Origin of the sequence: Providencia sp. CIM-Carb-044 (assembly GCF_033901115.1) — a bacterium.
GTDB classification, from domain to species: domain Bacteria; phylum Pseudomonadota; class Gammaproteobacteria; order Enterobacterales; family Enterobacteriaceae; genus Providencia; species Providencia hangzhouensis.
Window position 1 is genome coordinate 1 of sequence record NZ_JAXADV010000015.1, and the last position, 57671, is coordinate 57671.

The 57671-nt window shown below is 39.1% G+C and carries 47 protein-coding genes and 1 tRNA gene (1 of these 48 running past the window's edge); 30 read left to right on the forward strand and 18 right to left on the reverse strand.

Translation table 11 applies throughout. From position 1 onward, the window contains the following. Window positions 1-327: 327 nt before the first annotated feature. Both SJ312_RS20040 and SJ312_RS20045 read left to right on the forward strand, forming a co-directional pair. Window positions 328-519, forward strand: a complete 192-nt coding sequence (locus SJ312_RS20040) for a hypothetical protein (RefSeq protein WP_319868261.1) — start codon at window positions 328-330, stop codon at window positions 517-519. 1115 nt (window positions 520-1634) lie between these two features. Then, window positions 1635-1928: a helix-turn-helix domain-containing protein gene (locus SJ312_RS20045; RefSeq protein WP_036959042.1), complete on the forward strand. Its 294-nt coding sequence runs from the start codon at window positions 1635-1637 to the stop codon at window positions 1926-1928. 248 nt (window positions 1929-2176) lie between these two features. Here SJ312_RS20045 and SJ312_RS20050 read toward each other — a convergent pair whose 3' ends face one another. From SJ312_RS20050 to SJ312_RS20070, 5 genes are all read right to left on the reverse strand, one after another. Beyond that, window positions 2177-3943, reverse strand: coding sequence for a potassium/proton antiporter (locus tag SJ312_RS20050; RefSeq protein WP_243750229.1), 1767 nt, complete (start codon window positions 3941-3943; stop codon window positions 2177-2179). A gap of 361 nt (window positions 3944-4304) precedes the next feature. Beyond that, complete coding sequence (locus SJ312_RS20055; RefSeq protein WP_165880328.1) at window positions 4305-4973, reverse strand: methionine ABC transporter permease; 669 nt, start codon at window positions 4971-4973, stop codon at window positions 4305-4307. After that, window positions 4970-5983: a methionine ABC transporter ATP-binding protein gene (locus SJ312_RS20060; protein WP_004264860.1), complete on the reverse strand. Its 1014-nt coding sequence runs from the start codon at window positions 5981-5983 to the stop codon at window positions 4970-4972. The genes SJ312_RS20055 and SJ312_RS20060 overlap by 4 nt, the downstream gene beginning before the upstream one ends. A gap of 3 nt (window positions 5984-5986) precedes the next feature. Beyond that, window positions 5987-7447, reverse strand: coding sequence for an NAD(P)/FAD-dependent oxidoreductase (locus tag SJ312_RS20065; protein ID WP_319868263.1), 1461 nt, complete (start codon window positions 7445-7447; stop codon window positions 5987-5989). Window positions 7448-7451: 4 nt separating this feature from the next. Beyond that, window positions 7452-8576 (reverse strand): peroxidase-related enzyme, encoded by a 1125-nt coding sequence (locus tag SJ312_RS20070; RefSeq protein ID WP_319868264.1) that lies wholly within the window; start codon window positions 8574-8576, stop codon window positions 7452-7454. 212 nt (window positions 8577-8788) lie between these two features. Here SJ312_RS20070 and SJ312_RS20075 point away from each other — a divergent pair, with 212 nt between their 5' ends. Together SJ312_RS20075 and SJ312_RS20080 are read left to right on the forward strand one after the other, a co-directional pair. Further along, complete coding sequence (locus tag SJ312_RS20075) at window positions 8789-9631, forward strand: MetQ/NlpA family ABC transporter substrate-binding protein (RefSeq protein WP_094963177.1); 843 nt, start codon at window positions 8789-8791, stop codon at window positions 9629-9631. 228 nt (window positions 9632-9859) lie between these two features. Further along, the gene (locus SJ312_RS20080) at window positions 9860-10597 is read left to right on the forward strand and encodes a cyclase family protein (RefSeq protein ID WP_004264854.1); all 738 of its coding nucleotides are present in this window, start codon (window positions 9860-9862) and stop codon (window positions 10595-10597) included. Window positions 10598-10649: 52 nt separating this feature from the next. On the opposite strand, the gene SJ312_RS20085 is transcribed toward SJ312_RS20080, so the two are convergent. Then, on the reverse strand, window positions 10650-11885 hold the full coding sequence (locus SJ312_RS20085) for an SLC13 family permease (protein WP_096864903.1): 1236 nt from the start codon (window positions 11883-11885) through the stop codon (window positions 10650-10652). A 552-nt stretch (window positions 11886-12437) separates the two neighbouring features. Between SJ312_RS20085 and SJ312_RS20090 the strand changes: the two genes are divergently transcribed. From SJ312_RS20090 to SJ312_RS20115, 6 genes are all read left to right on the forward strand, one after another. Continuing rightward, entirely contained in the window at window positions 12438-14384 is a 1947-nt protein-coding gene (locus SJ312_RS20090) for a PTS mannitol transporter subunit IICBA (RefSeq protein WP_165880332.1), read from the forward strand. Window positions 14385-14395: 11 nt separating this feature from the next. Beyond that, window positions 14396-15556 carry a mannitol-1-phosphate 5-dehydrogenase gene (locus SJ312_RS20095; protein WP_036958981.1) on the forward strand — a complete coding sequence of 387 codons (1161 nt, stop codon included), beginning with the start codon at window positions 14396-14398 and terminating at the stop codon, window positions 15554-15556. 101 nt (window positions 15557-15657) lie between these two features. Beyond that, on the forward strand, window positions 15658-16188 hold the full coding sequence (locus SJ312_RS20100; protein WP_036958979.1) for an MltR family transcriptional regulator: 531 nt from the start codon (window positions 15658-15660) through the stop codon (window positions 16186-16188). Between the two features lie 97 nt (window positions 16189-16285). Next, complete coding sequence (locus SJ312_RS20105) at window positions 16286-16708, forward strand: GNAT family N-acetyltransferase (RefSeq protein ID WP_004264848.1); 423 nt, start codon at window positions 16286-16288, stop codon at window positions 16706-16708. 95 nt (window positions 16709-16803) lie between these two features. Beyond that, window positions 16804-17310 (forward strand): AAA family ATPase, encoded by a 507-nt coding sequence (locus SJ312_RS20110; protein ID WP_319868270.1) that lies wholly within the window; start codon window positions 16804-16806, stop codon window positions 17308-17310. 229 nt (window positions 17311-17539) lie between these two features. Then, entirely contained in the window at window positions 17540-17710 is a 171-nt protein-coding gene (locus SJ312_RS20115; protein WP_153673958.1) for a hypothetical protein, read from the forward strand. Between the two features lie 330 nt (window positions 17711-18040). On the opposite strand, the gene SJ312_RS20120 is transcribed toward SJ312_RS20115, so the two are convergent. Beyond that, window positions 18041-18115, reverse strand: a tRNA-Arg gene (locus SJ312_RS20120). Between the two features lie 355 nt (window positions 18116-18470). On the opposite strand from SJ312_RS20120, the gene mlaA reads away from it, so the two are divergent. After that, the gene (mlaA, locus tag SJ312_RS20125) at window positions 18471-19223 is read left to right on the forward strand and encodes a phospholipid-binding lipoprotein MlaA (protein WP_004912414.1); all 753 of its coding nucleotides are present in this window, start codon (window positions 18471-18473) and stop codon (window positions 19221-19223) included. A 570-nt stretch (window positions 19224-19793) separates the two neighbouring features. On the opposite strand, the gene fadL is transcribed toward mlaA, so the two are convergent. Next, window positions 19794-21077 (reverse strand): long-chain fatty acid transporter FadL, encoded by a 1284-nt coding sequence (gene fadL / locus SJ312_RS20130; protein WP_110591940.1) that lies wholly within the window; start codon window positions 21075-21077, stop codon window positions 19794-19796. Window positions 21078-21430: 353 nt separating this feature from the next. Here fadL and SJ312_RS20135 point away from each other — a divergent pair, with 353 nt between their 5' ends. The 4 genes from SJ312_RS20135 (at window position 21431) to sixA (ending at window position 26369) form a co-directional block, all read left to right on the forward strand. Next, window positions 21431-21727 (forward strand): YfcZ/YiiS family protein, encoded by a 297-nt coding sequence (locus SJ312_RS20135; RefSeq protein ID WP_004257173.1) that lies wholly within the window; start codon window positions 21431-21433, stop codon window positions 21725-21727. Window positions 21728-21999: 272 nt separating this feature from the next. Continuing rightward, window positions 22000-23319 carry an acetyl-CoA C-acyltransferase FadI gene (fadI, locus tag SJ312_RS20140; protein WP_187710412.1) on the forward strand — a complete coding sequence of 440 codons (1320 nt, stop codon included), beginning with the start codon at window positions 22000-22002 and terminating at the stop codon, window positions 23317-23319. Continuing rightward, complete coding sequence (fadJ, locus tag SJ312_RS20145) at window positions 23319-25541, forward strand: fatty acid oxidation complex subunit alpha FadJ (protein ID WP_165880363.1); 2223 nt, start codon at window positions 23319-23321, stop codon at window positions 25539-25541. Before fadI ends, fadJ begins: the two co-directional genes overlap by 1 nt. 345 nt (window positions 25542-25886) lie before the next feature. Next, window positions 25887-26369, forward strand: a complete 483-nt coding sequence (sixA, locus tag SJ312_RS20150; RefSeq protein WP_004257190.1) for a phosphohistidine phosphatase SixA — start codon at window positions 25887-25889, stop codon at window positions 26367-26369. Between the two features lie 19 nt (window positions 26370-26388). On the opposite strand, the gene smrB is transcribed toward sixA, so the two are convergent. Then, window positions 26389-26931, reverse strand: coding sequence for an endonuclease SmrB (gene smrB / locus SJ312_RS20155; RefSeq protein ID WP_004257192.1), 543 nt, complete (start codon window positions 26929-26931; stop codon window positions 26389-26391). 239 nt (window positions 26932-27170) lie between these two features. Here smrB and hutI point away from each other — a divergent pair, with 239 nt between their 5' ends. The 11 genes from hutI to SJ312_RS20210 all read left to right on the forward strand — a co-directional run bounded on the left by hutI (window position 27171) and on the right by SJ312_RS20210 (window position 39229). Continuing rightward, on the forward strand, window positions 27171-28409 hold the full coding sequence (hutI, locus tag SJ312_RS20160; protein ID WP_094962703.1) for an imidazolonepropionase: 1239 nt from the start codon (window positions 27171-27173) through the stop codon (window positions 28407-28409). Window positions 28410-28679: 270 nt separating this feature from the next. Then, entirely contained in the window at window positions 28680-29417 is a 738-nt protein-coding gene (hutC, locus tag SJ312_RS20165; protein WP_036957971.1) for a histidine utilization repressor, read from the forward strand. Window positions 29418-29739: 322 nt separating this feature from the next. Continuing rightward, window positions 29740-31419, forward strand: a complete 1680-nt coding sequence (gene hutU / locus SJ312_RS20170; RefSeq protein ID WP_004257198.1) for a urocanate hydratase — start codon at window positions 29740-29742, stop codon at window positions 31417-31419. Between the two features lie 11 nt (window positions 31420-31430). Then, on the forward strand, window positions 31431-32963 hold the full coding sequence (gene hutH / locus SJ312_RS20175) for a histidine ammonia-lyase (protein WP_319868275.1): 1533 nt from the start codon (window positions 31431-31433) through the stop codon (window positions 32961-32963). A gap of 89 nt (window positions 32964-33052) precedes the next feature. Then, entirely contained in the window at window positions 33053-34444 is a 1392-nt protein-coding gene (locus SJ312_RS20180; RefSeq protein WP_036957973.1) for an amino acid permease, read from the forward strand. 212 nt (window positions 34445-34656) lie between these two features. After that, window positions 34657-35589, forward strand: a complete 933-nt coding sequence (prmB, locus tag SJ312_RS20185; protein WP_004257202.1) for a 50S ribosomal protein L3 N(5)-glutamine methyltransferase — start codon at window positions 34657-34659, stop codon at window positions 35587-35589. A gap of 115 nt (window positions 35590-35704) precedes the next feature. Beyond that, a complete protein-coding gene (gene aroC, locus SJ312_RS20190; RefSeq protein WP_004257206.1) occupies window positions 35705-36793 on the forward strand; it encodes a chorismate synthase in 1089 nt (362 codons plus the stop codon). 177 nt (window positions 36794-36970) lie between these two features. Next, window positions 36971-37774: a TSUP family transporter gene (locus tag SJ312_RS20195; RefSeq protein ID WP_004257209.1), complete on the forward strand. Its 804-nt coding sequence runs from the start codon at window positions 36971-36973 to the stop codon at window positions 37772-37774. A gap of 17 nt (window positions 37775-37791) precedes the next feature. Then, window positions 37792-38340, forward strand: coding sequence for an elongation factor P hydroxylase (locus tag SJ312_RS20200; protein WP_109911530.1), 549 nt, complete (start codon window positions 37792-37794; stop codon window positions 38338-38340). 28 nt (window positions 38341-38368) lie between these two features. Next, window positions 38369-38641: a YfcL family protein gene (locus SJ312_RS20205; protein ID WP_004257217.1), complete on the forward strand. Its 273-nt coding sequence runs from the start codon at window positions 38369-38371 to the stop codon at window positions 38639-38641. Between the two features lie 72 nt (window positions 38642-38713). Beyond that, window positions 38714-39229 carry a GNAT family N-acetyltransferase gene (locus tag SJ312_RS20210; RefSeq protein WP_319868277.1) on the forward strand — a complete coding sequence of 172 codons (516 nt, stop codon included), beginning with the start codon at window positions 38714-38716 and terminating at the stop codon, window positions 39227-39229. Between the two features lie 4 nt (window positions 39230-39233). Here the strand turns inward: SJ312_RS20210 and mnmC are convergent, their stop codons facing one another. Beyond that, entirely contained in the window at window positions 39234-41273 is a 2040-nt protein-coding gene (gene mnmC / locus SJ312_RS20215; protein WP_319868278.1) for a bifunctional tRNA (5-methylaminomethyl-2-thiouridine)(34)-methyltransferase MnmD/FAD-dependent 5-carboxymethylaminomethyl-2-thiouridine(34) oxidoreductase MnmC, read from the reverse strand. 201 nt (window positions 41274-41474) lie between these two features. Between mnmC and fabB the strand changes: the two genes are divergently transcribed. Beyond that, window positions 41475-42689 (forward strand): beta-ketoacyl-ACP synthase I, encoded by a 1215-nt coding sequence (gene fabB, locus SJ312_RS20220; RefSeq protein ID WP_112307558.1) that lies wholly within the window; start codon window positions 41475-41477, stop codon window positions 42687-42689. A 52-nt stretch (window positions 42690-42741) separates the two neighbouring features. On the opposite strand, the gene SJ312_RS20225 is transcribed toward fabB, so the two are convergent. Then, complete coding sequence (locus SJ312_RS20225) at window positions 42742-43203, reverse strand: hypothetical protein (RefSeq protein ID WP_153673961.1); 462 nt, start codon at window positions 43201-43203, stop codon at window positions 42742-42744. A gap of 183 nt (window positions 43204-43386) precedes the next feature. Here SJ312_RS20225 and SJ312_RS20230 point away from each other — a divergent pair, with 183 nt between their 5' ends. Continuing rightward, window positions 43387-43650 (forward strand): hypothetical protein, encoded by a 264-nt coding sequence (locus SJ312_RS20230; protein WP_153673962.1) that lies wholly within the window; start codon window positions 43387-43389, stop codon window positions 43648-43650. A 61-nt stretch (window positions 43651-43711) separates the two neighbouring features. Here the strand turns inward: SJ312_RS20230 and SJ312_RS20235 are convergent, their stop codons facing one another. Genes SJ312_RS20235 through SJ312_RS20245 form a run of 3 tightly spaced genes read right to left on the reverse strand, consistent with a single transcriptional unit; the run spans window position 43712 to window position 46649 of the window. Continuing rightward, window positions 43712-45220, reverse strand: a complete 1509-nt coding sequence (locus SJ312_RS20235; RefSeq protein ID WP_153673963.1) for a tripartite tricarboxylate transporter permease — start codon at window positions 45218-45220, stop codon at window positions 43712-43714. An 11-nt stretch (window positions 45221-45231) separates the two neighbouring features. After that, on the reverse strand, window positions 45232-45663 hold the full coding sequence (locus SJ312_RS20240; protein WP_094962691.1) for a tripartite tricarboxylate transporter TctB family protein: 432 nt from the start codon (window positions 45661-45663) through the stop codon (window positions 45232-45234). A gap of 11 nt (window positions 45664-45674) precedes the next feature. Beyond that, a complete protein-coding gene (locus SJ312_RS20245) occupies window positions 45675-46649 on the reverse strand; it encodes a Bug family tripartite tricarboxylate transporter substrate binding protein (RefSeq protein ID WP_004257243.1) in 975 nt (324 codons plus the stop codon). A 309-nt stretch (window positions 46650-46958) separates the two neighbouring features. Between SJ312_RS20245 and tctD the strand changes: the two genes are divergently transcribed. Next, window positions 46959-47627 carry a transcriptional regulator TctD gene (tctD, locus tag SJ312_RS20250; RefSeq protein WP_004257247.1) on the forward strand — a complete coding sequence of 223 codons (669 nt, stop codon included), beginning with the start codon at window positions 46959-46961 and terminating at the stop codon, window positions 47625-47627. Beyond that, window positions 47624-49051, forward strand: a complete 1428-nt coding sequence (locus SJ312_RS20255; RefSeq protein ID WP_319868281.1) for a sensor histidine kinase — start codon at window positions 47624-47626, stop codon at window positions 49049-49051. The genes tctD and SJ312_RS20255 overlap by 4 nt, the downstream gene beginning before the upstream one ends. A gap of 72 nt (window positions 49052-49123) precedes the next feature. Here SJ312_RS20255 and SJ312_RS20260 read toward each other — a convergent pair whose 3' ends face one another. From SJ312_RS20260 to SJ312_RS20275, 4 genes are all read right to left on the reverse strand, one after another. Next, complete coding sequence (locus SJ312_RS20260) at window positions 49124-49750, reverse strand: hypothetical protein (protein ID WP_319868282.1); 627 nt, start codon at window positions 49748-49750, stop codon at window positions 49124-49126. Window positions 49751-50053: 303 nt separating this feature from the next. Continuing rightward, window positions 50054-52105, reverse strand: a complete 2052-nt coding sequence (locus SJ312_RS20265; protein ID WP_319868283.1) for a hypothetical protein — start codon at window positions 52103-52105, stop codon at window positions 50054-50056. A gap of 250 nt (window positions 52106-52355) precedes the next feature. Beyond that, window positions 52356-57020, reverse strand: a complete 4665-nt coding sequence (locus SJ312_RS20270) for a sel1 repeat family protein (protein ID WP_319868284.1) — start codon at window positions 57018-57020, stop codon at window positions 52356-52358. Between the two features lie 355 nt (window positions 57021-57375). Beyond that, window positions 57376-57671: the final stretch of a DMT family transporter gene (locus SJ312_RS20275; RefSeq protein WP_110591925.1), read on the reverse strand. The gene runs 625 nt beyond the window's last position; only the last 296 of its 921 coding nucleotides appear in the window; its start codon lies off the right edge, out of view — the gene reads right to left on this strand; it ends in the stop codon at window positions 57376-57378.

The window sequence follows — 57671 nt, forward strand, 5'->3', positions numbered from 1 at the left end:
TAGCTCAGTCGGTAGAGCAGTTGACTTTTAATCAATTGGTCGCAGGTTCGAATCCTGCACGACCCACCATCTCAAGCAAATAATTCAATTTAACAACCACCTAAGTAAACACTCAGTCGTTAATCCATACCTCGACAAGCTGGTTGCAGGTTCAGCCCGTAGGGTAAATCCGAAGGATTTCAATCCTGCACGACCCACCATCTCAAGCCATTATCAAGCAAGTAATCCAATTTAACCGTCACCTAAGTAAACACTCAGTCGTTAATCCATACCTCGACAAGCTGGTTGCAGGTTCAGCCCGTAGGGTAAATCCGAAGGATTTCAATCTTGCACGACCCACCATCTCAAGCCATTCCCAAGCAAGTAATCCAATTTAACCGTCACCTAAGTAAACACTCAGTCGTTAATCCATACCTCGACAAGCTGGTTGCAGGTTCAGCCCGTAGGGTAAATCCGAAGGATTTCAATCCTGCACGACCCACCATCTCAAGCCATTATCAAGCAAGTAATCCAAACTAATACTTAGCTAAGTAAACACTTAATCACTAAATAATACACATATTTTGTAAGTTACATTTTCTAAGTAACATGATAAGAACTTGGAGAATTATCGGCTACACAGCCCGCCTAATATGTGAAATAATTCAAGATGTACTTTGAAAAGCCACTTAGTTTTTATGTCTATATTCCAATATGGCATTAGCAGGATATATTTTAAAATATAATGACGTCATTTAAGCATAAATGAATGGCTAATTACTCTTCAATAGAATGGACGAGTAATTATCATTTTTTATAAATAGCTTTCATTATATCGTAAATATAAAAATCTGTAATTTAGCTATAAATGCTTAAATTGTGTTTATTTTTAAAATTTTGTATTACCCTTCATCCTGAAAAAAACAGAAACCAGTGGAATCAAAAACAGACCGTCGATGAAAGTTATTTTTCATAATTTTGTGATATTCATCTAGTAAAATGAATAATAAGCTTTCTTAACGTTATGGTTTTGTTATGTTTGGTACTTGTAGATAATAAATCCATCTCTTGCTACTTTAAAAATTTAGTAATTTACTAATTGTAACAGTTTAACTGGCTTTTTAACGTACTGATATTTTGCCGAATTAGAGAGTTTTAGAGATAAAATTGACTGTTTTTACCATTTTTTACATAAAAGTATCATTTATAGTGGGTTTATCACTTTTCATCGAGTTTAATTGTATCAATAACATTAATATTGTTACAGTGTTAAATAATTCTATTTATTTCCTTTATTTTTAGGTTATACATCGGCTACATAGGTCTTTTTTAGATGAATATTCCAAGGGTTTAGGCATATCCTCTGGAATATTACTATGCAGTGATACACACGTTGCGTGTAACTTTGTGATATTAAAGTATTATTTTGATTTTAAACACGAAATGTATAGCATGAAATACTTTGTTACATAGTTGCAATGTCAATTTAGGACTAGTTGAAACTAATTATAAGGGTAGTATATCATTCTGTTAGATATATGCTGAATCGTCTGTAGCATTATCAATGTTATACACATAAATATAAAAAATAAAATATGTAGATAATTATCTGCTAATTTTTATTTCCTTAAATATAAATTGAAGCGAGAATGTTTATGAACACGAAATATCCTGTCGCTTGTGCAGTTGGACAAAAAATAAAAGCCCTTAGAAGAGCTCAAGGCTTTACTGTTTTTCAGTTAGCTAAAGAGATAGATATAAGTGAACAGCAGCTATTTCGTTACGAGCGTGGTGTGAATCGTATCGATATAGATTGTCTAGTTCGAGTATTAAAAGTTTTAGACGTTAACATGGGTGAGTTTTTTAGTGAAGTCCTGCAAGAGGATACTCAAGTAGATGAGAGCACGGGTAATAAGGGGTTTGAAAGCTCTGCATATACTCTGGTGTAACTAAATATCTATATTGTTTTAGAATGAAACGTAATTCGCTTTAATTCTTAATTGTTTCAATTAGGAACATAAATTAAATATACCTGCTATTTATAGCTTAAAATGACAATAGCTGTTTTTATCTTATGTTTCATTAAAGAACAAATAAAAGCCCGAAAGGGCTTTTATTTTTGTATCCTTAAAATAATTATAACTTAAGATTTTACTCAACATCTAAGAAAAATATTGGGTAAGATATTTATGCTCCGTTAACCTTCCTGCTCTTTGATTGGCTCTAATATTACGGTTACGATACGTGTGCCTATCATCTCTCCAATTTTTAATTGCAGTTGATCTAATTTTATGATGGTATCTTGCAAAGGTTCCGATATAGAAGCGTAAATAAATTGGTTAAGAGTCCTTTCATCACTATTATCAATTTGGATACCATAAGATGAGTAGATCTCATTTAATCGAGTCGTTCCTTTTAGACTTAGCCCTGTATCGGGAAGTTCAATAGGAGTGTGTTCAGAGATGTTTTTTTCTGAAAAAAGGCGTTCAAGAAAAATACGATTTTCAGGTTTAAGAACAACGAATAAATGGTCTTCAGCATGAAAGGTAGTTGAACCCCTTGGAGGTAAAACACTTTTTTCACGCGTAATCATTGCAATGACAGTTTGGTCAGGTAATGCAAGTTGCGATAATCGGCGACCCACTGCAGAGCAATCCTCTCCTAATGTATATTCCACTAAATCTGCGTCTATTTGTTCTACTGCGGTAATATCTAAAGTGGCCGCAGGGATCAATGGAGGTGGCTGCATTAAATTTAATTTACGTGCAACGTAAGGCAAGGTTGAGCCTTGTAAGGTTGCTGAAATTAATACCACAAAGAAAACCACGTCAAAAATTAAATGGGCATTAGGTAGCCCGTAGATAAACGGGAAAATAGCAAGAATAATAGGAACAGAGCCACGTAACCCTACCCAAGAAATTAATGTTATTTCAGGTTTAGGGAAACCAAATAATTTTAGAACAGGTATTACAGCCAATGGCCTCGCGATAAACGTTAAGACCAGAGCAATAATTAAGCCTTCAAGCCAGACTTCAATAAGAGAACTTGGGTTGACAAGTAACCCTAGCATAACGAACATGATAATTTGGCTTAGCCATGCTAATCCATCATGGAACAAAAATGTATTGCGTTGAAAAACAAACCGATGATTACCAATCACAACACCAGTGACAAAAATAGATAAAAACCCACTGCCTTCTAAATTACTGGCGAGACCGAAAGATAGTAGTCCACATGCAGCGACAAGCACAGGATACAAACCAGTAGCTAATAGCTTAATCTTATTGATAATTTTGACTGAAACCCAGCCAACGCTCAAGCCAACAACAGTACCTATTCCCATTTGGCTAAAAAACAGCAGAATTAATTCACTACCTGAAGCTTGTGGGTTCATTAAAAGTTGTAATAAACCAACAGTTAAAAATATGGCCGTAGGGTCATTTGTTGCACTTTCTATTTCTAAAGTGGATTGCAATCGTTCATTTAAATAGATCCCCGCGTTGCGTAGTAAGGAAAAAACGGCGGCGGCATCGGTAGAACCTACGATAGCGCCTAGTAATAGCCCTTCAAGCAGAGGAACGCCGAGAATATAGGCAGCAGCAAGACCTGTTACACCTGCGGTGACAAGAACGCCTAATGTTGCTAGTGTAAAAGATGGTTTCCAAACTAGACGAATTGATTTTACTGATGTTTGTAGACCCCCATCAAATAAAATTAAAGCAAGGGCGAGAGAACCAACGGCATAGGAAACATTCACGTTATCAAATGTAATCTTACCTATCCCGTCTTCGCCTGCTAACATGCCAATAAACAAAAACATGACTAGCATAGGTAAACCGAGCCTAGCAGACAATTTGCTAGAGAAAATTCCCAAAAGAATGAGTATAGAAATCAATAAAATGAGTTGTTCAATAGTTGGCATAATCAGTTTAATCTGTAAGTGAATAAAACGCTGACGATGCATCGTAAAGCGCGCGTAGAAAGCAAAAAATGAAAAAACAGCAAGACGACTAAATATACATAGAGAATAGATTATTTTAGCGAAAAGCTGATAATATCCATTAAAAAGTATATCTACATGATTATAATATAAATAAATTTAAATAATTTGATTATTTATCGCATTTTTTATTATTAAAGTGAGTTAAATCACGTAAAAAAACGATAAATTTGAATAAGTAAGCACTGCAGTTCACTTTATTTTTAATTTTTTAACTAAAGATAATTTTGAAATGAGGGACATAAGCATTGAGGGGAAAAATAGGCACTTATAAAGTAAGCTAAAAGAGAGAAGGCCGAATATTCTTTCGACCTTCACGATCTAATTAATGGAAGCGCGCTTTTTTCGCTAAATAGTCACCAATAAATTGCATGCCTTGTACGATAATTACTAATGTAACAACGGTGATAGCCATTGCAACATTATCAAAACGCTGGTAGCCGTAGTTTAGTGCTAAGTCACCGACACCTCCACCACCAACGGCTCCTGCCATTGCGGTTGCACCAACTAAAGTAATGCTGGCAGCGGTTAAACTTAGAATTAATGATGACTTCGCTTCAGGTAAAATAAAGTGCCAAACAATTTGCCAATTTGTTGCTCCCATAGAATCAGCCGCTTCAATAATACCCGAATGTACACTGAGTAATGAGTTTTCAACTAAACGTGCAGTATAGGGGGCAATAAAAATGACTAATGGCACTATTGCTGCAGTTGTTCCTATTGAGGTTCCTACCATAAATCGTGTAAGGGGGATCATCGCAACTAATAAGATGATAAAAGGCAATGAACGAATAATATTAATTATCGGGTTCACAATGCGATAAATACATTTATTTTCCCAAATACCCTCTGGCCTCGTTACAACAAGTACGATACCTAATAGGATCCCAAATATAGAACCTAATACGAGCGCAACGCTAACCATCGTAAAAGTTTCTGACATCGCTAATAAAAACTGTTTAGTTGTTAAAGCGGTTTCGAATAATTGTGTCATAGTGCCCCCTTATTAACTGCAACTCCACGTTGGCGAAGAAAAGAAACTGCATCTTCAATTTTTTCTTTATCACCAATAAATTGGACAAACATACTGCCTAACACGACACCACTAATTTCTTTCATATTGGCAAACAAAATATTTATTTTGACAATTTCTTTCAGTATTAACTCATTAACAACGGGTTGTTGCGCAGAGGACCCTAAAAATTCAAGACGATAAACATCTTGTTGGTGTTCTAAGTTATGTAGAACGCGTTCTGGAATTTCTTCATTTAACACTGTCCCTACAAATTTTCTGGTTGTGTCTTGATGCGGATTTGCAAAAATATCAAGTACAGTTCCTTCTTCGACAATTTTTCCTGATTCCATAACGGCTACACGGTTACAGATTTCTTCAATGACTTCCATTTCATGAGTTACGAGCAAGATAGTAATATTTTGCTCTTGATTGATTTTTTTTAATAATTGCAAAATTGAGCGAGTTGTTTGCGGGTCAAGGGCTGAAGTGGCTTCATCACATAACAAAATTTGTGGGTTATTGATCAAAGCACGAGCAATACCAACACGCTGCTTTTGCCCACCGGATAGCTGCCCAGGGTATTGGTGTTTTTTATCGCTAAGTTCGACATATTCAAGAATGCTATCAACTCGCCGAGTGATTTCTTGTTTATCGACACCTGAAAGTAATAAAGGCATCGCAATATTTTGAGCAACAGTTTTAGTTTCTAGCAAATTGAAATGCTGGAAAATCATACCAATGCTTTTTTTATGTGAACGAGTTTCTGCAGGGGTATGTTCAGCAATATTTTGGCCATTAATAATAACTGCCCCACTGGTTGGTTTTTCTAATTGATTCACTAAGCGGATAAGTGAACTTTTACCCGCTCCGCTATAACCAATAAATCCAAAGATATCACCTTTATTGATATGCAAATTAATGTCTTGCAATGCAACTAAAGACTGCCCATCTTTTTCATAGACTTTTTGAATATTTTGAAAGGTAATCATGATTTACTCTACATTATCAGTTAATTGCATGCGTTCTGAAGGTGGTGCTGCGGGTTGCCACTCATCACCCAATAATTCAGCTTCTTGGCTATTTTTGACTTGCTCAAGGTGTTGCTCTTGATGGCTCAAGTACAATTGAGCTGCAATATGGTCAGCCAACCGTTCTGCCCCAACATTAGTTCCGGGGATTAAGCCTATAACGGGCCCCATACTGAGCGATGCACTTAAGTTGAAACAATATAACTGATTGATTTTTAGTGTGTCTTGCTTGTGTTTCGCTTGAAATTCAAAGTGATTACCTAAATAAGGATGTGAAGCTAACTCTGTATTTTCTTCATGAATGGATGGCGTGTATGCATCTCCCCACGTTTTAACTAGCGGTGATAACCGATGAAAGGCGCTGTGCTTGGCCCAATTAATCCGATAACCAGTTGCCAAGATCAAATAATCTAATATAAATTTACCTGTCGTTGTCGTGACATGTAACTTTTTGTTTTTTAATTCAATAAATTTAACTTGAGTATTGAAATTGAAATAAGCATTCTCATGACGAGATACTCTTAATGTGCTTCCGTGGGGCGCTGGCGTTTTGGCTTTGGCTACATAGTCCGTGTAATGCCATTTTTGAGCATCGGTAAAATAGGCATATGCATTGGTAAAACCTGCGCTTCCAGCAACTTTCCCTCGGTTTACACGAGGCATATCGCTAGCACGAATTAAAATTTCAACCGAATTAGCACCATTTTCTAATGCCGTTGCTGAACTATCCATAGCACCTGCACTATAGCCAACAACACCAATGTCTAAACCCTTAAAGCGACGATAGTTAGTACCTGCATATGAATGTTCCCAATAGTTCGTTGGGATGTCATTCATAAAGCTAGGGATATTAGCTTCACTGAAAGACTCCATACCAGTCGCTAAAATTACATGTTGCGCTTGATAACTGACCGTTCCTTCTGGGGTATCAAAAATTAATTCACGGTAGTTATCGTTTAATTGCACATCCACTAACCGATATTGATTAAGCACATAGGGTTCTGTCATGGTTTTATACCATTGCAAGTATTCTCCCCACTGCAAGCGTGGGATTTTATCGAGTTCATCCCATTTTTGAATGCCAAACTGGGCTTTAAACCAAGCCTGAAAAGTTAAAGAGGGGGATGCAAGCGCAGGGCCAACCACATGTTTTGGGGAACGTAGTGTTTCCATTAGTGCAGGGCTTTGCCATGGGCCTTCTTTGCCGGCAGGGGCTTGATCGAAAACAATCGCGTTGATACCGCGTAATTTCAGGGCGAATGCTGCTGTAATACCTGACATACCCGCACCAATGATAGCGACATCAACAACTTGGTTTTCAGGGTTATTTTTTGATAATGACCAAGACGTTATTGGTAAATTTAGATACTGCAAATCTTGTTTTATTTGCGCTTCTAATGCCTCTAAACCCATAATCAGTTCCATTGAATTACTCCTTACCTTCTACTATTTCAAAGGGTTCACCCAGAGATAACATCAAGCGGTTTGCCCATGAAAAGAAGGCCGTCGATTGAACTAAATCGAGTAATTCAAGTTCAGATAAACCCAACGCTTGTAGTGTTTTTATTTGTGGTGCTGTGGCTTGGATGGGGGTTGCAGATAAAGAGGCGACTAAATCTGTGATGGCTAGGAGTCTGTCATCAAAACCTTCAGCAAGTACTGAACCCGTCGCAGTTGCTAGTAATTTATCAACATCAGCACGTCGTTCTTTTGCATACTGACTGGCTTTTCTAGCATGTACAGAAGCGCAGTATATGCAGCCATTAACTTTACTCGTTACCGCCGCAGCAAATTCACGTTCCCAGCGGGGTAACCCTTCTGAGGTATAAAACACGCCTCGGTCAACTAAAGTTCGTAATTCTAAAATTTTGCTTTGATGTGCGAGTAGTAAAAAATATTCAGAGTTTAATTGGCCAAATTTTTTCATAACCTGAGCTTCTTCAACAGACAATGTCTTCGCATCCCTTGCTGAAATCCAAGCTTCCCATCCTAAGTTATCTTGTGTAAAAGAGGTTGGAGAAGAGTTCCCTTTTCGGGTTAATAGTTGATGGTTCCATTTACCAGCCACAACTTTGGACGAATTACTTGTAAGGCTGCTATTATCTGTCAGTAAAAGGATCCCTTCGATTAGCCGAGCTTGATAGGTGACATAAGTTATTAATTGGGCAAGTAAAATGATGTCACTCTCTTGCCAACCTTGTTCAGTTAATGCAGCAATTAATTGGTAATGGGTGTCTTTAGGTGATTGCGTTAAAATTTGCAGATATTCTTTTGCTGTGGAAAGTGGTTGGGTAAGAGGTTCATCAGGAATTGAGTCTATTAATTGCAAATAAAATTCAGCGAGACGGGGACTTCCCGTTATTTTCGCGACTTCATGAGCAAAATAATATTTCACATCATTTGTGAGAAGTGTCGATGGCGTAGAAAAAATAGCTTCAAATACGGCTTGAGTATTTTCAGTCGCGACTGAGCGTTCATGGCGAATTTTAGCTAGATTGGAATCTGGTGTTAAATTAGTTAAATAATTAATTACATCATTATAGGAAATAGTCATAAAGCAACTCACTTTTTTTAAACGTTTTTATCTCCTTCATTACATATCAATCACATCACTAATCGAACGATCTATTTGTTATATATTTATAACCAAAAAGAATTACAAGTGACTCTTATATTACTTTTGTATTAAGTTATAACGATATAGTCTAAGTTGTGTTCTTTAATTATGATTATACTGCCCAAAATATCTTTACAGGGTTGTTACATATGTTAAAACAAAAAATAATAGGCTTATCTTTAATTACTACTGCTTTAGTTGTGTTGGCAGGGTGTGGCGATAATAGCGAAAAAGATAATCCTAATAAAAAACAAATTACAATAGGCTTTGGTGTTGGCAATTATATTGACCAAGTGGATAAAGGTATTGTACCGATTTTAGAAAAAAAAGGTTATACCGTTAATTTGCGCCAATTTTCACAGAATAGGCAAATAAACCCTGCTTTTGAAGAAGGCTCTATTGATGCTTCTGTAAATCAAAGCCGTGCCTATATGGAGGCTTATAACAAAAAAAATAATATTAATATGGTGGCATTGACAGACTCACCGAGTGCGCCTCAAAGCCTGCGGTCAAATAAACATAAAACGCTGGATGATGTGAAAGATGGTATGATTGTTGCGTTATCTAATGACCCCGTTAATGCAGAGCGTGGCGCTAGGATCCTGGAAAAGTTAGGTTGGATTACAATTAAGCCTGATGTGAGTACATTAAGTTTTAGTGTTAATGATATCTCCCCAAATGAATATAACTTAGATATTCGAGAAACCGATGCGGCTCAAGGGTTGCGATTATTAGATGATGTTGATTTTGTTGTTGTGAATGGTAACTATGTGGCAAGTGCTGGCCAACGTATTGCTGATGGTTTAGTTGTAGAAAACTCACCGCTAGAGCATCGCGTTATTGTGACTGTCATGCAAAAAGACCTAGATGCTCAGTGGGCAAAAGATTTGAAAGAAGCTTTTGAATCTAAAGAGTATGCAGATTATATTCGTTCTCAGCGTATTTATGATGGTTTTATTGAACCTGACAGCTGGAACAAATACCCTAAATAAAATCCTAGTCTATTTTTTTATTATTAATATTATGTTAACCACTAATTTTTATTAATTAGTGGTTTTTTGCTATAAAAGATAAATATCTTACTGATTTAATATGAAAAAGATTCGTGTTGAATTTGTAGACAACAGGATGTTTTTTCGTTATTTAATAGGTTAGGAAAGGCATTATAAAAATAGTCTGTAGATAATTTTATTTAGAAAATAGAACTGACAGGGGAAAATATGAGCAATGAATTAATTGATGCATTTAATGTAATAAAATCTAAAAAATGGGTTGATTTGACACATAGCTTCGATAAAGACTCACCGCATTTTTTTATGTTTGACTCTGCTGAGTTTAAAACATTATTTGGCTATCCAGAAGGTTTCTTTGCACAGCAATTTACATTTCCAGGACAATATGGCACCCATATTGATGCTCCCTGTCATTTCGTTGAAGGGAAACGTTATTTACATGAGCTTGAATTAAAAGAACTTGTTCTGCCATTGATTGTTATTGACCAGTCTGAAAGGGCAAAAGAAGATCCTAATTTTGCATTTTCTCTTGATGATGTCCTTAATTTTGAAGCGAAAAATGGCCGAATTGAATCAGGGAGTTTTGTTGCATTACGTACTGACTGGAGTAAACGTTGGCCATCACAAGAGCTGATGGATAATAAAGATGACGAGGGCAATAACCAAATACCGGGTTGGGGAATGGATGCACTTAAATTTTTATTTGAAGAACGCGGAATAAAAGCGATTGGCCATGAAACATTTGATACTGATGCAGCAAAAGATTTTCGAAAAAATAATGCGTTACTTGGTGAGTATTATGTATTAGAACAGGATACATACCAAGTTGAATTACTGGCTAATTTGGACCAAGTCCCCACTCGTGGTGCTGTAATTTTTAATATTGTTGCTAAACCAAACAATGCTAGTGGTTTTCCTGTTCGTTCTTTTGCAATACTGCCATAGAATTTATAATTATAACCAATCTGCTAATGTAATAGCAGATTGGCTAAAACGACTATAAAGCAAATAAAATCCATGCAGCAGCTAATAACATACACAAGAGTGCTACAACTCCCCCTGATTTAGAAAACTCACCAAAAGAAATTTTCACGCCATATGCCGCTGATTGTTCGACCACAATAATGCCAGCAAGACTACCGAAAACCAGTAAGTTGCTTGAAAAACCAGAACCCAAAACGAGAGCGGCGCCTAACGAATCGGCATTACCTTCAGGTGTTAAGAAGGGAACGAGTAACATGACTGAAGGGTTGTTTCCAACGATAGTACTTAGAACACCAGTAACTAAAAATAGGGCTAATGGATTGTTGAGATCCACACCATAGCTTCGCAAATCAGTTAATAATTGCTGAGGAAGACCTGTGGCGGCAAAAGCGGCATTGACGACAAATAATCCCATGATGAGTAATAAAAGATTGCCATCGACGAGTTTAAGCATATCACTCGAGGCAATGGATCTATTTAATAATAAAAATCCAGCAGCCGTTAACGCTATAAGTTCTTTAGGAATATCTGTCACAATAAAGGTAATGATAACTGCGAAAGTAATAACGCCAGCTTTTGCTGTTTCCCATACATTTAATGTTTCTTGGGTGGTTTTAGGGGGCGTTGCTAATGTATTTTCTTTAGTCAAATACCAACGATTACGATATAACCAAACAAGTACCAACCATGTTAATGGTAAGGAAAGCAGGGCTGGTATTGCAGACGCCTGTAATAAACCAACAAACGAGATATCGAGTCCTTGCGCTGCGATCATATTCTGTGGGCTACCAATTAATGAGCCCGCCGCTCCGTTATTAGCTGCGAAACAAAAGCCAAGCAAAAAAGGAATTGGGTTTAAACCGCGAGATAAACTAATTGATACTAATAATGGTGTCATGGCGACAACAACAACATCATTCGTGAGCAATGCAGAAAGAAAGCCGCCGACAAGAATTAAAACAGCTAGTAATATTGGTGGTGAAACTTTTAGCATCGCCACCCGGTTTGCGGTCCAGCTATAAAAACCAGAAACAACAAAAGAAGCAGAAACGACCATAAGCCCAAATAACATACCAATAGTTCGGTAATCAATAGCATTCCATGCATGGGGAGGGGTAATACTATCGATAGCCATCATAGCTAAGGCACCAATAACCGCAGCGCCAGTTCTATCAACTTTGAAGCCAGGTAGCTTACCAAAGCCCATCGCAATATAAACCAAAAGAAAAACAATAACGGTTAACGTCATGATATTCACATTTTAATTAAGAAAATTAGAGGTAATTTATCGGTGAACACCTGACGAAGCAAGGCTAAATAATGTATTGATAATAATGCGTTGCTGTTGATTCTATTTAAGACTATCTCAAAAAGATAGTAGCCATAATGAAAATGAAATAGAAAATACGTTTAGTAATTTTATTACAAAATTGAGAAATGATCTGTGCGGATGAAAAAATGTTGGCAGTTCACTGGGTAGAAAAAGATAAATAGAAAATAAATTGTGATGATTGTCACCAATTGAAGATAAATTATGATTTTTTCTTTGTGATTAAAATCACGCAAAATGGTTTTTTAGTGCAAAAAAAGAGCAATGTAATTTAGTAACATGATTTTTTTGTGATCTTTGTCAATATAAAGATGGGGTAAATAGGGGGTGGATGGTGATGATGGTCACAAAAAGGCCCGCGTGGTGCGAATCTGATCAAGCTCATGCTAGAGTGAAAGTGTTGAAAAAATCACAGACGTTATTTGGCGATAACGTTACAACTTTATCATTTTCGTACCACGGGGTTTTGTCATGGTAACATCAAATATCAAATTAAAGGTACAGAATTTTGGGCGTTTCCTCAGTAATATGGTTATGCCTAATATCGGTGCCTTTATCGCTTGGGGATTAATAACGGCGTTATTCATCCCAACTGGCTGGTGGCCTAATGAGACATTAGCTCAACTTGTTGGCCCTATGATCACTTATTTACTACCACTATTAATCGGTTATACCGGTGGCCGTTTAGTTGGTGGAGAGCGGGGCGGAATAGTCGGCGCAATAACAACAATGGGGGTAATTGTTGGTGCTGATATGCCAATGTTTATGGGGGCAATGATTGCTGGCCCATTAGGCGGATATGCAATAAAACGTTTTGATTTGTGGATAGAAGGCAAAGTTAAAACAGGTTTTGAAATGTTGGTGAATAATTTTTCCTCCGGCATTATAGGCATGTTATTAGCCATTTTGGCTTATTTAGCTATTGGGCCTCTTGTTGCGGGGCTATCCAAAATATTGGCAGCAGGCGTGAATGTGATGGTGGAGAATAATTTACTTCCACTCACGTCTATTTTTGTTGAGCCCGCCAAGATATTATTTCTAAATAACGCGATTAACCACGGTATTTTCTCACCCTTAGGTATTCAACAAGCGACTGAAACTGGCGCATCTATTTTCTTTCTTATTGAAGCCAACCCTGGACCGGGTTTAGGTGTTTTACTTGCTTACATGTTTTTTGGTAAAGGAAATGCGAAGCAATCTGCACCAGGAGCCGCAATTATTCACTTTTTTGGTGGGATACATGAGATTTATTTCCCCTATGTCTTAATGAAACCTCGGTTAATTCTTGCAGTTATTCTGGGTGGGATGACAGGAGTGTTTGTTATGAACCTTTTTCATGCAGGGTTAGTCTCTCCTGCATCACCGGGTTCAATATTTGCAGTTCTGCTGATGACGCCTAAGTCATCATTGGTCGGTGTGATTTTATCAGTCACCAGTGCGACGTTAGTTTCCTTTATTGTTTCCGCGATTTTATTAAAGAAAACTCGCATAGGTGATGATGATGAGCTCGAAAATGCTACGAAAAAAATGCGTAATATGAAATCGCAATCAAAATCATCGGCAGCAGTAGAAATCAATCAAAATACCTCTGTTAATTTAGCAGAAGTACGCAACATTATTGTAGCTTGTGATGCAGGAATGGGTTCTAGTGCCATGGGAGCAGGGGTATTAGCTAAAAAGGTGCGTGATGCGGGCTTATTAGGGATTTCTGTTTCGAACATGGCAATTAACGACCTGCCGGATAACGTTGATATTGTGATAACGCATAAAGATTTAACACAAAGAGCGAAAACATTTGCACCAAATGCAATGCATATATCGTTGACTAATTTCCTAGATAGCCAAACGTATAATGATCTTGTAACAAACTTAATAGCTAAAAAAAATCCTCAAGCAGCAAATGATGGACGACTGATTAAACAAACGATTATTGCAGCAAATGATGAATCCTATGAAATAGAAGATCATGATGCGATATTTACATTGAGTGCAAAGCATATTCATTTAAACCTATCTGCACAGAATAAAACGCAAGCCATCCAATTTGCGGGGCAAAAATTAGTTGAGGGTGGCTATGTTGAGCCTGACTATATTGAGGCGATGTTAGCTCGCGAAAAACTGACTTCAACCTATCTAGGTGAATCTATTGCTGTTCCTCATGGCACCATAGAAGCAAAAGATCGAGTATTAAAAACTGGCATTGTTATTTGCCAGTACCCTGAAGGCGTACAATTTGGTGAAGAACCTGATGAAATTGCCCGCCTAGTTATTGGTATTGCAGCACAAAATAATGAGCACATTGAAGTTATCACACGAATTACTTCCGCTTTAGATGAAGATGGGGTTATTGAGCGTTTATGTGAAACCCAAGATGTTCAGGAAGTACTCGAAATTTTAGCGTCTCAAAGTGCAGCATGAGGAGAATAATAATGAAAGTCATTCATTTTGGTGCAGGAAATATAGGCCGCGGTTTTATTGGTAAATTATTAGCAGATGCAAATTCACAAGTAACTTTTACTGATGTCAATCAGCCATTAATTGACCAATTAGCACATCAACAATCTTATAATGTTCATGTTGTTGGTCAGGAAAATCGTATTGAGAAAGTCCAACACATTCACGCTGTTAATAGTAATGACCCTAAAACGATAGAGTTTATTGCAACAGCAGATATGCTTACAACAGCAGTCGGGCCACAGGTGCTGGAAAAAATTGCCTCAACGATAGCTAAAGGCATTATTCATAGAAAATCGTTGGGAAATAACCAGCCGCTCAATATTATTGCATGTGAAAATATGGTAAGAGGAACTAGCCAACTAAAGCAACATGTATTGGCTCAATTGCCTGAAGAGTTGCATCAATGGGTTGAGCAGCATATTGGCTTTGTAGACTCCGCAGTTGACCGTATTGTTCCTCCGATGGATGCAGCGAATGATGACCCGCTTGACGTTACTGTCGAATCCTTTAGTGAGTGGATTGTTGACCAGACACAATTTGTTGGTGATATTCCTATTATCAATGGAATGGAATTAACGGATAACCTAATGGCATTTGTTGAACGCAAACTATTTACGTTAAATACAGGCCATGCGATGACAGCGTATTTGGGACAATTATATGGATACCAAACAATTAGTGAGTCAATTGGGGATTTGAGGATCCATACTGTTGTTAAATCGGCTATGCAAGAAAGTGGACAAGTTTTAATTCAACGTTATGGCTTTGATTCACAAATACATAATCAATACATAGATAAAATACTAAGTCGCTTTGCAAACCCATATTTAAAAGATGATGTTAGTCGAGTAGGGCGACAGCCTATGAGAAAGTTAAGTTCTAATGATCGCTTAATTAAACCGTTGTTAGGCACATTTGAATACCAATTACCAAATGAAAATCTGATCATAGGAATTGCTGCCGCATTGCATTTCAGATGTGAAGCTGATCCTCAAGCAAATGAAATGGCAAAGTTAATTGCTGACAAAGGTATATATCAAGCGGTTGTTGAGCTTTGTGGGTTAGAGCAATATCCCGAGGTTGTTGATAGAATCTGTTCCCAATACCAGTTATTGATATTGAGTAACAAGTGATATTACGGATAATAGATTGATTAATTGAGGTTCAGTCACTTTATGGCTATCTACAGTATGATAGTAAGTAGTATAGCTATAAAGTGATAAAAGAAGCTAATATGGAAAATAAACAAAACATTGAAAATCAGATTCTTGAGCGGTTAAATCAACGGCCGGAAGTAAATTTATTTGTTCAAGAGGTCGTTCTTTTAATTTCACAAGCTATTGATAAATTAATGTTAAAAGTTTTTAGAAAGGATGATTATGCGGTAAAATATGCAGTTGAACCACTTTTAACTGGAAATGGGCCATTAGGAGAGTTATCGGTTCGTTTGAAACTTCTATTTGCATTAGGGGCGATTTCTCGTGAAACCTATGAAGATATAGAATTATTTCTTGCTTTGAATGAATCGTTATCAGCAGAAAATTTAAATATAAATTTTACAGATGATGAAATTTTAGGCAGTATTAAAATGCTTCATTGTATGGAACCTTTACCAGAAATGATGAGATTCAATCAACCAGAGGATCTTGTCGATAACCAATTAATTGAATTGCAAAAACACCGTTTTCAACAAATGATAAAATCATCGTTAGTATTATCTGTAACTGCTTTAATTACCCAAATTATAGAAACCGATGTATTTTAAAATTGTAAACTCAATTCTCTGATATTTTATTGTTTACTTATCAAAGTAAATATGTATGAAATAATGCTTTATTATCCGACTATCAATAGAATATAGAATGAATATTATTGTTGCACATGAAATCACCACTGAAGATAAAGAAGAACTACTTGCAGGGTTACGTAGTTTTAATATCCAATATTTGAATGCAGAACGTTTTAGTGAGTTAGGCGTTTATTTTAAAAATGACTCTGGTGTTATGCTTGGTGGATTACTGGCTTCTGTAAAGGCAAATTGGCTTTGTATCGATTTTTTATGGGTAAGTGAGGACGCCAGAAAAATGGGGTTAGGCAGTAAATTGATGTATACCGCTGAACGAGAAGCAATAAAATTAGGGTGTATTCATAGTTTAGTAGATACATTCAGTTTTCAAGCCTTACCCTTTTATGAAAAATTAGGATATGTAAAACAAATGTCCTTGCCTGATTTCCCAGAGACAGGCATGGAAAGGCATTATCTCACTAAAACTGAATTATCATAATCATATTTACTGCATTTAATCTGCTGTAAGTTGACATTGTTGTTATCATTTAAATTTATTTTGTGCGGCTAGCATTTGATACACGAAGAGAAGATATGAAAGTTTGTATTATAGGAACATCTGGAGTAGGTAAGACGACCTTATCTGCCAAGTTATCTGATGAATTTAACACGCCTGTGTATGGTTATGATGAGATTTATTGGGATAAAACTCAGCAGGAATATATCAAAAATCCTCAACCTATTATTAACGCCTTAGTTTCAGCGATAACGTCTAAAACGGAATGGATAGTTGAAGGTGCTTACGATAGGCGTTTAATACCATTTTTTAACGATTGTACGCTGATTATTCGCTTAATTATACCTTATCGTATTTGTGTCTTTAGAATTGTAAAACGATACCTTTCATCGAAATTTACAACAATGGGGCCTAAAGAAACGCTTTTTAATATGATTGAACTGCTACGCTTTGCAAAGCAATTTGATAAGAGACTTGATGATTTCTTTGCTAAAAATCCTTTATTTGCATCTAAAGTCATCATCATAGATAACTCCGAACAATGTATTGATACGATAAAAAAACATTTAGAGCAAATAAAATAAATAGAGTTGGTTTACTACCAAGCACCTGCCTTTATAACTAATCTTTGCGATAATTTTATTTAAGATGATTAAGTTTGGGTTACTACCAACCGAGGCTTATGCGAACACAGCGTTTGCGTCTATGGTACTTCTTATTTTCTTAATGTTTAGATATTGTTTGATTGCTGATCTGAACTTACAAACTTATATAGGTCTAAAACTTAATATAAGTGTAAATATGAGGTATGACATGAGGCTGTTTATAATAGTTTTTGCAGTAATGCTTTCCGCTTGTGCATCTTCTGGGCGTGAGTTAAGTAAAGAAAATCCTAAAGATGACCCTTACGTTGATAGCACATTAAACAGTATTAAAGCTGGTCAGAATATTCAAATAGAGCGGAAAATGCGACGAGGATATTAATCTAGCAATAGAATAATTAATAATAAATTAGGAAGTTTGCCTATGAAGTGCCTTCTACTAATCGTTGGGCAACTAATTACTGGGAGGCATTTCATCGTTATAAATTTTTCTTTTTGGCTATTTAGTATTTTAAAAGCCAAGACATAGGACCGTTGTTGACATATGAAGATACAAACCTTAGGTATCGGTTAATTCGTATGCTTTTTTTGTGTCTTGCTGTTTCGATTTGGCTTGTATTTCGCTTTATAGGGGGGATTGAGTATGAGTAGTAGACATGACTAGCTTGATGAGGTTTTTGTTTAGGTGGGAATAGCTGGGTTTAGCTTGCTGTGGTGTCCCCTGCAGGAATCGAACCTGCAACTAGCCCTTAGGAGGGGCTCGTTATATCCATTTAACTAAGGGGACTTTTGGAGTCATAATTATGACAGCGAAGGCATTTTACTGTTCAGGTCTAATTGAATCAAGTTGTTACGGGCAAATAATCTAATTTATCTTCCATAAATGTTTTTTTGACTATTTTTTACTCTAAAATAGGGTGATTATCATTTCCATAATTAAGGGAAGCGAGCATTTCTGCTTTGTACTAATTGTTCAATTTTCTTATAATAAGAATATGATTAAATGGCGTATAATTAATCCTTAAGGTAATTAAATAACTCAAAAGGATTAACATAATTCTTTTTTTAGCCTTACTATAAGCAAAACAGTTATTACAGTGGAAAGTACCGTAGTGGAACGGTGCAGGGAATGGAGAAATGTTATGAAGTTTCGCATGACGGGCGTTTTTCTGGCAGGGGTGCTAATTGCAGGTTGTGCAAGTAGCATTGACCCAGAAACACATGAGCGTTCAGACCCCTTAGAAGGGTTCAACCGAGCAATGTTTAATTTCAACTATAACGTCCTCGACCCTTATGTGTTAAGGCCAGTCGCTGTTGCTTGGAACGATTATGTCCCGATGCCTGCCCGTAATGGATTAACCAATTTTTTTGTTAACCTTGAAGAACCTGCAAGTATGTTGAATAGCTTTTTGCGGGGTGAAGTCACTCAAGGTTTCAAACATTTTAACCGCTTTTTCCTTAATACCGTCTTTGGCATGGGGGGACTCATTGATGTTGCATCAATGGCTAATCCTCAGCTAGTTAAAGAAGAACCTAAACGCTTTGGTAATACATTGGGTTATTACGATGTGGGCTATGGCCCCTATGTGGTACTGCCAGGATATGGTAGCGCAACACCGAGGGAACAAGGGGGGGACTTAGTTGATGATTTATATCCAATGCTAAGCTATCTCACATTCTGGATGTCAGCGGGTAAATGGGCACTGGAAGGAATTGAAACTCGAGCAAGGTTATTAGATTCAGATGGATTACTGAAAAACTCTTCAGACCCGTACTTAATGATGAGAGAAGCCTATTTCCAACGTAATGACTTTTTATCAAGTGGTGGTGCGTTAAAAGCAACAGAAAACCCAAATGCAGCAGCGATTGAAGACCAACTTGATTCGATAGATTAGTATATTGAATTGTTTTGGAAGGTTTATCACTCTCTTGTATACGAATGATACTAGAGAGTGATAAATAAAAAGCTAATCATTGTCTCGCTTTCCTCGTTGAGAGACGGTGTCAATTAAGGCTATTACCCCTAATACACCAATAAAACCGACAGTAAACAGTGTTCCCATAAAGCCTCCTAAGTTTTAGTCATTGTAGCCTCTTTTACATGCCTTTCGGCTTTAGCCAATAATAGAATATAGCGTGATTAATACAGTTTGATGAAAAAGCCATACATATTAGTGGATATCATCAGTATAAAATATGCTATTAGGTTGTACTTGCAAATAAGAACATTCAGAGAATGAATGGTAATCTAATGAAATATAAAGCGATTTATCTTAAAAATGCGATAGTGTGTATTTTATAAAGAAATGATGAGGTGAACTCATGTGCTTAACATTTAATTTACATATGATGCGGATTAGGGTCAAGAAAATTTATGTTAAGTTTTGAAAATTAGTGAGATGAGATAGTTGAAGTTGAAAATAGTATCAGGGAGTGAACTCCCTGATACTTAAAAATTCAATTAATTAGAATGTATAGTTGAAGTTTACGCCGTATAACCAAGCAGAACCTTCAGATTTGAAGCGAGTTGTTGTGCTTGGGTCACCTTCTTTTAACATTTCATTGATATTAACCTTCTTGCCATGCATATAAGCAATACCCACATCAACAGAAGTGTTTTCATTGAATGCGTAAGTTGAGCCCGCACTTAACCAGTAGCGATCTTGGTCAGGTATAGAAATTGAACGGTATTCTGCACGAACAGGCGTTTGGTCGTAGGCGATACCGGTACGGAATGTCCAGTTGTCGTCATAGAAATAAGTGGTACCCAAAGCTAAACGCCAAGCATCTTTGAAATGCTCAGGTTTATGGAATAGCTCTTTGCCATTACTTTTTTGATAAGCGGTTAACTCTTTAAATTCACTCCAGCCAGTATAGGCAACACTGTAGTGTAGAGCCCACTTAGGTGCAACTTTATGGTACCCGGAAAATTCCCAGATATCAGGTAAATTAAGGTCAAGTTTACCTTTAACACTGCCACCATTTAACCCACCAACCATGGCAGGAAGGTCGTTTGAAAATTTACCATCTTCAAATTTAACTTTAACTTTTGAGCGATACGTTAAGCTTAAACGGTTGTCTTGATTAAACTCATACAATATACCTGTATTCCAACCATAGCCCCAGTCATCACCTTTGAGTTTAGCGGCTGTTGTACTTGATGTGACGCCAAGCGCAGGAGGAAGTTGAGATGCCCCTATTCCCATATGACGTGTGATTTCGGCATCAGCATAGACTGCATTAACGCCTAAACCAAAGCTAAAATTGTCATTTAAACGATAGGCGCCGCTTAGATTTAAGTTAACCGTTTTTAAATCTGTTTTCCCACCAACAGGTCCACCTGCATAATCTTTAGGAAAATCGGTAGCTAAACCAAAGTTGGTGGTCATTGAGGTACCAACAGCCCACTTGTCATTAATTGGGAAAATGAAATGGGCATTGGGCACAACGGCACTTGGTGCTATATCATTGGCAGTAAAAGCACTGCTATCACGCCCTTTAATATCAACACTTGGGTCAATATAAACAGCACCAATAGAAAGAGAAGGGCGATCAAACAACATCATGGCAGCAGGGTTTCGGCTTCCCTCACTTGCGTTGTCGCCCATCGCACCAGCCCCCGAAAACGCGCGTCCCAGTGCGGATGTAGAATATTCATTAAGCAAAAAACCAGCCGCGCCTGCGTTGGATGATACAATTGCCACTGCTATTGCTAAAGCTGATCTAGAGAACAGGTTTTTCTGGTTCATGACCAAAACCCTCTTATGTTTTATTTTGAATAAAGCGACTTCTATCGCAAGAAGCGCAGAATTGTAGGGTCCCTTGCCGCTATGACAAATCAGACCAGTTACTAGAGTATAGGTCTGACCACCTGATATGTTGCAAGCTTGTTTTGCAGTTATTGTGACTTTGTTTTCAAAAATGCGACATATTTAACAAAATGGCAACATAAACTGACGAATTGGGAGCAATAAGTATACGAATACGGGGTAAGATCAAACTTATGTTTAATTATTAGCGATATATTTTGATGCACACTAGTTTTTAGCACTTTTTCAGCGTTATGATAGCAGCTTAACAGTTTGTTTATTTGGAGAGTAAGATGACTGATGCGATTAACCGTTGTAGCGCGGATGAAACCGCAGCCTGCTGCTGTGTAGATGTGGGAACAGTATTGGATAATAAAGACTGTACTGCTTCGTATCAGCATGTTTTTGCTACACAAGGTGAAGCAGAAACCATGTTGAAAACACTCACAGAGAAAGCAAAATCTGTTGAGTCAGACCCTTGTGTAATAACTCATTCTATCAAGTCTGTAGAGGGTGGAGTTGAGCTGACGGCTGAGTTTAGTTTTAGCTGTGAAGCTGAAAGCCTGATTTTTCAATTAGGCCTTCGTTAATCAAACGATTGAATTTACTCTAATTTGCCTTTTATCACTAAAACGATGGTGTGATTAACGTTCAGTGGTAAAAGGCTTCCTTTATCTTTTCACTTTCTTCTATTGCAAATCGCTGCGTTTTTACTCTAAGTTGCGTACCTGCTCGCATTTTTTATTAATACCCATTGATAATTGTGAATTTTATGTTAACAATCATTAGAGGTCAGACCTCTTTGTCCGCTTAGTGAGTTAGTTAACTATAATTTTCATTTTTGCTTTTAGCAGGAGCGACCATGAATCAATATCTCCACCATGGTGAAAATACAGATAAAACAAAAGAAAGGATCGCCATTGTCAGTGGTCTACGCTTGCCTTTTGCAAAGCAATCTACGGCATATGCAGGAATTCCAGCCGTCGATTTAGGTAAAGCAGTCGTTGCTGAATTATTAGCCCGCAGTGATTTAGACAAAAACCTTATTGAGCAACTGGTATTTGGGCAAGTAGTACAAATGCCTGAAGCGCCGAATATTGCGCGGGAAGTTGTTCTTGGAACAGGTATGAGTGTCTCAACAGATGCCTATAGTGTATCAAGAGCCTGTGCGACAAGTTTTCAAGCAATTGTTAACGTTGCTCAAAGTATGAGGGTAGGCGATATTTCTATCGGTATTGCTGGCGGGGCAGATTCATCTTCTGTGCTTCCTATTGGCGTATCAAAAAAATTGGCCGAGACGTTATTAGCATTAAGCAAAGCAAAGTCTGTTGGGCAAAAATTATCATTGTTAGCGAAATTACGTTTGAAGGATTTAGCGCCAGTTGCACCCGGTGTTGCGGAATATTCTACAGGGCTGCGTATGGGAGATACCGCGGAGCAAATGGCGAAAAGTTATCAAATTAGCCGAGCCCAGCAAGATGAGCTTGCTCATCGCTCGCATATGTTAGCGACAAAAGCGTGGGAAAATGGCGCTTTAAATGATGAAGTTATGACTGCCTATATGCCTCCTTTTAAGCAAGCCTTTTCCCAAGATAACAATGTGCGTACAAACTCAGTATTATCATCCTATGCGAAATTAAAACCCGCCTTTGACCGTAAGCACGGTAGTGTTACCGCTGCGAACAGCACACCGTTGACCGATGGTGCTGCTGCAGTATTGATGATGACCGAGTCCCGAGCAAAATCGCTGGGTTATACGCCGCTAGGCTATATTCGAAGTTATGCGTTTTCAGCGATAGACGTATGGGAAGATATGCTATTAGGGCCTTCTTATGCCACACCACTTGCATTAAAACGTGCAGGGCTATCGTTGCAAGACTTATCCCTGATTGATATGCATGAGGCCTTTGCTGCGCAAACGCTCGCTAATTTACAAATGTTTGGTAGCCGTAAATTCGCTCAGGAGAAACTGGGAATGGATAACGCAATTGGCGAAGTGGATATGGCTAAATTTAACGTCTTAGGCGGTTCTATCGCTTATGGGCACCCATTTGCGGCTACAGGCGCACGAATGGTGACTCAAACCCTAAATGAATTGCGCAGACGGGGTGGTGGTTTTGGTTTAACAACAGCTTGTGCTGCGGGTGGTTTAGGTGCAGCAATGATCTTAGAGGTGGAATAATGGCTCAAAATTCTGCTACAGAAGTTGCGAGAGAAACAATACAACAAGCTTTTAGCTTAGAAATTTATGGCGAAAACGTGGGGGTGATCTTCATTGATGTTCCCAATGAAAAAGTCAATACATTAAAAGCTGAGTTTGCGGAGCAATTCCTTGCGATTTTACAACAAGCGCAGTCTACCTCTGGTCTGAAAGGGTTAGTTATTACCTCAGGGAAAAAAGATAATTTTATTGCTGGTGCGGACATTAGCATGATCGCTGGCTGTGAAAATAAAGCCCAAGCCAGTGAGTTGTCAAAAGCAGGCCATGTATTATTTGATAAAATCGATAATTACCCCTTGCCTATTATTGCTGCGATACATGGTGCGTGTTTAGGGGGCGGGCTAGAGCTTGCCTTAGCATGTCATGCACGAGTTTGTTCAAATGATAATAAAACGAAATTAGGCTTACCCGAAGTACAATTGGGGTTGTTACCCGGTTCCGGAGGAACTCAGCGTTTGCCTAGGTTGATCGGCATTCCACATGCATTGGATTTAATGCTGACAGGTCGTCAGTTAAAAGCCAAACAGGCGCTGAAATTAGGATTGGTTGATGATGTGGTTCCTGAGTCTATTTTACTCGACGTTGCAGTTAAAATGGTGAAAAAAGGGGGCGTTCAGCGTCCTGCTATTCATTGGCAACAGCGCCTATTAAGTAGCAAATTACTTCGCAATAAAGTGTTCGATAGTGCCAAACAAAAAGCACTCAGCAAAACCAAAGGCCATTACCCCGCCCCTGAAAAAATTATTCATGTTGTGAAAACAGGAATGAATAAAGGGTTGCAAGCCGGTTATGCAGAAGAAGCGAAAGCCTTTGGTGAGCTTGTGATGACACCAGAGTCTGCTGCATTACGTAATTTATTTTTTGCGGTTACTGCGTTAAAAAATGAAACGGGTGCACAAGCAACACCCTTGAAGATTAATCAAGTTGGTGTGCTTGGTGGCGGGTTGATGGGGGGCGGAATTGCTTATGTCACGGCTTTTCAAGGTAAATTACCCGTTCGTATTAAAGATATTTCAGACAAAGGTGTTACCCAAGCCTTGCGCTATAGCTGGGATCTGCTGACTCAGCGAGTTATCAAGCGGCGGTTATTAGCTCGAGAGCGTGCAGCCGTTATGGCTAGAGTATCAGGCACATTAAGTTATCAAGGTCTTGAAAACGCTAATGTTATTATTGAGGCGGTATTTGAAGATTTAGCACTAAAACAAAAAATGGTTGCTGAAGTTGAAAAGATGTCGAAACAACAAGCCATTTTTGCTTCTAATACATCATCTTTACCTATTCACCAAATTGCACAGAATGCGACCCATCCTGAAAAAGTTATTGGCTTACACTATTTTAGTCCAGTGGATAAAATGCCGTTGGTTGAAGTCATCCCTCATCAACACACCGATGAAACAACGATTGCAACTGTTGTTGCTTTGGCAAAACGCCAAGGCAAAACAGCGATTGTTGTAGGGGATGATGCAGGTTTCTATGTAAATCGTATTTTAGCGCCATTCTTATGTGAAGCCGCCCAATGCCTTGTTGAAGGTGAATCAATAGAGCATATTGACCGTGCTTTAGTTGAATTTGGCTTCCCTGTCGGGCCTTTTAATCTATTAGACGAAGTCGGTATTGATGTAGGGACTAAAATTTTACCGATTTTAGTTGAGCGTTTTGGTGAGCGTTTTAAAGCCCCTGATTTACTCGATAAAGTCGTTAAAGATGACCGAAAAGGGAAGAAAAACGGCAAAGGTTTTTATGAATATGGTCATCACACAAATAAGTTGTGGTTTTGGAAAAAAGCCAATAAACGTCAAGTCGATAAAACCATTTATTCACTGATTGGTGTAGTTCCCAACAATACACTGACTAAAGCGGATATTGCACAGCGGTGCGTTATGATGATGCTTAACGAAGCTGCCCGTTGTCTTGATGAAAATATCATTAAAAGTGCGCGTGATGGGGATGTGGGGGCGGTATTTGGTATCGGTTTCCCGCCTTTCTTTGGTGGCCCATTCAGGTATATGGATAGCTTGGGGATTGCAAAAACCGTGGAAACCCTGAATAACCTCGCTGTGAAATATGGTGATAAATTCGAGCCTTGTGAATTGCTATGTAATATGGCAGAAAATAATCAAACCTTTTTTTCTGCAAATGCAGAAGATGAGGTTAACGCAACAAAACTAAGTAACGAACAATAATGGCATAGCAGGGTAGACTATTAGCCGATGGTTGTTTGATTCAATAAAACTAGTCAAGGCCTGATGCCAAATATATTCTTGGTTATCAGGCTTTTTTAAGTAAAGTTCGCATGATTAGAATAAATAATTATATTATCTTTAACTGATTGATAATAAATAGCAAGCTTTAGCCCACAACATAGCCAGCTAAAGAAACATACATAAAAATCTACCCAAATCATTTTCTTTGTTGGTCATTTCATGCAGAATCACATTTCACCCCAACTGATGGTTACTTTTACAACAATTATCTTAACAACAAAAGAATAACCACCTTAATAAGGTAGGTTACTCAGATGGTGGATTATGCAAGTTTACATTATGCGTCACGGTGATGCAGCGATACAAGCGCCTAGCGATGCTGAGCGCCCATTGACTCAAAAGGGAAAAGACGACTCAGTATTAATGGCTCAATGGTTACAGAACCAAGGTATTAAGATTGATTCGGTGTTAGTAAGCCCTTATTTAAGAGCCGAACAAACTAGGCAGGTTGTGAGTCAATACCTTGATTTGCCAGCAAAGTCGGAAATTTTAGGGCAATTAACACCTGGAGGGAATGCTGAATTTGTGGCTGATCATATTCGAGACCTTGCTGTGCTAGGTGCAAATGCGATATTAGTTGTATCTCATTTACCGCTGGTTGGTTATTTAGTATCGGAGCTGTGCCCACATAAAGAACCACCTATGTTCACCACATCAACAGTTGCATGCGTAGATATTGATGTGGCTCATCAGAAAAGTCATTTCGAATGGATGTTGAGCCCATCACAATTGCTGTTTGCTAAATAATACAGAACAGTATGAGCGCTTAACGGCGAGCGCTCTCTGCAGTTTCAATAAGTAGTAATAAGGCAGCATTACCACCCCATTCTTTAGGTGCTTGGTGAAAAGCAATAATATCAGGATGTTGGGCAAGCCATAGTGGTGTTTGCTGCTTTAAAACATGCTTGCCATGGCCGTGCATAATACAGGCACAATAGACATTTTCACGCTTACAGGCCGCAATAAGCGCGCCAATTTCTTGTTTTGCTTCCATTTGTGTTAAGCCATGTAAATCTAAAAATAGCTCGGGAACGTAGTCACCCCGACGAAGTTTCTTTAATTCATAAGGGTTGGCTTCTGGCCTTAAATAACGTGTAGGCCCTTCATTTTCAAGTTGAGGCTGGAATTCATCTGAAAAATAAAAAGAGGCGTCAACCTGTTCTTGCATGACTTTTTTATTTGATGCTTGTGTCACTTTGGCACGTACAGGTGCGTGCAGGACTTGGTCCTGACGGATTTTTTTTGCTCCATTAATGGCTTCTTTGAAAAGACGAATATCTTCATCTTCTAGACCAAATTTTTTTTTCATAATTTTAGTAATGTATTTTTGTGATTAATTTTTCTGGTTGCTAGTGTAACTCATTTTTAATGAATGGTGATAATCGTAGATTGTTCGCGCTAAGTAACATATTTATAACCTTTTTACAGGTAAGCATTGACAAAAGGGGACTTGCTAGTCTAATTGTATATACATATCTATACTATTTATTAATACAATGATTAAAACTGAATTCAATAACAATGAATTCAATAACAATAGGAAAAACGATGGTATTCAAAACACACTCACAAGATATCGTTTGGCGTAATGGCCGTATTGCCACTATGGACCCAGAACTATCGGTCCCTTATGGACTTGTTGAACACCATGATTTAGTTGTCCGTGATAATAAAATAGTTGCAATTGTTCCTTCTCGGGAAGTTGAATTAAATGACTGCCAGGTTATTGATGTCAAAGGTAAATTAATAACGCCCGGATTAATTGATTGCCATACACATTTAGTTTTTGGCGGTGACCGTGCTTCTGAATGGGAACAGAGAATGAATGGGGTTTCTTATGAAACCATTAGTTCTCAAGGTGGTGGAATTAATTCTACTGTGCGTGAAACTCGCAAGATGAGCGAGAACGAATTGTTTGAACGAGCTAAACCAAGGCTCGAAGCATTAATTCGAGAAGGCGTGACAAGTATTGAAATGAAATCAGGTTATGGGCTTGACTATGAAAATGAAGAAAAACAATTACAAGTCGCGAAACAGTTATCTGCACAATATCCTATTTCAGTCAGTTCAACCCTGCTTTCCGCTCACACTGTCCCCGTTGAATATAAAGATAGACCTGATGAATACATTGATTTGATTTGCCAAAAAATCATGCCTGAATTATGGGAAAAAGGCCTGTTTGAGGCGGTAGATGTTTTCTGTGAAAGTGTGGGGTTTTCCCTTTATCAAAGTGAAAAATTATTTTCAGCGGCTCAGAAATTAGGGATCCCAGTGAAAGGGCATGTGGAGCAGTTATCAAACTTAGGTGGGAGCGAGTTGGTTGCTCGTTACAAAGGTTTGTCAGTTGACCATATTGAATATCTAGACCTAGAAGGGATTAAAGCACTTAAAGCGAGTGGAACGGTTGCAGTTTTATTACCGGGAGCATTTTATTTTTTACGGGAAACCAAGTTACCGCCAATTGAGCTGTTGCGGGAACACAATGTTCCTATGGCAGTTTCAACGGATTTTAACCCGGGCACCAGTCCTTTTGCCTCATTACGTATTATTATGAATATGGCGGCCGTCCTATTTAAGCTGACACCGGAGGAGATATGGGCAGGCGTGACACGTAACGCTGCAAAGGCGTTAGGCCGTGAAAATAGCCATGGGCAATTGAAAACGGGCTTTGTTGCTGATTTTGTTGTGTGGAATGCGCAAGAGCCTGTCGAAATGATTTATGAACAAGGGAGTAATCCATTGTTCATTAGAGTGCATGAAGGCAAAATTACCCATCGAAACGGGTGATATATGTGACCCGCAGTTCTAGCTACGAAAATAACAATAATTAATAGTGGTAAATGATGTTGTTTGCCGCAATTTACCCTAAATATTTTCTGTTTTTTGTTTGTTTTTATTAAAATTACATCGTTTAATTATGTGAATGCTTAATAATTAAGCATGATGTTTTTATTCGCGACTGTCAGGATAAAAAATGTCCGATAGCACTAAGGTCGTGTTGTATGCTATCCAATGAATAGCATATTAATACTTAAGATTTTAATCATTAAATTGGAAATGACTGTGACAGCCGATAAAAAGGATAAACAGGGGGCACCGCTCCCACTCTATTTGCAAGTAAAACAATCGATAATTGAAAAGATCCATACGGCAGAGTGGAAGGCAAATGACCGTATTCCATCTGAGTCTGAGCTCGTGACACAGTTTCAATGTAGCCGGATGACCGCTAACCGAGCACTACGTGAATTAACGGCTGAAGGGTTATTGGTTCGTTTGCAAGGTGTGGGAACGTTTGTGGCTGAGCCAAAGGGGCAATCTGCACTATTTGAAATACACAGTATTGAAGCCGAAATACTGGCAAGAAACCATAAATACAGTTGCAGGATCATTAAGCTCGAAGAAATACAAGCGTCTCCAGCGCTCGCAAATGAATTAAATATCAGCCCAGATAGCGCCGTGTTTCATTCTATTATTGTACATTTAGAAAATGATGTCCCTGTACAAATTGAAGACAGATATGTCAATGCCTTAGCAGCACCTGACTATTTAAAGCAAAATTTTTCATCGATTACACCGCATGATTATTTGTCTCAAGTCGCTCCTTTAACACAAGGGGAGCATATTGTTGAGGCCGTAGAGGCAGATGAGCGCTCAGCGAGGTTATTGCAAATTACCACAGGCGCATCTTGTTTGTTAATTACAAGGCGTACTTGGTCCCAGTCTTTCACGGTGACAAGTACCAAACTATTGTTTCCTGGTCACCGCTATAAGCTTAAAGGTAGTTTCACGTCATAAGTTATTTCTCCACGTAAAAGTATGGGCGGAATGATATACAACATATTTTCCGCTTATCGTATCGAGTGATTTCCTTTCATACCCATTTCGTGTGAATTTATTGTGAATTAAATGTGATCCAACAAGCATATTTAGAATAAAAAACACACACAGAAATATCAGGTTAATTTTATATCCAATTGTTTTATTTGAATAAAAATATTTTTATATCATATTTTTTTAATCTTTATGTTAAAAGATTGATTGATCGTACATGTATATACAACTATATCTATAAGAACAATAAAAGGTAGCTAATGGACAGATAAAAGAGGGTATACAAGTGACAGCACTGAATAATAAATATCGAAATATCGAAATTAGGGCGCCGCGGGGAAACACATTAAATGCCAAAAGTTGGCTGACAGAAGCCCCATTACGCATGTTAATGAATAACCTTGATCCTGATGTTGCAGAAAATCCTCATGAATTAGTGGTCTATGGCGGTATCGGGCGTGCAGCACGTAATTGGCAATGCTATGACCAAATTGTTGAGTCCTTAAAACAACTCGAGAGTGATGAAACACTGCTGGTTCAGTCAGGTAAGCCCGTCGGTGTTTTCAAAACCCATGCAAATGCTCCACGTGTTTTAATTGCTAACTCAAATATAGTGCCACATTGGGCAAACTGGGAGCATTTCAATGAGTTGGATGCGAAAGGCCTCGCCATGTACGGGCAAATGACGGCAGGTAGCTGGATTTATATCGGTAGCCAAGGCATTGTTCAAGGAACGTATGAAACCTTTGTGGAAGCCGCTCGTCAGCACTTTAATGGTGATTTAACCGGGCGTTGGGTATTGACTGCAGGTTTGGGTGGAATGGGGGGAGCGCAACCTCTTGCTGCAACATTGGCTGGTGCATGCTCATTGAATATTGAGTGCCAGCAAAGCCGTATTGATTTCCGTTTAAGAACTCACTATGTGGATGAACAAGCGGTCGACCTTGATGATGCATTAGCGCGTCTTAAAAAATATACATCGGAAGGAAAAGCCATTTCTATTGCACTGTGTGCCAATGCCGCTGAAATTCTTCCTGAGCTTGTCAAACGTGGTGTAAAACCGGATATGGTGACCGATCAGACAAGTGCTCATGACCCGCTAAATGGTTATTTGCCAATTGGGATGAGCTGGGAAGAGTACCGTGAGCGCAGTGTCCAAGAGCCCCAAGCCACCGCGTTGGCAGCGAAAAAATCTATGGCTGAACATGTTAAAGCCATGTTAGCGTTCAAACAACAAGGCATTCCTACGTTTGATTATGGGAACAATATTCGCCAAATGGCGTTGGAAATGGGCGTAGAGAATGCGTTTGATTTCCCAGGTTTTGTGCCTGCTTATATTCGTCCGCTATTTTGCCGCGGTGTTGGCCCATTCCGCTGGGTCGCGTTATCAGGGGATCCTGAAGATATCTATAAAACCGATGCGAAAGTGAAAGAGCTGCTACCGGATGATAAGCATTTACATCGCTGGTTGGATATGGCTCGTGAACGTATTAGCTTCCAAGGCTTGCCAGCACGTATTTGTTGGGTAGGGCTTGGGGATCGCGCTAAATTAGGTTTAGCATTCAATGAGATGGTAAGAAGCGGTGAGGTTTCGGCCCCGATTGTTATTGGGCGTGACCATCTGGATTCAGGTTCAGTGGCCAGCCCAAACCGTGAAACAGAATCCATGAAAGATGGCTCTGATGCCGTTTCAGACTGGCCGTTACTCAATGCGTTATTAAATACAGCCAGTGGTGCGACGTGGGTGTCTTTACATCACGGAGGTGGTGTAGGTATGGGCTTCTCTCAGCACTCTGGGGTAGTGATTGTGTGTGATGGAACGGATGAAGCAGCAGAGCGTATTGCCCGAGTGTTGCACAATGACCCGGCAACCGGTGTCATGCGCCATGCTGATGCTGGCTATGATATTGCTATCGCTTGTGCGCAGGAAAAAAATCTTAATTTACCAATGATTAAAACACGTTAAGGAGTGCCATGATGACTAAGTTAACCATTCACCCAGGAAAAATGACACTCGAAGACCTCCGCATTGTTTTCCAACAAGCAGTAACAGTGGTATTGGATAAACGCGCTCACACGGCTATTGAGAAAAGTGTGGCGACGGTCAATAAAATTATTGAAGAAGATAGAACCGCTTACGGTATCAATACAGGTTTTGGTTTGCTTGCCAATACCCGCATTGCAACTAAAGATTTGCAATCACTACAACGCTCTATTGTGATGTCTCACGCTGCGGGTGTTGGCGAGCCGTTAGATGACGACCTCGTGCGTTTAATCATGGTGCTCAAAATTAATAGTTTAGCTCGTGGTTTCTCGGGTATTCGTCTTGAAGTCATTAATGCCTTGATTGCATTAGTGAATGCGCAAGTTTATCCATTTATTCCTGCGAAGGGTTCTGTGGGAGCTTCTGGCGACTTAGCGCCATTAGCACATATGAGTCTAATTCTGTTAGGAGAAGGGAAAGCACGCTATGAAGGCAAATGGATTTCAGCGAAAAAAGCGTTAGAAAAAGCAGGGTTAGCGCCACTAAAATTGGAAGCTAAAGAAGGTTTAGCCCTATTAAACGGCACGCAAACCTCCACGGCTTTTGCGTTGAAAGGGTTATTTGAAGCAGAAAAATTGCTGTTATCTGGCATTGTTTGTGGTGCGCTTAGTGTTGAAGCCACACTGGGCTCTCGTAAACCGTTCGATGCACGCGTGCAAGAGGTTCGAGGGCAAAAAGGGCAAATTGATGTTGCGGCGATGTTCCGTGATGTTTTATCACCGACCAGTGAGTTGGCGAAGTCCCATGAGAACTGCGTGAAAGTGCAAGACCCTTATTCACTACGTTGTCAACCACAAGTGATGGGGGCTTGTTTAACCCAAATTCGCCAAGCCGCTGAAGTGATTTTAATTGAATCAAATGCCGTGTCGGATAACCCGCTAGTCTTTACCGATAATGGCGATATTATTTCAGGTGGTAACTTCCATGCAGAGCCTGTTGCTATGGCAGCCGATAATATTGCGCTTGCGTTAGCGGAAATCGGTGCGTTATCTGAACGCCGTATTGCATTATTGATGGATACCCACATGTCACAGTTGCCTCCTTTCTTAGTGAATAATGGGGGGGTTAACTCAGGTTTTATGATAGCTCAAGTCACCGCGGCTGCATTAGCCAGTGAAAACAAAGCATTAGCCCATCCTTCGAGTGTTGATAGTCTGCCGACATCAGCCAACCAAGAAGACCATGTCTCGATGGCGCCTGCCGCGGGTCGTCGTTTATGGGAAATGGCAAAGAATGTCACGGGTATTTTAGCCATTGAATGGCTTTCAGCGTGTCAGGGAATGGATTTCCGCGAAGGTTTGAAATCGAGTGAAACCTTGGAGAAAGCACGTAAAACATTATGTGACCAAGTGGCTTACTATGATAAAGACCGTTATTTTGCCCCTGATATTGAAGCGGCAATTAATTTAATTAACCAATATAAACTGTCCGCGCTTTTTAAGGACGGCACTGTTTTCCCTAACTAGTCTATCAAGCAAATAAAAGGTGGCCGGCAATGTACTGGCCGCCTGAAGTATTTATCTGCACGACAATAAAATAATACGAAGGATAAATCATGCAAAGCACATCACAACTTGCGCGAGGGCTTTCTGCGCGCCACATTCGATTTATGGCTTTAGGTTCTGCGATTGGTACAGGTTTGTTTTATGGTTCAGCGAAAGCAATAGAAACCGCTGGTCCTGCGGTATTACTCGCCTATATTATCGGCGGTGCCGCAGTGTTTATGGTAATGAGAGCGTTGGGTGAAATGGCGGTCCATCGGCCACTTGCGGGATCGTTCTCACAGTACGCCAGCCATTATTTAGGGCCGAGAGCCGGTTTTTTTGCGGGTTGGACCTATGTTTTTGAAATGCTTATTGTTTGCTTGGCGGACGTGACAGCATTTGGTGTTTATATGAAACTGTGGTTTCCGGAGGTTGCGCAGTGGATCTGGGTGTTGAGCATTATTTTCTTTATTGGTGCAATAAACCTATGCCACGTGAAAACTTTCGGCGAAATGGAGTTTTGGCTTTCAATCATTAAAGTTATTGCGATTATTGCAATGATTGTTGGTGGTGCAGCTATTATGATGTTTGGTTTTGGCCAAGCGGCAGACCATGCGGTTGGGGTATCAAACTTATTTATTCACGATGGGTTTATGCCAAATGGTATTGGTGGGGTGATTGCTTCCTTTGCAGTGGTGATGTTTGCGTTTGGGGGAATTGAAGTTATTGGTATTACTGCGAGTGAAGCGAAAAACCCGGAAACCACTATCCCAAGAGCGATTAATGCCGTGCCAATTCGCATCTTACTGTTTTATGTCCTGACCTTATTTGTCTTAATGTGCATTTATCCGTGGAACCAAATTGGGCAGCAAGGTAGCCCATTTGTGCAAATTTTCGACAGTTTAGGTATTCAATCTGCAGCGAATATCTTAAATATTGTGGTGATCACGGCGGCAATTTCGGCGATTAACAGTGATATATTTGGTGCTGGGCGTATGATGTATGGCATGGCACATGAAGGGCAAGCGCCAAAAGCCTTTACCAAGCTGACAAAAAATGGTGTGCCTTGGATGACGGTATTAGTCATGGTTGCGGTGCTGTTAGTCGGAGTGGTATTGAATTATGTCATTCCTGATGATGTGTTTGTAGTGATTGCGTCAATTGCAACATTTGCCACCATTTGGGTATGGTTGATGATTTTACTGTCACAGTTTGCAATGCGTAAAAAAATGTCACCAGAAGAAATTAGCCAATTAAAATTCCCTGTGCCTATGTGGCCTGTCGCACCTATTCTAGCCATCGCATTTATGGTATTTGTTTTTGGTGTACTGGGGTATTTTGAATCAACACGAATTGCACTCTATGTCGGAATTGTTTGGTTAGTATTACTGGCTATCGCCTATGCACTTTGGGTCAAAAAACCTACGAAAGAGGCGGAAGTCGTGCTGCAAAACGAAAGCTAATATTGTTACTTTCTTACTGAGCTTGTTATTTTTCTCACGCCCTTTAGCTAAAATAAAGGGCGTTTTTACATCACCGCATTCATTAATAAGCGCGATAACCAGACTTTTTGGGCAAATTTTATTATATTAATCTGCTGATTTGTCTTTCACTTCGTGGCAAACTTTAACTATTCATATATTCCCTTTCAAAATACAGGCTGGAGAACCCCTTCTTGGAAAAGATTTTCGTTGATGAAGCCGTTGCAGAACTTCATACCATTCAAGATATTTTGCGTTGGACGATGAGCCGCTTTAATGCGGCTAATGTGTACTATGGCCACGGTACAGATAACCCATGGGATGAGGCGCTACAACTGGTGTTACCAACACTTTACTTGCCTCTAGACCTGCCCGATGAGCTGTTAACATCCCGCTTAACGCCAACAGAGCGTCACCGTATTATTGAGCGTGTTTTACGCCGCATCAATGAGCGTATTCCAGTTGCATACCTGACAAATCGTTCATGGTTCTGTGGTCATGAATTTTATGTCGATGAACGTGTGCTTATCCCTCGCTCGCCAATTGGTGAGTTAATCAATAACCACTTTGTTGGCTTAGTGGCAGATGAACCACAAACCATTCTTGATTTATGTACCGGAAGTGGTTGTATTGCGATTGCTTGTGCTTATGAGTTCCCTGATGCAGAAGTCGATGCGGTTGATATTTCAAGTGATGTGCTGGCGGTGGCTGAACAAAATATTGCCAATCATGGTTTAGAACACCGTGTGATACCGATTCGTTCTGACTTATTCCGTGATATGCCAGAGGTTAAATATGACCTGATCGTGACGAATCCACCGTATGTTGATGCGGAAGATATGGACGATTTACCAGAAGAGTTTCGTGTCGAGCCTGAATTAGCACTGGCTGCTGGAAGTGATGGTTTGAAACTGGTACGCCGTATTTTAGCGAATGCCCCGCGTTTTCTGACGGAAGAAGGGGTGTTAGTGTGCGAAGTGGGTAACAGTATGGTTCATTTAATTGAACAATACCCTGAAATTCCATTTATTTGGCTGGACTTCGAATACGGCGGTGATGGTGTGTTTATGTTAACACGTGAACAACTTGTTGAGCACCACGCACATTTTGAGCTTTATATCGATTAATCAACAGTTGCGTGATGTTCCAAGATCATGTAATCAATAATAACGACACAACGATATAATAACTAACAACCAAAATTCTTGGTAAAACAAGAATGGCTTAGAATAGGAAACTCCGATGGCAGGAAATTCAATTGGGCAGCTGTTTCGTGTGACCACATTTGGGGAATCACACGGGGTTGCATTAGGTTGCATCGTCGATGGGGTTCCCCCAGGCTTAGCACTAACAGAAGCAGATTTACAAAAAGATTTAGACCGTCGCCGTCCAGGAACATCACGTTATACGACTGCGCGTCGTGAACCCGACCAAGTAAAGATTTTATCGGGTGTATTTAATGGGGTAACAACCGGAACCAGCATCGGTTTATTGATTGAAAATACTGACCAGCGTTCGCAAGATTATGGTGCAATCAAAGACGTGTTTAGGCCTGGCCATGCGGATTACACTTACGAACAAAAATACGGCCAGCGTGATTACCGTGGTGGTGGCCGCTCATCAGCACGTGAAACGGCAATGCGTGTTGCGGCAGGCGCGATTGCGAAAAAATATTTACAAGAAAAGCTCGGTGTGCAAATCCATGGCTGCTTAACGCAAATGGGCTCCGTCGCTTGTGAAATTAAAGACTGGTCAATTGTCGAAGAAAACCCATTTTTCTGTCCAGATCCAAGCAAATTAGAGGCTCTTGACGAATTATTGCGCGGTTTAAAGAAAGAGGGTGATTCGATTGGCGCTAAAATTACTGTCATTGCAGAGCATGTGCCTGCAGGCTTAGGTGAGCCCGTATTTGACCGATTAGATGCCGATCTCGCTCATGCATTAATGAGTATTAATGCAGTGAAAGGGGTGGAAATTGGTGATGGCTTCGGTGTTATTGCGCTTAAAGGCAGCGAAAACCGTGATGAAATTACACGAAATGGTTTCACATCAAACCATGCAGGCGGTATTTTAGGCGGTATTAGCAGTAGTCAGCCTATCATTGCACATATTGCGTTAAAGCCGACATCCAGTATTACCGTTTCAGGTAAAACATTAAACCGTGATGGCGAGGAAGTGGAAATGATCACCAAAGGGCGTCATGACCCTTGTGTAGGCATTCGCGCGGTACCGATTGCGGAAGCAATGATGGCGATTGTTCTAATGGACCACTATTTACGTCATCGTGGCCAGTGTGCGGATGTAACGCCAGCAATGGAACCTTTTGAGTAATCGGTTTTACTGTGTTTTATGTAGTGACAACAGAGCGGCCTATAAGGTCGCTTTGTTGATGATGAAGGTTCGGATGAAGCCTCCTAAAAATACCTCATCTAGGTTGTGATATCACCAAACCTGACTGGCGATATATTCACATCAACATCATGATATTTCTTCTCTTTGGATAGTAAAATGGATTGGCTAACTGCCGTTGCACCTGAAGTTTATGCTTTACTCTTCTTTGTTGCGCTGTTTGCAGGGTTTATTGACTCCATCGCGGGTGGTGGTGGGTTATTAACGATCCCAGCCCTGTTATCTGTGGGGATAACACCTGTTGAAGCTTTAGCAACCAATAAGTTGCAAGCGGTTGGCGGTTCGTTTTCTTCAACGCTCTATTTTGTTAGGCGCAAAGCCATAGATTTACGAGCACAACTGTTTCCGTTCATTATGACCATGATTGGTGCCATGCTGGGTGCGATTGTCATTCAAATGATTGATACCGCGTTCTTAAAACAGCTATTACCCATCTTGGTGATTTGTGTCGGCTTATACTTTTTATTGACGCCATCAATTGGTGTACAAGACCGCCAACAGCGTATCAGTATGCCTTTCTTCGGGGTGGCAATTGGGATGACGCTGGGTTTTTATGATGGTGCCTTTGGTCCCGGAACCGGTTCATTTTTGGCATTGGGTTATGTTTTGTTGCTTGGTTATAATCTTGCCAAAGCCACCGCGCATGCGAAGTTACTTAATTTTGCCTCTAATTTTGGCTCTTTAGTGTTCTTTATTATCGGGGGTCATGTTCTTTGGGCCTTAGGTTTTGTTATGCTAATCGGCCAAATGGTTGGCGCTCGTTTAGGTGCGCGTTTGGTCTTAACCAAAGGACAAAAACTGATCAGGCCGATGATCGTGGTGATTTCGTTACTGATGAGTATTAAATTACTCCATGATAGCCATGGTGACGTGATTAAAGCTTGGTTTCTCTCATTATTTTAAGATGATTTAAATTATTCATGAGTACACATAATTATCAGGATCTAATCAATATCTTTGATGAATGTTTTGGTGTGACATATAACACCAGGCTGGTAAAAGGGGATGATGAACCCATTTATTTACCCGCAGATGAGGCTGTGCCTTATCACCGTATCGTCTTTGCACACGGCTTTTTCACCAGTGCGCTGCATGAAATCTCACATTGGTGTATTGCTGGGGAAGCAAGACGTCAGCAAGTCGATTACGGTTATTGGTATTGCCCAGATGGGCGAGATGAAAAAACACAGTGTGAGTTTGAAGTGGTGGAAATCAAGCCCCAAGCGTTGGACTGGCTGTTTTGTGTTGCCGTTGGCATTCCATTTAATGTCAGTTGTGACAACTTAGAGGGGGATTTTGAGCCTGATCGTATTGCGTTTATGCGCAAAGTTCATGCACAAGTCATGCTTTATTTAGAAAATGGCATCCCTGAACGGCCATTACGCTTTATTAATGCGTTACAATTGTTTTACAATACGCCACCTCTTTGTGCAGAAGCTTTTCCTTATCCGGAAGATATTTTTGCCTAATGAACACACATTTAAGTAAGGATTAAGCATGCTTGCGGATTTAGAAACACGCATACTAACGAAAATTGATGATATGGTTGAACACGCGAGCGATGATGAACTCTTCGCTGGCGGCTATTTGCGTGGTCACTTAACCCTTGCTGTGGCTGAACTGGAAGAAGAAAACGAAACCAGTTCTGAAGCATTATATCAACGTGTCGAAGTCAGTATTCAAAATGCCATCAAAGCTGGCGAATTGACACCACCAGACCAAGTATTGGTTTTAGATATGTGGAAAAACTTATTAAATAACGCCATTTAATTTGTTGAGTTCTGTATGAAAAGCGGGGAAACCCGCTTTTTTGTTAGCTAAATTTTGTTGCGAGTAAAAATTATGGCGAATATTCGTTTAGCAACCCCCCTTGATGCCAAATATCTTCCTCCGGTGGAAGCCTCCGCAGGACAGGCATTTACGAGTATCGAAAAATATAAATGGCTTGCTGAAGGTGATGGGCAAACGGAGCAAGACCACCTCGATTTTATTTCTGAGCAATTAGAGTGGGTGGCAGTGAATGATTGTGATGAACCAATTGGTTTTATCAATGCTGAAGATCATCATACTAGCCTGCATATTTGTGAGGTTTCTGTTTGCCAGCCATGGCAAGGACGCGGGCTGGGTAAAAAGCTGATTAAGCAGGTACTTGGTGCTGCTTTGGCACGGAATATCACGGTAGTGACATTGACCACTTGCCGCGATGTGCCTTGGAATGCACCTTATTACCAACGCTTGGGTTTTAAAATTCTTGAAGATAATGAGCTAACCACCGAACTACAGGCTATTTTACAGTCTGAGGTCGATGCAGGGTTTGCTGCTGAAGACCGTTGTGCAATGGCTATCTCATTAACTTAATGCATTAATAAGGGAGTTTAATAGGGCGACCTAATAATAATTTCCTTACCCAAAAACGGTTTGGGTTGAGTTCTGCAAGAGTTTCATCGTCGAGGGGGAGGACTTCCCCAAAAATTTGCGCCGCAAGCAATTCTGCGCAAAGTGGTGCGGTTGATAACCCTCTTGACCCTAATGCACCAAAAATAAATAAATTTGGGTGCACTGGAGCGAGTGCAATAGGCTGTTCTTTGGCAATTTGAGTGGGCAAATTGTGATAGAGTGCCACATGTTGTTCGAAATCAGGCACATTGCCTAATAACGGAAAATGGTCGCGAATAACACAACGAATACCTTGGCGTGAACGTTGCTGAGAAATATCGATATCCTTAGGCCAAGTTACATCGGGTAGGTTATCAACCAGCTTTTGGCGGTTCCCTTGCTGTTCCTCTTCACTATAATCGAAATCAAGACGTTCACGTTGGTAGCTAGCTCCTAAGCAATGTTGTGTACCCGTGGCATCGGCAGGGGTTAAATAGCCTTCAAAGCACAGAACATTTTTCAGTTGTTGTAGGGTGTGATTGGTTGGAATATGGCTGACTTGCCCTCGCACAGGCGAAATAGGTAAATTAACGGTTTGAGCAAATTGGCGCAGCTTGTGCCCATTAGCAATAATGACAGTTGAGTGAACACGTGTTAGCTGTTTGTGTTGTGCGGTTTCAATTAATAACTGCCAATCTTGTTCTGTTTGTTTTAATTCAACGACATTATGTTCAAAACAGAAGGTAATACCCAGCTGTTGTAAATATTGTTGTAAACTCTCACAAAGCTGGGCAGGGCATAGCCATCCTCCAGACGCATAATGAATGCCATCATGGTTGACATCAACGCCGCAAATATCACTCAGTTGCTGACGACTTTTACCAATAGCAAAATCAGTCGGCCATTCGGTTCCTAGCATTCCCGCTATCTTGCGAGCCACTTTGTCGTTATAGGCTAATTGGCTCACGCCACACCATTGCCCTTCAAACGCGAGCCCTTGCTTCGCTAATTGATGGTAAAAACGAGAAGCAAAAGGGAAAGCGCTGACAAAAAAACGTTCGAGTGGGTCGTTATTGCCGGTGAGTAAGGGGTAAATAGCCCCTTGGCGATTGCCCGAAGCATTCTGTGCAACTTGTGCATCTTGGCAGTATAAGGTGACTTTAGCACCGCGGTTATGAAGGGCGTAGGCCGCTGTTAAACTGGCAAGCCCACCACCAATGATAGCGACATCAGTTGGGTTATCTGCGCTTTTTCTGGCAAACCAAGGCGTTGGGATATCAATTTCTTTTTCAGCTAAGACCCCAGTTAACATTTCTCGTTTGTTACCAAAGCCTTTGACTTTTTTAAGGGTAAAGCCAGCTTGTTGAAGGCCTCGTTTAACGGAACCTGCCACGGTAAATGTTGCAAAAGTTCCATTGATGCGGGCGAATTTTGCCATATTAGTGAACAGTTGTTCACTCCACATTTCGGGATTTTTTGAGGGAGCGAAACCATCTAAAAACCAAGCATCTATCTTATTGTTTAAATTGTTTTTTAGTAAAGATATTTGCTCATTTACATCACCAAACCATAAATCTAATATCACGCTACCATTTTCTAACATGATCCGCTGGTTACCCGGTAAGGCTTGTGGCCAATTTTTACAAAGGGATTGTGAGAAGCTGCTCAGTTCAGGCCAACATTGGTGGGCTGTCATTAAGTCAGATTGTGTTAATGGGTATTTTTCAAAACTAATAAAATGTAATTGTTGCAATTTTGCGTTTGGATTTTCTGCTTTAAATTGTTTAAAAGATTGCCATAATGCTAAAAAATTCAACCCAGTACCAAAGCCAGTTTCGGCAATCACACAGGTTGTGAAAGGGTGTGTCGCGAAGCGATCAGGAAAATGATTTCCTTGCAAAAACACATGACGAGCCTCTTCTAAGCCATCTTGGTTAGAAAAATAGATATCTGCAAACTGTTCAGACATGGGTGTGCCTTCGTCATTCCAACTTAGGCGTGCGGTTTGTACAGCGTTCTTTTTCACAATAAGCCTACATTCTTTATTTAATACCTAAATTTTACCGCTGATATGGGTGTAAGGCTACCGTCATAAAAAAGTCTTATTGGCGTCATAAAGAAAAAAATACAAATATTTACCCTGATCGGACTTGTTCAGCGTACAAGTGTAAGCTAAAGTGACAACCTGTAATCCCGCAATCATATAATTATAGACATGAGGTAACGAATGAAGCGTGCAGTCATCACTGGTCTAGGTATTGTTTCCAGCCTTGGTAATAACCAGGAAGAAGTACTGGCTTCTCTGAAGGAAGGTCGTTCCGGGATCACTTTCTCAGAAGAATTCAAAGAGGCAGGGCTGCGTAGCCATGTCTGGGGTAATGTTAAAAATTTAGACCCAAAAGATTTAATCGACCGCAAAATTTTCCGTTTTATGAGTGATTGCTCCGCCTATGCTTATTTATCAATGGAACAAGCGATTGCGGATTCAGGTTTAACAGAAGAACAAGTTTCAAATTTACGTACAGGTATCGTTGTTGGCTCTGGTGGTGGTTCTCCACGCAACCAAGTTGCTGGTTCTGACGGTATGCGTGCTAAAGGTTTGCGTGGTGTGGGCCCATACATGGTGACTCGTGCAATGGCATCGGGTATTTCTGCTTGTTTAGCAACGCCATTTAAAATCAAAGGTGTGAACTACTCCATCAGTTCTGCTTGTTCAACATCAGCGCACTGTATTGGCCATGCGGTTGAGTTAATTCAATTAGGCAAACAGGATGTGGTTTTTGCTGGTGGCGGTGAAGAACTGAGCTGGGAAATGACCTGTGAGTTTGACGCAATGGGCGCATTGTCGACTAAATACAATGAGACGCCAGACAAAGCATCAAGAACTTACGATAAAGACCGTGATGGTTTCGTTATTGCAGGTGGCGGCGGTATCGTCGTTGTTGAGGAATTAGAGCATGCGTTAGCGCGTGGTGCACATATCTACGCTGAAATTGTGGGCTATGGTGCGACCTCAGATGGCGCAGACATGGTTGCTCCATCAGGAGAAGGTGCGGTGCGCTGTATGCAAATGGCGATGCAAGGCGTTGATAAAATTGATTATATCAATACTCACGGTACGTCAACACCAGTAGGTGACACCAAAGAGTTAGAAGCTATCCAAGAAGTATTTGGTAGCAACTCTCCAGCAATTTCAGCAACGAAAGCAATGAGTGGTCACTCATTAGGTGCTGCGGGTGTTCACGAAGCAATTTATAGCTTACTGATGTTAGAACACGGCTTTATTGCGCCAAGCATTAACGTCGAAAACCTAGATGAGAAAGCTGCTGGCTTGAATATCGTGACTAAACCAACCGAACAAGCGCTGGAAACAGTCATGTCTAACAGTTTTGGTTTCGGTGGAACTAATGCCACATTAGTGATGAGCAAATACAAAGCATAATTTGTATTAGGCTAACGTATTAAATAAGCGAGAACTTCGGTTCTCGTTTTTTTTAATCACCACTTCCGCCGTCCCCGCCTCCTGAATCGGACGATGAGCAATCTGAACTTGAATTATCATTAGAACAATAATGGTTGCTTGAGCGGTGATTATTATCACTGGATGAACTGTCATAATAAGGGGGCGTGTAGCTTGAACTCGAATTATTTGAATTCACTCGATATGCAGTTTCTTTCACATTTTTACGCACTTCAAATATTTGGCTTTTATCTTTCGCCCAGCCAATAGTCACCAGCGTGGTATTTTTCTTTACGCTGATAAGCAACATTTCCCCACAAAAAATATGCATTTTACCCAATGCTTTTATTTGGATATAACCACTGTCTTTTTCCGTGATAGTGACAGGTTTCTGACTATGGATAGTGTAACAGTCACCATGGACATCAATAGTGCGAGTATATGCTAACGGTTTTGGCTGGATATTAAAAAGGACAAAAAGTAATCTATCGAACATTGTGTTTTATGTTTTAATAAATGAGATGGCTAAGATAATTGATTGAGGTTATTCAATACATCGTCATTATCTGAATCCGTGGTTTATTAATGATTGAATGAGTATTCGTCATTTTATTAAATTTTTCTGCCTAAAATAGTGACATGATATTGACTCAATGTTTAGTTGATTAGAGGAAATCATATGAGTGTAACAAGGTTTCATACGGCTATTTGGAAACAGGACTTTAAAATTTTAGGTGCGGCATTATCTCGTTATATCCGCAGTAAATTTAGTAGATTGATTAGCAAAATACATAATATTGAAAATCCATTTCCACTACATAGAAATGCACCAAAACGGCCAAGTACTACCATTAGTTCACCATCAAAGAATGTCTATTATGGTGAAGGAGCTCATGATAACAATGTGGTTTTACTTCGTTATATAAAATTTTCTACTGATTAATAAAAAAATGCCCCAAAATCACACTGGGGCAAAGTTTTACAGAGATTATATGAACACTTAATTACGATAAGACAGTGGGTTGTTTACGTTTACGAATACGCTTTATAATTGGTGGCAAAATTAGCACTAATACCGCTAGAATTAATAAACTTTGGGAAATCGTACTGCTCCAAAGAATATCGAAATTACCATTACTGATGGATAATGAACGGCGTAAATTTTGTTCTAACATTTCACCCAGTACAAACCCTAAAATTAATGGTGAAAGTGGGAAGTTCATTTTGCGTAATATAAACCCAAATACGCCTAGCCCCATCATGAGTAACAAATCAAACGTCGTACTATGAACGGCATATACCCCGACAGCAGAAATGCAAGCAATAGCAGGGACTAAAAACCATAACGGAACGGTTAGCATACGCGTGAATAAGCCAATTAACGGAATATTCATGATGAGCAAAACCACGTTAGCAATCAACAGAGCTGCAATTAACCCCCACACAATATCCGGTTGCTCTGTAAACATACCAGGGCCTGGGGTGATATTATAGAGCGTTAGGGCACCCATCATTACTGCTGTTGTTCCCGAGCCCGGAACGCCAAGAGTTAACATAGGAATAAATGACCCACACGCAGAGGCATTATTGGCGGCTTCAGGCGCGGCTACCCCTCGGACATCGCCATTACCGAAATCGCCTTTTTCACCACTGATTTTCTTTTCCGTCATATAAGTGATGGCGCTGGCAATGGTAGCTCCCGCTCCCGGTAATACCCCAACAAAGAAACCAATAAATGAAGAGCGTAATGCAGGGCCTGCGCAAGCTTTGGCCTCTTTACGGTTAAATAGCATTCTACCAGTTTTACGGATCAGCCCTTGGCCTGTGGCAGTGCCTTCGAGCATCAATAAAATTTCACTAACAGAAAATAAACCAATAACCACGACGATAAATTGCACGCCATCCGATAAATGTACGCTATCAAAGGTAAAGCGGTATTCCCCAGAGTTGGCATCCACTCCCACAGTGGCGAGTGATAAACCAATTAATGCAGCCAATAGTGATTTGATTGGGTTTTGGCTCATCATGCTACCTAAGCAGGCAATGGCAAAAACCATTAAGGCAAAATATTCGGCAGGACCAAAGGCGAGTGACCATTGGGCAAGCAAAGGAGCGAATAGTATTATCCCTACAATTGCAATCGTTGAACCAATAAATGAACTGACCGCGGAAATAGAGAGCGCAACGCCACCTTTTCCCTGTTTTGCCATAGGATAACCATCTAGCGTGGTCATGATTGCTGCGGCATCGCCGGGGACATTAAGTAAGATTGATGATATGCGTCCGCCATATTCACAGCCTAAATAAACCGTGGCGAGTAAGATTAATGCGGACTCGGCGGGTAATTTCAGGGCAAAGGCCAATGGTAACAAAATAGCGACACCATTAATTGGGCCAAGGCCGGGAAGCATACCCACGATTGTACCGATAAAACAGCCAATTAAGGCGATCAAGATATTTTGAGGAACTAGTGCGACCTCGAAACCTTGCGATAGATACATCCAAGTTTCCATGATTTCGCTCCTTAACTTAGCAGGCTGCCAATAGGCAAGGTTACATCTAGCCATTTATCAAAGGCATAGAACAAAAAGATACCTAAGACCGGGCCCGAAATAATCGCGGCGATAGGTGTCGCACCAAATAGCAGGGCGATACTGATGGTGAGTAAGCTGGTTGCAATCGGGAACCCTAACCATTCAAAGGCCCATGCATAAATAACAAGTGCAACAACTAATAAAACTAAACGACGTAATACATAGGGTTTTGGCCACTCAACGGCTTCTTGCTTGCCAAATAATAAGGCAAGGGCACAAAGCGCCATTAAGGAGAGTATGACAACCGGAAAAGGGCGGGGGCCCAGTGGTTCATAACTAAATTCACTTTGGATCCCCCAACCAATATAAATTCCGATAGCACACAGTATTAGCCAAACTATGGCAAATATGCGTTGGCTCATCGTTCACTCCGTTATTTGGCTAAACCGAAGGCACGGGCTTGTTCACGATATTGCTCGATTTCTTTTTTGACATAGCTATCGAGTTCTTGCCCGGTTAAGTTGTATTCAAATAAACCACGCAGTTCACGTTGTTTTTTGAATTCGTCGGTTTGTTGTAATTTTTGGAAGGCTTCGACCCATTGGTTATAGTCAGCATCGGAGACTTTCGGCCCCATATAGAAACCACGAATGATTGGCCAAACAATGTCATACCCTTGTTCTTTTGCTGTTGGGATATCTGATAAACCATCCCCAAGGCGTTTGTCTGAGTAGACAGCAAGGATACGAATTTTACCTTCATTGATATATGGCGTCATTTCACTGATATCCCCTGAAAGGACTTGAATATGGTTGCCCAGTAATGCAGTTAAGGTTTCACCGCCGCCTTCAAAGGCCACATAACGCATTTTTCGTGGGTCGATATCAATGGCTTTGGCTAATAAGGCCGTTTTCATCCAATCTTGGCTGCCAATAGACCCTCCCGCACCAAATACGATGCTGTTAGGATCTTTTTTGAAGGTATCCATTAAATCTTTCAGGGTTTTATAAGGTGAGTCGGCACGTACGGCTATCATACCGTAGTCGCTTCCCACACTGGCGAGCCAGCGAACATCGTTTTCGTTATAACGACCAAATTTTCCCTGTGCGAGATTGAGTAAGGAACCTCCTGAGAAAGCAACAATGGTGCCGGGTTCTGCAGGACGTTGTGCGACAATGGCGTTATAAGCAACGGCACCAATACCGCCTGGCATGTAGGTCACTCGCATTGGTTTTTCAATTTCTTTGGTTTCCAGAAGAGACACTTGTACTAATTTACAGGTTAAATCAAAACCACCTCCGGGTTTGGCGGGGGCAATACATTCGGTACGTTCGGGTAGGGCGTTTGCTTGATTGATGCCAACTAAAAATATTGCTGTTGCTAAGGCCGTCTGGGTGAATTTTTTCATTATTTTTCCTTACTAAGACAATAATTAGAGGTATATATTATTACTGCTTGTTGTGCTGGTATGGCATCATCGCCCGATGAAGCTTTCATTTACCTTTCATTAACAAATATTATTATTTTTATGTGATATATATCAGATTGTTTTGTATTTTTACTTTTTTGTTATGTTAATTTAATGTTAAATTAATCACGTTAATAGTGTTTGTTAGCAATAGTTGTGATGGACACAGTAAAAATGTGCACATTTGCTTTCCATTCATTCAATGGAATGCCAACGTATACTGATAAATAATTATAATGAGTATGCGGAATGAGAATTTTATTGGTTGAAGATCATGACGAGTTGTCATTATGGTTACAGAAGGCCTTATCGTCATCTGGGTTTGCGGTTGACCTTGCTAGTGATGGTGCGATAGCAGACCAGCTATTACAAACTGAACGCTATGAATTAGTCGTGTTAGATGTATCACTTCCGAGAATGAGTGGGCTTGAGGTATTGGCGCAAATGCGCAAACGGCATCAAGAAACCCCCGTCTTGTTACTAACGGCGAATTCCGACGTAGCCGACCGTGTACAAGGGTTAAATGCAGGGGCTGATGACTACCTGACGAAACCTTTTGATATTGCGGAATTAGAAGCGCGTCTTCGTGCTTTATTACGGCGTAGCCAAGGGCAAGTTAATGAGTCACAACAGTTTGGTTTACTTAGTTACCATGAGGACGGTTATTTTTTATTAGGCGAAGAGCCGCTAGGCTTAACACCAAGGGAATATGCGGTGTTAAACACCCTATTTCATCGACGAGGTCGACCTGTTTCTAAAATGCAATTATTTGAACAGGTATTTTCGCTGTCAGATGAAGCCAATTTACAAAGTATTGAGTTATATGTTCACCGTGTAAGAAAAAAACTTGCCGGTTCGGATGTTAACATCAATACCTTACGCGGATTGGGATACCGATTAGAGCAGTGTAGTGTATGAAATTAGTCGCTCATCCACGCTCTCTCTTTCATCAGTTACTGCTCTTTTTCGGTATCCCCCTCATTTTGTTGGGGAGTTTTTCGGTTTATACCCACTATTACAGTGCAAAAAATGCTGCAAATTTAGCCTATGATCGAACGTTACTAGCTTCAGCTCGAACAGTTGCAGAACGCTTACAAGTGGTAGATGGGCATCTCTCGGTGAATGTGCCTTATGTGGTGCTCGATAGTTTCGAACTAAATAATAATGACCGAATTTTTTATCAAGTTATCTCTCCTGACGGTGAAACTATCTCTGGTTATGACGACTTACCGCCAATTCCCCCTTATTGGATGCGTTCACAGCACTATACTGCGCTAGTTTATTTTTATGATGCACAGTATAAAGGTTTACCTATTCGTATTGCTGCGTTTTATCAACCGATTAATGAAGGTGGCATCACTGGGATGGTTGAAATTCGTGTTGCGGAAACGGTCTATTCGCGGCAAGATCTCGCTAATCAATTATTAATTTCTGCCTTGATGAGCCAAGGTACAGTGGTACTTTTAACCATGGTGCTTGCCTATATTCTACTTAGTAAGCTGCTGGCACCGTTGAAAAGATTATCTCACTTAATGTTAGGCCGTTCTGCCAATGATTTAACACCCTTGCCAGATTTACTGCCGTGGTCGGATTTATCGCCATTAATTGATGCATTAAACCGTTATATTTCTCGCCTAAAGCGGATGGTTAGACGACAAGAACGCTTTAGTGCAGATGCATCTCACCAATTAAAAACACCTTTAACCGTACTAAAAACCCAAGTTTCGGTTGCCATTAATAGTGCAGACGAAAGTCAACGGCAACAAAGTTTACAAGCTATTGATAAAACTCTCGATGATACGATCATTTTGACGGATAGGCTTTTGCAGCTATCGCGGTTAAAAGCCCATGAAAAAGAATCGATTACGCAGTATCGAGCCATAAATCTAGTGGAAATTGTTCACCAAGCGTGTTTTACTCGGCTATCTCAAGCTGAAAGCCAAAATATTGACTTAGGTTATGAAGGTGCGGAAACGGCATGGATTAAAGGCGAGCCTATCTTATTAGCTGAGATGTGTGCAAATTTAATTGATAATGCGATTAAATACACGCCTGCAAATGGGGTGGTCACCGTTCGAGTGGTCAGCAGTGATGACCATCTTCATTGGGTCTTAGAGGTTGAAGACTCTGGTCCTGGGATCCCAGATGCGAAAATTAACCGTTCTATGGAAGCCTTTACTCGTTTAAATAATGCGTTAGGTAAGGAAGGCGCTGGCCTTGGGCTGGCGCTTGTGAAAGATATTGCTAGCTATCATGGTTCTGAACCTCAATTATTAAAAGGTAAATTACTTAATGGATTATTGGTTAGAATCGCATTTAAAGCTAGCCAAGCGCCGTGGTAAGAAAAACGCCCTTACTAAGGCGTTTCTCTGGTGACAAAGTCTAAACGCAGTAAAAGCTAGATACGTTTAGTTTCACATTGATATTAATATCTGCGATAGCGTGTTATTTGAAGGTTCGTGTTTAAAATCACAGGTTATTGTGTTTTGTTCGAGGCTTGCTATTGAGGATGATAATAATGATTCTGAATCTAACTTATTGTCTTCATTAAGAAATATATTAGCTATAGCTAGTGCTGTGTCATTTTTTACTTCATTAATAAATGTCTCGATTGATTCTATTTTTAAATTTGTGTTGTATATTTCATCAAGCAAAGCCGATATGTCTTGGGAAATCAAATTTGAATCTTTATTTTCTGAGTGCTCTTGAATGTATGTCACTAGATCATTTTTTGCACTAGCAAGTTTTTCTTCTTGTAAATATGTAGTATCAACAGATTCTGATTTCAATTTTTGTATTTTGTTTAATTGTAAGCGTTGATTAGTGATATCTAGCAATGCATCTTTAATCGTTTGACAATAGGTTTCCTCGCTGACATTAGATGTGACAGATTTTAATGGGACATAATTATATACGTTAGAAATAAAGTCATCTCTTACTGCGATTAGATATTCTTTCTCACGTAAAACCTCAGATATATTGATATTGTTTTCACTTTGTTGTAACTCTTGGTTCGTATTTAGGGTTAAATTTGAAATCATAGTAAACACTCCATGTTAATAATTTTTAAATGTTTCATTACTGTGGTCGTAGTTAATTAATATAACCTACTTAAAATGAGGTGACTAATTTTTATTTGGTATGGAAGTATTGTTGATATCATTTGAAATATTGCTAGCTATCATGGTTCTGAACCTCAATTATTAAAAAGTAAATTACTTAATGGATTATTGGTTAGAATCGCATTTAAAGCCAGCCAAGCGCCATGATAACAGAAACCACCTAATTCAGTAGGTGGTTTCAATAATAGTAAAATACAAATCTAGTGAAAATAAAAATACGTGTTAATCCCGTAATGGGATAAATACAGGTATTGATTTGTTATGCAATGGTTGGTCGTATACATCGCTGCTAATTATTGTGTCTTGTGGAAATTCAGCCATGATAGATGATAATAAGGATTCAAAGTCTTTATTATTTCCATTACCATCAGTGAAATTGACTTCATCAGCTCCCTCGTTAATGCGAGTTTCAATTGACATTATTTTTGATTTTTTATTCATGATTTCAATAATTAATGGTGTTATTTCTGAAGAAATTGATTTTTTGTCTTTATTTTCTGAATGAGTATAAATATATTGAGAAATCTCTTTTTCTGTCTGGACAATTTGTTTTTCTAAAGAATGAATATCATTGATATATTCTAGTATCTCTGAGTGTTCTTTTGAACTGTACATTTTAGTTAAACTCCCTAACTGTTCAGTTAAGTCTAATAATGTATACATTTTTCCTTTAACTGTTTGATAATATGCATCTTCACCAACAGCAGACGAAGTTGATTTTAAAGGGATCTTTATATGAATGTTAGAAATTAAATTATTTAATTCATTTTTTAATAGTTTTTTTTCTACTGCTAGCATATATATGTTATTTTTTTTATCACCAAAGTTATTAGTATAAGAGACTATTTTACTTGGAGGATTAAATTGGTGAAGGTGATTGTTTAATTCTAAATTAACAAACTTCTCGAGTGTTTTTGCTCTAAGCAATTCATCATGAAACTGAGTTGTTAATTCTTCAATAAAATTATGAGTTTCCTTCTCATGAGTCAATATCCTGCTCTCAATAATATAACTAGCTAAACTTTCTTTTAAATTTAATATGTCTTTTTCTAGCTGGGATCTATTGATTGAATATGTGGACTGGTTGTAATATAAACCTGCTTCTTTTTTTATTTCTATGTTGATACGTGACTCAATTTTATTGAATAATTCTTCTAACTTTTCATCAATATTTTTTTGATATTTTTCTTGCTTATTGTAGTCAAGTTTGAACAAGTCAAAAGCTGATACTTTGTGGTTTTTAAATTTTTCTTTAATATTGGTTTTTAAGTTTTTTAAGTATTTAATTGACAGGTTTAATTCAGTTAATAATTTAAATTCTTTATTGTTTTGGTAGTCGCTCTCCTGATAGTTAATTTGAGTGTCTTTATATTGTTTAAATAGGATATGAATGCCATCTAAGTATTCAGAACTTTTTATTTGGTCAAAAACGTTATGCAAATCTTTAATTTTTGTATATTGAGTATTTAACTCTGTCGTGTGTTTCATTAAGCCATCGACGGTATTATTGCTGTTGAAATGCATTAAGCTATTGCTGTTAAGTTCTCTTAGTAGCTGTTCTATATTATTTTGACTTTTCTTAGCATTTATGTATAAATTGGTTATATTTGAATCTAATCCTAATGTTCTTTGCATATGATTAACTCTAATCTTCATATTCTCGACTGTTTTATATAGGTATTCTTGGGATAAATCATAACTATTCTTAAGGCCTTCGTTAATTTTATTAAGATCGACTCTTATCGTGTTTAGAATAATAGGGTTTTTTTGATATAAAATTACACTAGGTGAAACAAAATGGCCTTTCTTATTATGTCGTAAACCAAGCATAAAACTGAATAAATCAGCGTTATATTCATTAACTAAATTGGATTTATTGAAAAGAATAGATTCTGAATTTTCAGGGATCGTATAATAGCCTTGCTTATTTGTATGTTTACTATGTAATTCTTGTAATTTTTCGAAATTTTTTTCTTGATTTTTGTCTTGTTCGTGAAGCATAGATTCAATCTGATTTAAATCAGACAATTCATCAGATCCTTCTATCTTAAATTTATGTTTTAATTTATCAATTTTAGCAAGTAAATGACAAATGGCTGTACTATTTTTGTCTAGATTATCGCTAACACTTTGATATGTCTTTTCTAAGTAAATGGTATTTGTCGGTGGTTTTTTACTAACTGATAAGATTGTTGAATAGTCTATTTCCTTAAATATATTTTTACTATCTATATTTGCCAGCGATATCTGATTTTTATTAAATGTAGAACTCATAGTAAACACTCCGTGTTAATGGTTATTGAAATTTGCATATATACAGATGCCAATAAAATATAATCTAACAATAAGAAGTAGACTAATTTTTATTTTATATAAAAATGCGATTAGTATAATTTAAATTATTAGCAATGAAATTTTTAGCAATCTCATAAGTGGAGGGAATGATATTGTTTTATTTAGATATAAAAATGATAATTGTAGATAGGTTAAGGCGCTAAAGAAAGTTAGCGCCTTTATAATTCAATTATTGGTTAATTAGACTAAAATCCCACTCTTTTAGTGCGTTGATTGAGTCTTTGTCTTGGTATTTTGCGCCAAGTTCAAGGTAATCATGGGCTTTTTGGATATCGTCTTTACTTTTGGTACCGACCCAGCCGTTATAATACATATAAGCAAGTTTGTATTTTGCCACCGCATGGTGAGTACCTTGTTCGAGGTCTGTCATATCGTAATATTTTGCTGCGCGGACATAATCTTTTGGCACACCTTGGCCAAAATAGAGCATATCCCCGGCTAAATGAGCGGTGTTACTGTCATTTTGTTGTGCGCCTAAATCAAAATAATAAAGCGCTTTCGGGAAGTCTTTTTCTATGCCGCGCTCATTATCTTTACGATAAAGATTACCTAAAATATTATAAGCGCGAGGATAGCCATTTTTCCCTGCTAATTCATAATAATAGATCATCTTTTGGGTATCTTCAGGCACTCGTTCACCACGTGCATAAGCGATACCTAATGAGAAGGCTGACATTTTGTCGCCTGCCTCAGCTTCGATGCGCTGCTTTTCAATTTGCTCGGCGAAACGACCATATTTCTCATAGGCTTTTTCATCGGCAACTTGTTTTTCAATTGCTTGTTTATCTTGGGCTGAAAGTGTATCCATTAGCTCAATAGAACTTGGTTTTTTATCAAGTTGTAATGCATAGTAATAGGCTTGCTTGGCATCGCCTTTTTCTACATAAGCCTGATAAATTGCATCAAGTGCGTGAGTTGGGTGGTAATTTAACGAAATTTGATACCATTCGATGGCTTTGTTAATATTTTTATCAATATCACAATCGCCTTTTAAATAGAGGGTTCCCATCTCTTTGGAAAGACTTTCTGGATAATGAATATAGTGTTTGTCAGTATTTTTCTGGAAATTGCTTTTTTCAATCCATTCCTTCAAATACCGGCTTGCTTTATCCATATCCACATTATCGCTGTTTCCACAATATTGGCCAGGATAGTAGATTTGATAGAGTTTCTCCGTTGCGGCTAAATCACCTTTATCGTAAGCTTGTTGTAAATAAGTTAAGGCTTTAGCGTTATCACTATTTACGTAATAGTAATACAGATTAATTAAAGCTTTGGTACGAGTGTTTTCTTCACTTAGAAGCAGTGCTAAATATTTTTGTTCGTCTTTAGGGCGATTAAGCTCTCTTTTTTTATCTTTAATTCCATCTCGATACAAATCAACCAGTGCATTGAAGGCATTATTAGAAAGCTTCTCATCGGTTGATTTCATACCTTCTTGTAGATATTGAATGGCTAAATCATATTCAGGAGAGCCAGAAACAATTTCGCTATCATATAAATAAGTTTGGGCTAATTGAACTTTAGAAAATAGGTCACCTTTCGCTGTGCCATCGATATAATTTTGACGTTTTGCTTGGCTATCTTCAGTCACGGAATCAAGCGGTTGATAAGCGGCTAAATTGCCAGCATTGATACTTTTCTTATACCAATCTTGCGCCGCGAGATTTCGGCCGCGTGAACTATACCAATCCCCGAGTTTAATATAAGCGGAGGTATCGCCTTTTTGGGCAGGAACAACGAGAGTTTCATAGACTTCAATATAATCATCAACCCGTTTGGGATTAGAATGTTTGCGTAAATAAACAATGGCCTCATCCCAGTCAGGTTCCATTACCCAAGCGTTTTTTTCTTCATTTAGCACGCCCATATATCGCATCTCACTATAGAGAGCGATTGCGTGGTCATTACCTTCATCACTAGCTTGTTTCAGGTATTTAGCCGCTTCAAGGCGATCTTCTTTGACACCTTGGCCATAGAAATAAGCTCGACCCACTTTGTATTTTGCTGAAGGACTTTCATTGAGCATTTTCATGCCAATGTCATAATCATCCATATATTTGATGAATTCATTGCCCCAGCTTCCTGCTTTAAGGTAATACTCACGTGCTTTTTGTCGATTAGGCTCAACAAGCTGGCTGCCATTTAAATACTGATGTGCCAGTTTACGGGTATAGTCTTTACTGCCAATCGCTGCTAATTGGTCGTAATAACCTAGGATTTTTGCTTTATTTGCATTGAGATATTGATCCTGTTGGTAATAATCAATGAGTTCTTCAAGTGCACTTTCTTGATTGAATTTTGCACTTTTCTCTAAATATTCAAGCCACTTTTTCTGGTCGACTTTTTGCCCATAATTACCATATTTGTAAGCATTGGCGAGCGTACGTAACGCATCAGGGTCATTCTGTTTCGCTTTTAGTTGAATATTGGCAAATGAAGCTTTGGCTTTTTCAATTTCTCTTTTACGTGATTTTAAAAAGCTAAAATCAGGGTCAGAAATCTGATTGTAATAGAAAAGGGCGGTATCATAATTGGCATCTTCGCCGTAGTTACCTTCTTGATATATTTCCCCTAATTCATATAAGCAGCGGTTATTTTTGAGTGCCGCACATTTTTTATATTGAGGAACTAAATCTTTTGCGGTAAGCCCAGTAATTTGCTGGAAGCGAGATTTGTAATACGCCTTATCATTGTGATAAGTAACGCCATCAAGGTTTTGCGCAATATATAAATAAGCAGATGCACTACCCAATTCTGCAGCTTTTAAAATATAATCGTACAATGGTTTTATTTCAGCATCACTTAAGGTATCAATATTAGTTAATTGAGTGAGCTTGTTTATCCCATATAAATAGGTGATATCAGCATCTTTATTAATCAGTGGTTCAATTAATTTCTGAGCCTCAGTATGGTTTTCATATAAAGCCATTTTGACTAATAACGCTTTTGTGTCAGCGCGATTTAAACCTGTTTTTAATAAAATATCTTTAGCGATTTGTAACTGACTTGGAAGTAATTCGGCTTGTGCTTGAGGTGAATGGAGCACATTGACTATCAGGTTAGCTATTTTATTGGTTTCTGTTGGCCGGTATTTTAATAATGCAGCAGCATAATAAACCTGGCTATTATAATTTTGTTTGATTGATTTTTCATATAAATCAAAGGCCTGATCACTATTTTTCTCTGCATCTTCTTTTAGTAAATAGTCAGCATACAAATAAGCTAAGGCGTAATTTTCGCGTTTAATGACATCGTTTTTGAGGATATCGACAATCGTTTTTTCATCGATAAGTGCTTTAATATCATAGCGATAATATACTTGAACTAATAAGCGATCGGCTGTTGATGGGTAATCGTTTTCATTAAGGTTGTCGATGAGTAATTTAGCGGCTTTCTGCACATCCTGCTTAGTACCAAAAGCATTAATATAATAACGCGCTAATTGCATCTGAGCATCATAAGTGGGGTCTATGCGATTTGCTTTTTCTAAAGCAGCGAAGGCTTTTTCTGGCGAAAATAATGGGCTACCTTTAGCACTATAAACTTCACTTGCTACCACTAAAGCATCTGCGGAGTTCGGGTATTTTTCCATTAAAATAGGAGTGTATTTGGCGACAATACCACTCAGTTTTTTGTTTGGAAAATCGTAACTGGAGATTGCTCTCTCGTTGATGATAACAAGTGCGTTTAAGTCGCCAAGATCTGCGGCAGCGGTGAGATATTTTTCAGCTAAAGCGTCATTTCGCTTAACATCGCTAAATGTACGGCCAGAATACACGTTATAGGCTTGATACATCGCGGGAGGGTATTGGCCATCAGCGGCATCAGTTAAATCCTGAATACGGTCGGTGTCAGCTTTGTAATTTAAATATAATGCCTTAGGGTGTTTAGCTTCCACAAGCGGTCGCAGGTAAACCATCGCACGGTTTTTATTTCTCCGCACGCCATCGCCAGTCATATATTTTTGGTACAAAGCATAGATGGCGTTCTCATCACCACGGCTCGCCCGTTCTTCTAAATTAGTGATGACTTTTTGTTTTTCTTCTTCTGTTTGTGAACCATACAATGATAAAGCCCCTGGCTCTAATTCACTTGCGTCAGAAATGTATTCTAATGCAGATGAAAAAGAGAGCCGTTCATATTTTTTGGCTAACAGCGGATTTGGTGGTACGCCGTTACCACCTTTTTCATATATCGACGCGAGTAACATCGCGGGTAAGGGAAAGTCGTTGCTGATAAGCGGTGTTAATATTTCAACGGCTTTCTTACTGTCATTTTCAAAGTCATGAGCGATATAGCCCAAAGCAAATTTTGCCAGTTTTGAACCTTGTTCAGAAGCCAAAGTAAAATATTGGCGAGAAAGTTCGATATTTTGTGGAACTTGTTCGTATTTATCAGCTAAATAAATACCCCCAACCATTTCTTGTGCTTCTTTAACACCTAGATCAGCGGCTTTAGTTAAAGAAGTTAAACCATTTTCATCAGTTGAAGTGTCTTCTATTAGGTGTTTATAACGGAAAAAGCCAAGGTTATATAACGCATTTTTATTGTTAGCTTCCGCCGCTTTAATTAGCCAGTTTTGGGCTGCCACATCATCGGCTTTTGTGCCAATACCGTCTTTATACATCATGGCTAAGGCAAAAGCGGATTGTGAGTCTTTATCTGCGTTTTTTTGGAATTGTTCAAATGCAGCTTGAGATTCACCTTGTTGATATAAGTCGTAGCCTAATTGTGAGGGAGAAGATGAGTTGGTGGTATTGACGAAATAAATGCCAATGGCTACAGCAATTATTATCAATATGAACAACCCAACTTTGAACGGCTTAGTCATTGTCATTCCTTATTATGGTGGTTACTTGCCACGATCCATTTAGGTTTATCGCATTATCACGGCTTATTGAGTGGAGTTAATACTCCTAAAGGGGTATTTAATTTTGCTTAAGTCTAATTGGAATTCCAGAAGATTCAATCGGATTATCCTCTATCTGAAAAACGGTAATTCGATAAATCATATCAATGGTGGGCGAATTAAAGATGAATTGAGTGATTTTAAAATGTCACAAAGTATTAATGGTGAGGAATATTAAGGGGAAATAAACGAAGAAATGGCGAGGATTTCAAACATAGCCCCACAAAGTGGGGCATATGAGTGACGACATTGCATTTATTGCTTTTGTAATTCTATTCTACTGGCAAGAATCTTCTTGAACCACCTTTTTTTCACGGCGGAATAATTCTGTCAGTGGTGTACGCAATTGTTGCGCTAACATTACCCCGAGTAATACCACACCACCACCGATTAAATGGTAGCTTTTAAGTTCTTCACCCAAGGCGAAAATAGCGATAATGGCAGTGAAAACGGGAGCTAGGTTCATAAAAATAGAGGTTGTATTCGCACCAAGGCGCATAACACCTTGGATCCACAATGCCGGAGCAACAATGGAGGCGGCAATCCCCGCAAATACCACTAAACCGATATTTT

Excerpts from the sequence above, each read along its gene's own strand:
- SJ312_RS20045 (WP_036959042.1), top strand. The coding sequence starts at position 1,635 with ATGAACACGAAATATCCTGTCGCTTGTGCAGTTGGACAAAAAATAAAA.
- SJ312_RS20050 (WP_243750229.1), bottom strand. The coding sequence starts at position 3,943 with ATGCATCGTCAGCGTTTTATTCACTTACAGATTAAACTGATTATGCCA.
- SJ312_RS20055 (WP_165880328.1), bottom strand. The coding sequence starts at position 4,973 with ATGACACAATTATTCGAAACCGCTTTAACAACTAAACAGTTTTTATTA.
- SJ312_RS20060 (WP_004264860.1), bottom strand. The coding sequence starts at position 5,983 with ATGATTACCTTTCAAAATATTCAAAAAGTCTATGAAAAAGATGGGCAG.
- SJ312_RS20065 (WP_319868263.1), bottom strand. The coding sequence starts at position 7,447 with ATGGAACTGATTATGGGTTTAGAGGCATTAGAAGCGCAAATAAAACAA.
- SJ312_RS20070 (WP_319868264.1), bottom strand. The coding sequence starts at position 8,576 with ATGACTATTTCCTATAATGATGTAATTAATTATTTAACTAATTTAACA.
- SJ312_RS20075 (WP_094963177.1), top strand. The coding sequence starts at position 8,789 with ATGTTAAAACAAAAAATAATAGGCTTATCTTTAATTACTACTGCTTTA.
- SJ312_RS20080 (WP_004264854.1), top strand. The coding sequence starts at position 9,860 with ATGAGCAATGAATTAATTGATGCATTTAATGTAATAAAATCTAAAAAA.
- SJ312_RS20085 (WP_096864903.1), bottom strand. The coding sequence starts at position 11,885 with ATGACGTTAACCGTTATTGTTTTTCTTTTGGTTTATATTGCGATGGGC.
- SJ312_RS20090 (WP_165880332.1), top strand. The coding sequence starts at position 12,438 with ATGGTAACATCAAATATCAAATTAAAGGTACAGAATTTTGGGCGTTTC.
- SJ312_RS20095 (WP_036958981.1), top strand. The coding sequence starts at position 14,396 with ATGAAAGTCATTCATTTTGGTGCAGGAAATATAGGCCGCGGTTTTATT.
- SJ312_RS20100 (WP_036958979.1), top strand. The coding sequence starts at position 15,658 with ATGGAAAATAAACAAAACATTGAAAATCAGATTCTTGAGCGGTTAAAT.
- SJ312_RS20105 (WP_004264848.1), top strand. The coding sequence starts at position 16,286 with ATGAATATTATTGTTGCACATGAAATCACCACTGAAGATAAAGAAGAA.
- SJ312_RS20110 (WP_319868270.1), top strand. The coding sequence starts at position 16,804 with ATGAAAGTTTGTATTATAGGAACATCTGGAGTAGGTAAGACGACCTTA.
- SJ312_RS20115 (WP_153673958.1), top strand. The coding sequence starts at position 17,540 with ATGAGGCTGTTTATAATAGTTTTTGCAGTAATGCTTTCCGCTTGTGCA.
- mlaA (WP_004912414.1), top strand. The coding sequence starts at position 18,471 with ATGAAGTTTCGCATGACGGGCGTTTTTCTGGCAGGGGTGCTAATTGCA.
- fadL (WP_110591940.1), bottom strand. The coding sequence starts at position 21,077 with ATGAACCAGAAAAACCTGTTCTCTAGATCAGCTTTAGCAATAGCAGTG.
- SJ312_RS20135 (WP_004257173.1), top strand. The coding sequence starts at position 21,431 with ATGACTGATGCGATTAACCGTTGTAGCGCGGATGAAACCGCAGCCTGC.
- fadI (WP_187710412.1), top strand. The coding sequence starts at position 22,000 with ATGAATCAATATCTCCACCATGGTGAAAATACAGATAAAACAAAAGAA.
- fadJ (WP_165880363.1), top strand. The coding sequence starts at position 23,319 with ATGGCTCAAAATTCTGCTACAGAAGTTGCGAGAGAAACAATACAACAA.
- sixA (WP_004257190.1), top strand. The coding sequence starts at position 25,887 with ATGCAAGTTTACATTATGCGTCACGGTGATGCAGCGATACAAGCGCCT.
- smrB (WP_004257192.1), bottom strand. The coding sequence starts at position 26,931 with ATGAAAAAAAAATTTGGTCTAGAAGATGAAGATATTCGTCTTTTCAAA.
- hutI (WP_094962703.1), top strand. The coding sequence starts at position 27,171 with ATGGTATTCAAAACACACTCACAAGATATCGTTTGGCGTAATGGCCGT.
- hutC (WP_036957971.1), top strand. The coding sequence starts at position 28,680 with ATGACTGTGACAGCCGATAAAAAGGATAAACAGGGGGCACCGCTCCCA.
- hutH (WP_319868275.1), top strand. The coding sequence starts at position 31,431 with ATGACTAAGTTAACCATTCACCCAGGAAAAATGACACTCGAAGACCTC.
- SJ312_RS20180 (WP_036957973.1), top strand. The coding sequence starts at position 33,053 with ATGCAAAGCACATCACAACTTGCGCGAGGGCTTTCTGCGCGCCACATT.
- aroC (WP_004257206.1), top strand. The coding sequence starts at position 35,705 with ATGGCAGGAAATTCAATTGGGCAGCTGTTTCGTGTGACCACATTTGGG.
- SJ312_RS20195 (WP_004257209.1), top strand. The coding sequence starts at position 36,971 with ATGGATTGGCTAACTGCCGTTGCACCTGAAGTTTATGCTTTACTCTTC.
- SJ312_RS20200 (WP_109911530.1), top strand. The coding sequence starts at position 37,792 with ATGAGTACACATAATTATCAGGATCTAATCAATATCTTTGATGAATGT.
- SJ312_RS20205 (WP_004257217.1), top strand. The coding sequence starts at position 38,369 with ATGCTTGCGGATTTAGAAACACGCATACTAACGAAAATTGATGATATG.
- SJ312_RS20210 (WP_319868277.1), top strand. The coding sequence starts at position 38,714 with ATGGCGAATATTCGTTTAGCAACCCCCCTTGATGCCAAATATCTTCCT.
- fabB (WP_112307558.1), top strand. The coding sequence starts at position 41,475 with ATGAAGCGTGCAGTCATCACTGGTCTAGGTATTGTTTCCAGCCTTGGT.
- SJ312_RS20225 (WP_153673961.1), bottom strand. The coding sequence starts at position 43,203 with ATGTTCGATAGATTACTTTTTGTCCTTTTTAATATCCAGCCAAAACCG.
- SJ312_RS20230 (WP_153673962.1), top strand. The coding sequence starts at position 43,387 with ATGAGTGTAACAAGGTTTCATACGGCTATTTGGAAACAGGACTTTAAA.
- SJ312_RS20235 (WP_153673963.1), bottom strand. The coding sequence starts at position 45,220 with ATGGAAACTTGGATGTATCTATCGCAAGGTTTCGAGGTCGCACTAGTT.
- SJ312_RS20240 (WP_094962691.1), bottom strand. The coding sequence starts at position 45,663 with ATGAGCCAACGCATATTTGCCATAGTTTGGCTAATACTGTGTGCTATC.
- SJ312_RS20245 (WP_004257243.1), bottom strand. The coding sequence starts at position 46,649 with ATGAAAAAATTCACCCAGACGGCCTTAGCAACAGCAATATTTTTAGTT.
- tctD (WP_004257247.1), top strand. The coding sequence starts at position 46,959 with ATGAGAATTTTATTGGTTGAAGATCATGACGAGTTGTCATTATGGTTA.
- SJ312_RS20255 (WP_319868281.1), top strand. The coding sequence starts at position 47,624 with ATGAAATTAGTCGCTCATCCACGCTCTCTCTTTCATCAGTTACTGCTC.
- SJ312_RS20260 (WP_319868282.1), bottom strand. The coding sequence starts at position 49,750 with ATGATTTCAAATTTAACCCTAAATACGAACCAAGAGTTACAACAAAGT.
- SJ312_RS20265 (WP_319868283.1), bottom strand. The coding sequence starts at position 52,105 with ATGAGTTCTACATTTAATAAAAATCAGATATCGCTGGCAAATATAGAT.
- SJ312_RS20270 (WP_319868284.1), bottom strand. The coding sequence starts at position 57,020 with ATGACTAAGCCGTTCAAAGTTGGGTTGTTCATATTGATAATAATTGCT.